This window comes from Pseudoroseicyclus aestuarii (assembly GCF_003217255.1).
In the GTDB taxonomy this organism is placed as follows: Bacteria; Pseudomonadota; Alphaproteobacteria; order Rhodobacterales; family Rhodobacteraceae; genus Pseudoroseicyclus; species Pseudoroseicyclus aestuarii.
The window spans coordinates 222,426-276,399 of record NZ_QJTE01000003.1 but is presented as its reverse complement, the minus strand read 5'-3'; the positions used below and the strand labels follow the sequence as shown (position 1 = coordinate 276,399).

The 53,974-nt window shown below is 70.2% G+C and carries 58 protein-coding genes and 1 pseudogene (2 of these 59 only partly in view); 18 read left to right on the top strand and 41 right to left on the bottom strand.

Going from position 1 to position 53,974, the window contains the following annotated elements; translation table 11 throughout:
* Positions 1-71 carry the end of a tRNA pseudouridine(55) synthase TruB gene (gene truB / locus DFP88_RS10630; protein ID WP_110814459.1) on the top strand. 847 nt of this gene lie to the left of the window's left edge, so the window shows 71 of its 918 coding nt (coding positions 848-918); its start codon lies beyond the left edge, outside the window; the stop codon is at positions 69-71.
* Positions 72-139: 68 nt separating this feature from the next.
* Here the strand turns inward: truB and DFP88_RS10625 are convergent, their stop codons facing one another.
* The 5 genes from DFP88_RS10625 to mscL all read right to left on the bottom strand — a co-directional run bounded on the left by DFP88_RS10625 (position 140) and on the right by mscL (position 3,658).
* Positions 140-871 (bottom strand): amino acid ABC transporter ATP-binding protein, encoded by a 732-nt coding sequence (locus DFP88_RS10625; RefSeq protein WP_110814458.1) that lies wholly within the window; start codon positions 869-871, stop codon positions 140-142.
* Positions 868-1,542: an amino acid ABC transporter permease gene (locus DFP88_RS10620; protein ID WP_110814457.1), complete on the bottom strand. Its 675-nt coding sequence runs from the start codon at positions 1,540-1,542 to the stop codon at positions 868-870. Before DFP88_RS10620 ends, DFP88_RS10625 begins: the two co-directional genes overlap by 4 nt.
* Positions 1,543-1,550: 8 nt before the next feature.
* Complete coding sequence (locus tag DFP88_RS10615; RefSeq protein WP_110814456.1) at positions 1,551-2,315, bottom strand: amino acid ABC transporter substrate-binding protein; 765 nt, start codon at positions 2,313-2,315, stop codon at positions 1,551-1,553.
* Positions 2,316-2,465: 150 nt separating this feature from the next.
* A complete protein-coding gene (locus DFP88_RS10610) occupies positions 2,466-3,221 on the bottom strand; it encodes a sulfite exporter TauE/SafE family protein (RefSeq protein ID WP_110814455.1) in 756 nt (251 codons plus the stop codon).
* Entirely contained in the window at positions 3,218-3,658 is a 441-nt protein-coding gene (gene mscL / locus DFP88_RS10605) for a large conductance mechanosensitive channel protein MscL (RefSeq protein WP_110814454.1), read from the bottom strand. The genes DFP88_RS10610 and mscL overlap by 4 nt, the downstream gene beginning before the upstream one ends.
* Positions 3,659-3,776: 118 nt before the next feature.
* On the opposite strand from mscL, the gene DFP88_RS10600 reads away from it, so the two are divergent.
* A complete protein-coding gene (locus tag DFP88_RS10600) occupies positions 3,777-4,472 on the top strand; it encodes a glutathione S-transferase family protein (protein ID WP_110814453.1) in 696 nt (231 codons plus the stop codon).
* A 20-nt stretch (positions 4,473-4,492) separates the two neighbouring features.
* Here the strand turns inward: DFP88_RS10600 and DFP88_RS10595 are convergent, their stop codons facing one another.
* The 6 genes from DFP88_RS10595 to pheS form a co-directional block, all read right to left on the bottom strand.
* The gene (locus DFP88_RS10595) at positions 4,493-5,917 is read right to left on the bottom strand and encodes an amidohydrolase (protein ID WP_110814452.1); all 1,425 of its coding nucleotides are present in this window, start codon (positions 5,915-5,917) and stop codon (positions 4,493-4,495) included.
* Positions 5,918-6,083: 166 nt separating this feature from the next.
* The gene (pheT, locus tag DFP88_RS10590; RefSeq protein ID WP_110814451.1) at positions 6,084-8,477 is read right to left on the bottom strand and encodes a phenylalanine--tRNA ligase subunit beta; all 2,394 of its coding nucleotides are present in this window, start codon (positions 8,475-8,477) and stop codon (positions 6,084-6,086) included.
* A 106-nt stretch (positions 8,478-8,583) separates the two neighbouring features.
* Positions 8,584-9,387, bottom strand: a complete 804-nt coding sequence (locus tag DFP88_RS10585) for a YfdX family protein (protein ID WP_181418621.1) — start codon at positions 9,385-9,387, stop codon at positions 8,584-8,586.
* 162 nt (positions 9,388-9,549) lie between these two features.
* Positions 9,550-9,831, bottom strand: a complete 282-nt coding sequence (locus DFP88_RS10580; RefSeq protein WP_110814449.1) for a YrhK family protein — start codon at positions 9,829-9,831, stop codon at positions 9,550-9,552.
* 180 nt (positions 9,832-10,011) lie between these two features.
* On the bottom strand, positions 10,012-10,404 hold the full coding sequence (locus DFP88_RS10575) for a type II toxin-antitoxin system PemK/MazF family toxin (RefSeq protein ID WP_110814448.1): 393 nt from the start codon (positions 10,402-10,404) through the stop codon (positions 10,012-10,014).
* 4 nt (positions 10,405-10,408) lie between these two features.
* The gene (pheS, locus tag DFP88_RS10570) at positions 10,409-11,473 is read right to left on the bottom strand and encodes a phenylalanine--tRNA ligase subunit alpha (protein ID WP_110814447.1); all 1,065 of its coding nucleotides are present in this window, start codon (positions 11,471-11,473) and stop codon (positions 10,409-10,411) included.
* A gap of 156 nt (positions 11,474-11,629) precedes the next feature.
* Here pheS and DFP88_RS10565 point away from each other — a divergent pair, with 156 nt between their 5' ends.
* Complete coding sequence (locus DFP88_RS10565; RefSeq protein WP_110814446.1) at positions 11,630-12,373, top strand: dienelactone hydrolase family protein; 744 nt, start codon at positions 11,630-11,632, stop codon at positions 12,371-12,373.
* A gap of 97 nt (positions 12,374-12,470) precedes the next feature.
* Here DFP88_RS10565 and rplT read toward each other — a convergent pair whose 3' ends face one another.
* The 4 genes from rplT to pyk all read right to left on the bottom strand — a co-directional run bounded on the left by rplT (position 12,471) and on the right by pyk (position 14,958).
* Positions 12,471-12,836, bottom strand: a complete 366-nt coding sequence (rplT, locus tag DFP88_RS10560) for a 50S ribosomal protein L20 (protein ID WP_110814445.1) — start codon at positions 12,834-12,836, stop codon at positions 12,471-12,473.
* A 12-nt stretch (positions 12,837-12,848) separates the two neighbouring features.
* The gene (gene rpmI, locus DFP88_RS10555; protein ID WP_110814444.1) at positions 12,849-13,049 is read right to left on the bottom strand and encodes a 50S ribosomal protein L35; all 201 of its coding nucleotides are present in this window, start codon (positions 13,047-13,049) and stop codon (positions 12,849-12,851) included.
* Positions 13,050-13,196: 147 nt separating this feature from the next.
* Positions 13,197-13,415 (bottom strand): hypothetical protein, encoded by a 219-nt coding sequence (locus DFP88_RS10550; protein ID WP_110814443.1) that lies wholly within the window; start codon positions 13,413-13,415, stop codon positions 13,197-13,199.
* Between the two features lie 97 nt (positions 13,416-13,512).
* A complete protein-coding gene (pyk, locus tag DFP88_RS10545; protein WP_110814442.1) occupies positions 13,513-14,958 on the bottom strand; it encodes a pyruvate kinase in 1,446 nt (481 codons plus the stop codon).
* Positions 14,959-15,113: 155 nt separating this feature from the next.
* On the opposite strand from pyk, the gene DFP88_RS10540 reads away from it, so the two are divergent.
* Genes DFP88_RS10540 through DFP88_RS10530 form a run of 3 tightly spaced genes read left to right on the top strand, consistent with a single transcriptional unit; the run spans position 15,114 to position 17,295 of the window.
* Positions 15,114-15,854: an N-formylglutamate amidohydrolase gene (locus DFP88_RS10540; protein ID WP_110814441.1), complete on the top strand. Its 741-nt coding sequence runs from the start codon at positions 15,114-15,116 to the stop codon at positions 15,852-15,854.
* Between the two features lie 26 nt (positions 15,855-15,880).
* Positions 15,881-16,216, top strand: coding sequence for a DUF1244 domain-containing protein (locus tag DFP88_RS10535; protein WP_110814440.1), 336 nt, complete (start codon positions 15,881-15,883; stop codon positions 16,214-16,216).
* A 53-nt stretch (positions 16,217-16,269) separates the two neighbouring features.
* The gene (locus DFP88_RS10530) at positions 16,270-17,295 is read left to right on the top strand and encodes an endonuclease/exonuclease/phosphatase family protein (RefSeq protein ID WP_110814439.1); all 1,026 of its coding nucleotides are present in this window, start codon (positions 16,270-16,272) and stop codon (positions 17,293-17,295) included.
* A gap of 100 nt (positions 17,296-17,395) precedes the next feature.
* On the opposite strand, the gene DFP88_RS10525 is transcribed toward DFP88_RS10530, so the two are convergent.
* On the bottom strand, positions 17,396-18,256 hold the full coding sequence (locus DFP88_RS10525) for a D-amino-acid transaminase (RefSeq protein ID WP_110814438.1): 861 nt from the start codon (positions 18,254-18,256) through the stop codon (positions 17,396-17,398).
* A 117-nt stretch (positions 18,257-18,373) separates the two neighbouring features.
* Here DFP88_RS10525 and DFP88_RS10520 point away from each other — a divergent pair, with 117 nt between their 5' ends.
* Entirely contained in the window at positions 18,374-19,210 is an 837-nt protein-coding gene (locus tag DFP88_RS10520; RefSeq protein WP_220032319.1) for a M55 family metallopeptidase, read from the top strand.
* Here the strand turns inward: DFP88_RS10520 and dgcA are convergent.
* Positions 19,207-20,172, bottom strand: coding sequence for an N-acetyl-D-Glu racemase DgcA (dgcA, locus tag DFP88_RS10515; protein WP_110814437.1), 966 nt, complete (start codon positions 20,170-20,172; stop codon positions 19,207-19,209). The genes DFP88_RS10520 and dgcA overlap by 4 nt on opposite strands.
* Positions 20,169-21,194, bottom strand: coding sequence for an MBL fold metallo-hydrolase (locus DFP88_RS10510; protein WP_110814436.1), 1,026 nt, complete (start codon positions 21,192-21,194; stop codon positions 20,169-20,171). The genes dgcA and DFP88_RS10510 overlap by 4 nt, the downstream gene beginning before the upstream one ends.
* Positions 21,195-21,301: 107 nt before the next feature.
* On the opposite strand from DFP88_RS10510, the gene DFP88_RS10505 reads away from it, so the two are divergent.
* Positions 21,302-21,511, top strand: coding sequence for a hypothetical protein (locus DFP88_RS10505; protein ID WP_110814435.1), 210 nt, complete (start codon positions 21,302-21,304; stop codon positions 21,509-21,511).
* Here the strand turns inward: DFP88_RS10505 and DFP88_RS10500 are convergent.
* On the bottom strand, positions 21,508-23,205 hold the full coding sequence (locus DFP88_RS10500) for an acyl-CoA dehydrogenase (protein WP_110814434.1): 1,698 nt from the start codon (positions 23,203-23,205) through the stop codon (positions 21,508-21,510). The two genes, DFP88_RS10505 and DFP88_RS10500, sit on opposite strands and share 4 nt — an antisense overlap.
* A gap of 128 nt (positions 23,206-23,333) precedes the next feature.
* Here DFP88_RS10500 and DFP88_RS10495 point away from each other — a divergent pair, with 128 nt between their 5' ends.
* Positions 23,334-24,278 (top strand): L-threonylcarbamoyladenylate synthase, encoded by a 945-nt coding sequence (locus tag DFP88_RS10495; protein ID WP_110814433.1) that lies wholly within the window; start codon positions 23,334-23,336, stop codon positions 24,276-24,278.
* Between the two features lie 66 nt (positions 24,279-24,344).
* Entirely contained in the window at positions 24,345-25,295 is a 951-nt protein-coding gene (locus tag DFP88_RS10490; protein ID WP_110814432.1) for an aspartate carbamoyltransferase catalytic subunit, read from the top strand.
* Positions 25,296-25,428: 133 nt separating this feature from the next.
* On the opposite strand, the gene ftsH is transcribed toward DFP88_RS10490, so the two are convergent.
* The 9 genes from ftsH to tolQ form a co-directional block, all read right to left on the bottom strand.
* Positions 25,429-27,348: an ATP-dependent zinc metalloprotease FtsH gene (ftsH, locus tag DFP88_RS10485; protein ID WP_110814431.1), complete on the bottom strand. Its 1,920-nt coding sequence runs from the start codon at positions 27,346-27,348 to the stop codon at positions 25,429-25,431.
* Positions 27,349-27,449: 101 nt separating this feature from the next.
* Positions 27,450-28,676, bottom strand: coding sequence for a tRNA lysidine(34) synthetase TilS (gene tilS / locus DFP88_RS10480; protein WP_245904778.1), 1,227 nt, complete (start codon positions 28,674-28,676; stop codon positions 27,450-27,452).
* Positions 28,673-29,554: a tol-pal system protein YbgF gene (ybgF, locus tag DFP88_RS10475; RefSeq protein WP_342767715.1), complete on the bottom strand. Its 882-nt coding sequence runs from the start codon at positions 29,552-29,554 to the stop codon at positions 28,673-28,675. The genes tilS and ybgF overlap by 4 nt, the downstream gene beginning before the upstream one ends.
* The gene (gene pal, locus DFP88_RS10470) at positions 29,554-30,096 is read right to left on the bottom strand and encodes a peptidoglycan-associated lipoprotein Pal (protein WP_110814429.1); all 543 of its coding nucleotides are present in this window, start codon (positions 30,094-30,096) and stop codon (positions 29,554-29,556) included. Before pal ends, ybgF begins: the two co-directional genes overlap by 1 nt.
* A gap of 78 nt (positions 30,097-30,174) precedes the next feature.
* Complete coding sequence (tolB, locus tag DFP88_RS10465) at positions 30,175-31,515, bottom strand: Tol-Pal system beta propeller repeat protein TolB (RefSeq protein WP_110814428.1); 1,341 nt, start codon at positions 31,513-31,515, stop codon at positions 30,175-30,177.
* Between the two features lie 128 nt (positions 31,516-31,643).
* Positions 31,644-32,036 carry a hypothetical protein gene (locus DFP88_RS16845; protein WP_146227463.1) on the bottom strand — a complete coding sequence of 131 codons (393 nt, stop codon included), beginning with the start codon at positions 32,034-32,036 and terminating at the stop codon, positions 31,644-31,646.
* Positions 32,036-33,313 (bottom strand): hypothetical protein, encoded by a 1,278-nt coding sequence (locus tag DFP88_RS10460; protein ID WP_110814810.1) that lies wholly within the window; start codon positions 33,311-33,313, stop codon positions 32,036-32,038. Before DFP88_RS10460 ends, DFP88_RS16845 begins: the two co-directional genes overlap by 1 nt.
* Positions 33,314-33,326: 13 nt before the next feature.
* Complete coding sequence (gene tolR / locus DFP88_RS10455) at positions 33,327-33,836, bottom strand: protein TolR (protein ID WP_110814427.1); 510 nt, start codon at positions 33,834-33,836, stop codon at positions 33,327-33,329.
* Between the two features lies 1 nt (position 33,837).
* Positions 33,838-34,512, bottom strand: a complete 675-nt coding sequence (gene tolQ / locus DFP88_RS10450; RefSeq protein ID WP_181418620.1) for a protein TolQ — start codon at positions 34,510-34,512, stop codon at positions 33,838-33,840.
* A gap of 273 nt (positions 34,513-34,785) precedes the next feature.
* On the opposite strand from tolQ, the pseudogene queC reads away from it, so the two are divergent.
* Positions 34,786-35,478 (top strand): annotated as a pseudogene (gene queC / locus DFP88_RS10445) (7-cyano-7-deazaguanine synthase QueC).
* A gap of 39 nt (positions 35,479-35,517) precedes the next feature.
* On the opposite strand, the gene budC reads toward queC, so the two are convergent.
* From budC to DFP88_RS10405, 8 genes are all read right to left on the bottom strand, one after another.
* The gene (budC, locus tag DFP88_RS10440) at positions 35,518-36,279 is read right to left on the bottom strand and encodes a meso-2,3-butanediol dehydrogenase (RefSeq protein ID WP_110814425.1); all 762 of its coding nucleotides are present in this window, start codon (positions 36,277-36,279) and stop codon (positions 35,518-35,520) included.
* Positions 36,280-36,393: 114 nt separating this feature from the next.
* On the bottom strand, positions 36,394-36,774 hold the full coding sequence (gene ybgC / locus DFP88_RS10435; protein ID WP_110814424.1) for a tol-pal system-associated acyl-CoA thioesterase: 381 nt from the start codon (positions 36,772-36,774) through the stop codon (positions 36,394-36,396).
* Positions 36,775-36,868: 94 nt separating this feature from the next.
* Entirely contained in the window at positions 36,869-37,498 is a 630-nt protein-coding gene (locus DFP88_RS10430; protein WP_425450832.1) for a hypothetical protein, read from the bottom strand.
* A 12-nt stretch (positions 37,499-37,510) separates the two neighbouring features.
* On the bottom strand, positions 37,511-38,566 hold the full coding sequence (gene ruvB / locus DFP88_RS10425; protein WP_110814423.1) for a Holliday junction branch migration DNA helicase RuvB: 1,056 nt from the start codon (positions 38,564-38,566) through the stop codon (positions 37,511-37,513).
* Entirely contained in the window at positions 38,554-39,072 is a 519-nt protein-coding gene (locus DFP88_RS10420) for a hypothetical protein (RefSeq protein ID WP_110814422.1), read from the bottom strand. Before DFP88_RS10420 ends, ruvB begins: the two co-directional genes overlap by 13 nt.
* A gap of 89 nt (positions 39,073-39,161) precedes the next feature.
* A complete protein-coding gene (gene ruvA / locus DFP88_RS10415) occupies positions 39,162-39,848 on the bottom strand; it encodes a Holliday junction branch migration protein RuvA (protein WP_110814421.1) in 687 nt (228 codons plus the stop codon).
* Positions 39,845-40,351, bottom strand: coding sequence for a crossover junction endodeoxyribonuclease RuvC (ruvC, locus tag DFP88_RS10410; protein WP_110814420.1), 507 nt, complete (start codon positions 40,349-40,351; stop codon positions 39,845-39,847). The genes ruvA and ruvC overlap by 4 nt, the downstream gene beginning before the upstream one ends.
* A gap of 84 nt (positions 40,352-40,435) precedes the next feature.
* Positions 40,436-41,953: an MHYT domain-containing protein gene (locus DFP88_RS10405; protein ID WP_110814419.1), complete on the bottom strand. Its 1,518-nt coding sequence runs from the start codon at positions 41,951-41,953 to the stop codon at positions 40,436-40,438.
* 198 nt (positions 41,954-42,151) lie between these two features.
* On the opposite strand from DFP88_RS10405, the gene DFP88_RS10400 reads away from it, so the two are divergent.
* A complete protein-coding gene (locus tag DFP88_RS10400) occupies positions 42,152-43,018 on the top strand; it encodes a 50S ribosomal protein L11 methyltransferase (RefSeq protein WP_110814418.1) in 867 nt (288 codons plus the stop codon).
* 96 nt (positions 43,019-43,114) lie between these two features.
* Here DFP88_RS10400 and DFP88_RS10395 read toward each other — a convergent pair whose 3' ends face one another.
* Positions 43,115-43,330: a DUF1127 domain-containing protein gene (locus tag DFP88_RS10395; protein WP_110814417.1), complete on the bottom strand. Its 216-nt coding sequence runs from the start codon at positions 43,328-43,330 to the stop codon at positions 43,115-43,117.
* A gap of 148 nt (positions 43,331-43,478) precedes the next feature.
* On the bottom strand, positions 43,479-45,704 hold the full coding sequence (locus DFP88_RS10390) for a primosomal protein N' (RefSeq protein WP_110814416.1): 2,226 nt from the start codon (positions 45,702-45,704) through the stop codon (positions 43,479-43,481).
* Positions 45,705-45,927: 223 nt separating this feature from the next.
* Here DFP88_RS10390 and fsa point away from each other — a divergent pair, with 223 nt between their 5' ends.
* Positions 45,928-46,581 carry a fructose-6-phosphate aldolase gene (fsa, locus tag DFP88_RS10385; RefSeq protein WP_110814415.1) on the top strand — a complete coding sequence of 218 codons (654 nt, stop codon included), beginning with the start codon at positions 45,928-45,930 and terminating at the stop codon, positions 46,579-46,581.
* A gap of 217 nt (positions 46,582-46,798) precedes the next feature.
* Positions 46,799-47,563: an SDR family NAD(P)-dependent oxidoreductase gene (locus tag DFP88_RS10380; protein ID WP_110814414.1), complete on the top strand. Its 765-nt coding sequence runs from the start codon at positions 46,799-46,801 to the stop codon at positions 47,561-47,563.
* A 21-nt stretch (positions 47,564-47,584) separates the two neighbouring features.
* Here DFP88_RS10380 and DFP88_RS10375 read toward each other — a convergent pair whose 3' ends face one another.
* Complete coding sequence (locus DFP88_RS10375) at positions 47,585-48,634, bottom strand: ornithine cyclodeaminase (RefSeq protein ID WP_110814413.1); 1,050 nt, start codon at positions 48,632-48,634, stop codon at positions 47,585-47,587.
* 151 nt (positions 48,635-48,785) lie between these two features.
* Between DFP88_RS10375 and DFP88_RS10370 the strand changes: the two genes are divergently transcribed.
* The 3 genes from DFP88_RS10370 to DFP88_RS10360 are packed head-to-tail and all read left to right on the top strand — an operon-like array spanning position 48,786 to position 51,129.
* Positions 48,786-49,475 carry a DUF484 family protein gene (locus DFP88_RS10370; protein ID WP_110814412.1) on the top strand — a complete coding sequence of 230 codons (690 nt, stop codon included), beginning with the start codon at positions 48,786-48,788 and terminating at the stop codon, positions 49,473-49,475.
* A complete protein-coding gene (locus DFP88_RS10365; RefSeq protein ID WP_110814411.1) occupies positions 49,472-50,386 on the top strand; it encodes a tyrosine recombinase XerC in 915 nt (304 codons plus the stop codon). The genes DFP88_RS10370 and DFP88_RS10365 overlap by 4 nt, the downstream gene beginning before the upstream one ends.
* 47 nt (positions 50,387-50,433) lie before the next feature.
* Positions 50,434-51,129 carry a CDP-alcohol phosphatidyltransferase family protein gene (locus tag DFP88_RS10360; RefSeq protein ID WP_110814410.1) on the top strand — a complete coding sequence of 232 codons (696 nt, stop codon included), beginning with the start codon at positions 50,434-50,436 and terminating at the stop codon, positions 51,127-51,129.
* 21 nt (positions 51,130-51,150) lie between these two features.
* On the opposite strand, the gene phaR is transcribed toward DFP88_RS10360, so the two are convergent.
* Together phaR and DFP88_RS10350 are read right to left on the bottom strand one after the other, a co-directional pair.
* Positions 51,151-51,711, bottom strand: coding sequence for a polyhydroxyalkanoate synthesis repressor PhaR (gene phaR, locus DFP88_RS10355; RefSeq protein ID WP_110814409.1), 561 nt, complete (start codon positions 51,709-51,711; stop codon positions 51,151-51,153).
* Between the two features lie 197 nt (positions 51,712-51,908).
* Positions 51,909-53,705 carry a PHA/PHB synthase family protein gene (locus DFP88_RS10350; RefSeq protein ID WP_245904777.1) on the bottom strand — a complete coding sequence of 599 codons (1,797 nt, stop codon included), beginning with the start codon at positions 53,703-53,705 and terminating at the stop codon, positions 51,909-51,911.
* An 84-nt stretch (positions 53,706-53,789) separates the two neighbouring features.
* Between DFP88_RS10350 and phaZ the strand changes: the two genes are divergently transcribed.
* On the top strand, positions 53,790-53,974 hold the 5' portion of the coding sequence (phaZ, locus tag DFP88_RS10345; protein WP_425450831.1) for a polyhydroxyalkanoate depolymerase. 1,051 nt of this gene lie beyond the right edge of the window; only the first 185 of its 1,236 coding nucleotides appear in the window; its start codon is at positions 53,790-53,792; the stop codon falls past the right edge of the window.

Genomic DNA, 53,974 nt, shown 5'->3' with positions numbered 1-53,974 from the left:
GCCGCGCCGTCGCCGTGGGCCGGCTGATGGGCGGGGAAATCCACCCCGCCCGCGTCTTCGTCAACGGCTGAGCCTCAGCGGGCGGTATAGCCGCCGTCGACGAGGGGATAGCTGGCCCGGTCCGACAGCGCGCCGCCGGTCAGCCGACGCGGCGCAGGAAGCGTTGCAGACGCTCGTCCTGCGGGGCGTCCAGAACCTGCGAGGGCGGGCCCTGCTCCACGATGCGCCCGCCGTCCATGAAGACGACGCGGTCGGCGATCTCGCGGGCGAACTGCATCTCGTGCGTGACGATCAGCATGGTCTGCCGCTGCTCGGCAACCTGCCGCATCAGGTCCAGCACCTCGCCCACCCATTCGGGATCGAGGGCCGAGGTCGGCTCGTCGAAGAGCATCAGGTCGGCACCCAGCGCCATCGCGCGCCCGATCCCGACGCGCTGCTGCTGCCCGCCCGAAAGCGCGGCCGGGTAGCTCTCCGCCTTGTCGGCAAGACCGGTCTGGGCGAGGATCTCCGTCGCGCGGGCCTCGGCCTCCTGCACGGGGCGGCCCTGCACGGTGACCAGCGCCTCCATGATGTTCTGCTTTGCGGTCTTGTTGGCAAAAAGCGCGTAGTTCTGGAACACGAAGGCGGTGCGCCGCCGCAGCCCGAGGATCTGCTGGCGCGTCGCCTGCGCGGCATCGACGGTCAGATCGCCGATGCGGATCGTCCCGGCCTGCGGCGCATCGAGGAAATTGAGGCAGCGCAGCAGCGTCGACTTGCCCGTCCCCGAGGGGCCGATCACCACGACCCGCTCGCCATCCGCGATGTCGAGGTCGATGGCGTCCAGCACCACCGTATCGCCAAAGCGCTTCGTCAGCCCCTGTATCCCGATCATCGCGCGTAGGCCTTGTTCAGGTGGATCTCGAGGCGCTTCTGCCCCTGGCTCAGGATCTCGACGATGATCCAGTAGAGCACCGCGATGACGAGGAAGGCCTCGAAATAGCGGAAGCTGCCCGCCGCCTCCTTCTGCGCCGCGCCCATCATCTCGGTCACGCCAAGCGTGAAGGCCAGCGAGGTGCCCTTGATCATGTCGATGAAGTAATTGACCAGCGTCGGCGCCGCGATCCGGCCCGCCTGCGGCAGGATGATGCGCCGCATCATCTGCGCCTGCGTCATGCCGATGGATTGCGCCGCCTCCCACTGGCTGCGGTCGACGCCGGCGATGGCGGCGCGAATGCTCTCGGCCATATAGGCCGAGAAATGCAGCGTCAGCCCCATGATCGCCGCCGTCACGCCGTTGATCTGCGTCAGGAAGGACAGGACCTGCGGCAGCCCGTAGTAGAACAGGAACAGCTGCACCAGCAGCGGCGTGCCGCGGAAGAAGCTGATGAACAGCACCACCAGCCCGTCCAGAACCGGCACCTTCACCACCCGCTCGACCGCCAGCGCCGAGGCGAGGATCAGCGCAAAGACCATCCCCGCCCCGGCCATGAAGAGCGTCAGGGGAATATAGCTGACGAGAACGGGCACGAGCCCCAGCATGTAGGAGAAATCCAGGGCTCGCATGTGTCAGGTTACTCCGAGGGGGCGCTGGTGATGTCGCTGCCGAACCATTCTTGCGAGATCTCGGCAAGGGTGCCGTCCTCGCGCAGGGCGGTCAGGGCGGCATCGACGCGGTCGCGCAGGGCCTGGCCTTCGTCGTCGTCGCGGAACGGCAGCGCGTTGCGGATCTCGGAGAAGGGCTGACCGGCGAGTTGCAGCGGCAGCGGGCTCTCCTCGATCACCTGCGCCGAGGAGACGCGGTCCATCACGAAGGCATCGACCCGGCCCAGCGCGGTGTCCTGCTCGATGTTGCTCTCGTAGGTGCGGATATCGACCTCGTCCGCGAAGGGCAGGTCGCGCAGCAGCTGCTCGAAGTTGGAGCCGAGGTTCACCGCCACGGTCTTGCCGCGCAGATCCTCGACGCCGCCGATCTCATCGTTGCCTTCGCGGGTCACGACCTGGGCGCCGTCGATGACATAGGGCTGCGTGAAGACGAAGGCCTCCTCGCGCTCGGGCGTGATGGTGATCTGGTTGGCGATGGTGTCGATGCGGCCCGCCTCCAGCGCGCCGATCAGGCCCGAGAAGCTCATCGTCTCGTATTCGATCTCGAGGCCGGCCTCTTCGCCGACGGCATCCATCACGTCGACCTCAAAGCCCTGAAGCTCGTCCTGGCGCACGAAGGTGAAGGGAAAGTAGCCCCCCGACATGCCGACGCGCAGCGTATCGCTGTCCTGCGCGAGGGCGGGGCCGGTCACGGAAGCGGCAAGAACGGCGGCGAGTGCAACGGGTTTGAGCATATCGTGTCTCCTCATGGGGTTGGGGCAGACCTGTCCGCTGGGGCGAGGCTTTTCAATGAGCCGCGATGATTAGGAATGGCTGTTCTGGAAAAATCCGCCAGCGCAGAACGAACGGCCTGCGGGACCGGCCGCGGGAAGACGCTGCTCCTGCTAGAACAAGGCCCGCCGCAGAAGGTTCAGCCCGGCGATCAGCAGCACCCAGAGCGTGACGCGGCGGAACAGCGCCTGGTCGATTCGGTCCTGCAGACGCGCGCCCAGCAGCATGCCCGCCAGCGCCGGCACGACCAGCAGCGCCGAGAGCGGCGCCGTCTCGGCGCGCAGAACCCCCGATTGCAGATGCGCCGCCAGCAGCGCGACAGAGGCGGTGGCGTAGATCACCCCCTGCACGCGCACCATCTCGCGCTTATCCAGATCCAGCGCGGTCAGATAGGCGACGAGCTGCGGCCCCCAGACGCCCGACATGCCGCCGACGAAGCCGGCCAGCGCCCCCACCCCCGCCTCGATCCGCCGGTCGCGCCGCGCCAGCCTTGGCCGCCAGCCCGCGATCTGGAGAAGGGCGAAAAGGGTGATCGGCGCGCCGATCAGCAGCAGCAGGACGTCGGGGTCCAGCACCCGCACGAGCTGCGCGCTGATCGCCAGCAGCACCAGCATCGCCGCGATATAGACGCCGAAGCGCCGCGCCGTGGCCCAGGCCGCCCCGATGCCCTGCCGCAGCGCCTGCAGCCCGTTGCTCGCCAGCGTCGGCAGGATCAGCCCGGCCAGCGCCAGCTCGGGCGGCAGGATCATGCTGAGGCCCGAAATCATGATCATCGGCATGGCGAAACCGACGAGGCCCTTCACCGTCCCCGCCACCAGCCCGACCAGGCAGGCCAGCGCCAGCGCGCCGGCGCCGAGGCCCAACATCATTGCTGCGGCTTGCTGGCCAGGAGATCGCGGATCTCGCTGAGCAGTTGCTCCTGCGTCGGGCCGGCAGGGGCATTGGGCACCGGCTCTCCCTCGCGGACGGCGGCATCCTTGATCCGGTTCACGCCCTTGACCAGCAGGAAGACGACCCAGGCGATGATCAGGAAATTGATGACCGCCGTCAGGAAGGCGCCATAGGCGAAGATCGCCGCCCCGCTCTCGCGCGCGGCATCGAGGCCGAGGCCCTCTGGCACCGTCCCCGACAGCACGATGTACAGGTCACGGAAGTCGACATTGCCGACGATCACGCCGATCAGCGGGTTGATCAGGTCGTTCACGAGGCTCTGCACGATGGCGGTGAAGGCCGCGCCGATGATGATCCCAACGGCAAGGTCCATCACGTTGCCCTTGGCGATGAAGCTGCGGAATTCGCCGATCATGTCGTGCCCCTCTTCTGTGCGATCCGGCGCAGCCTATCCGCGCCGACGCGCGCGGCAAGCCTTTCCGATGGGCGACAAGCGATTACCTGTTGCGCGATAGAATGAAAGGACAGCCCTCATGGCCGATCTCTCCGCCTTCCCGATCACCCGCAAGTGGCCCGCCAAGGACCCGTCCGTCATCCAGCTTTACTCCCTGCCGACGCCGAACGGGCAGAAGGCCTCCATCGCGCTCGAGGAGCTGGGCCTCGCCTACGAGGCGCATCGCGTCGGGCTGGACGATGCCAATGTCAAAAGCCCCGAGTTCCTGTCGCTGAACCCGAACAACAAGATCCCCGCGATCATCGACCCGGACGGGCCGGACGGCCAGCCCATCGGCCTGTTCGAGAGCGGCGCGATCCTGATCTACCTGGCCGAGAAGACCGGCCGCCTGCTGGGCGAGACGCCGGCCGATCGCTACCACGCGATCCAGTGGGTCATGTGGCAGATGGGCGGCCTCGGCCCGATGCTCGGCCAGCTCGGCTTCTTCGTGAAGTTCGCCGGTGCCGAGATCGAGGATCCGCGCCCGCGCGAGCGCTATATCAACGAGGCCAAGCGCCTGCTGAAGGTCCTCGACACCAGCCTCGAGGGGCGCGACTGGATCATCGGCGAGTTCAGCATCGCCGATATCGCGATCTGCCCCTGGCTCAACGGCCTCGCCTTCTACGAGGCGCTGGATCTTGTCGGCTGGGGCGATCTGAAGAACGTCCCCGCCTATCTCGAGCGGTTCTACAACCGCCCCGCCGCCGAGCGTGGTCGCAACATCCCGCCGATGTAAGGGCGCAGCGGCGGGGGCCCTCAGGCCCCCGCCATCTCCCGGATCGGCGGCTCCGTCCCCTCCGGCAGGGGCGAGACGTAGGGGTCCTCGGCCACCGCGGCCTCATGCGCGGCCCGGCAGGCGGCCAGCGTCTCCGGCTCCGCGATCAGCCGGGCGGCGCTGCGGGCGATGACGGTGCCGGCATGGACCATGCCCTTGTTGGCCATCGGGGACAGCCCCTGCGCCACCAGCTGCCAGGTGTGGAAGGGCGTGCCGATGGCGCTGGTCGCGCCATGCACCTGCGCCAGCGGCACGACGCGGCTGACATCCGCCACGTCGGTGGATCCCAGCATCAGCAGCCGCTTCGCCTCGCGCGGCACCACCGCCTCGCACAGCGCCTGCCCCGGCACCGGCTTCAGCCCGAAGCGGCGGAAGGCATCCGCGATGTCCCGCTCGCTCAGCGCGGTCTGCATATGGGCGGCGAAGGCACGGTCCTCCTCGTCGAAAGCGGGCGGGCCCATGGCCTCCAGCTCCTCCCACATCAGGGTCTGCATCGGCGCGTTCAGCAGCATGTCCGACACGGCGCTGATCGGCGTGATCTCGACCCTGGTGCCGGTCATCAGCGCCGCGCCCCGCGCCACGTCGCAGACCCGCTCGTAAAGATCGCGCATGCCCGCGACATCCCCCGCGCGCACCGCGTAGCGCACCGCCGCCGCCCCCTGCACGACGTTGGGCGCGATGCCGCCCGCGTCGAGATAGGCGTAATGCAGGCGGCAGTCGGGCGTCATGTGCTCGCGCAGGTAGTTCGCGCCGACGCTCATCAGTTCCACCGCATCGAGCGCGCTGCGCCCCAGATGCGGCGCCACGGCGGCATGGGAAGAGGTGCCGGTAAAGCGGAAATCGACGCGGATATTGGCCAGAGAGCCGGTCGAGATCACCTCGCAGAAGTTCTCGGGATGCCAGCAGAAGGCGGCGTCGACGTCGTCGAAGAGGCCAGCCCGCACCATGAAGGCCTTGGCCGCGCCGCCTTCCTCGGCGGGGCAGCCGTAGTAGCGCACGCGCCCCTCCAGCCCCTGCTCCTCGAGCCATTGCTTGACCGCCGTCGCCGCCAGCATCGACCCCGCGCCCAGCAGGTTGTGCCCGCAGCCATGTCCCGCGCCCCCCTCGGCCAGGGGGCGCCGCTCTGCCGCGCCGGCCTCCTGGCTCAGGGCGGGCAGCGCGTCGTACTCGCCGAGGATCGCGATCACCGGGCCGCCCTGCCCCGCCTCGCCCATGACCGCCGTCGGGATCCCGGCCAGCCCGCGGGTGACGGCGAAGCCCTGCCGCTCCAGCTCCTCGGCATGGGCTGCGGCAGAGGCATGCTCGGCGTAGCAGGTCTCGGGCGTATGCCAGACGCGGTGGCTCAGCGCCTCGAAGGTGGGCGCGAGGGCCTCGGCGATCTGCGGGATGCTGCGGGTGTTCTTCATCGGCGGGCTCCGTCGTGCTTTGCCCGCAGCCTCGCCCCCGTGGGGCCCGGCGACAAGCCCGCCCCCCTCTTCTCTTTGCAAATATCCCGGGGGGAGGCCGCGCCCTGCGCGGACGGGGGGCAGCGCCCCCCTCCCTGCCCAGCGGCACCGCAGGTCGCGTCAGGCTCTAGCGGCGCAGCACGCCGCCCGTCGCCTTCTCGACCTTCTCGACGATCTTCGCGCCGACCGCCTCGATCTCCTTCTCGGTCAGCGTTGCCTCCTTCGGCTCCAGCCGCACCGCCAGGGCGAGCGACTTCTTGCCCTCGCCCAGCGATCCGCCCTGGAACTGGTCGAAGACCCGCACGCCCGAGATCAGCGCCTTGTCGGCGCCCAGCGCGGCGTTGACCGCCACCTGCGCCTCGACACCCGCGTCCAGCACGAAGGCGAAATCGCGCTCCACCGCCTGCAGGTCGCTGATCGCCAGCGCGGGCCGCGCGGCGCCGGTGCTGCGCGGTAGCGGCACTTCCTCGGGCCAGAGGGTGAAGGCGACCGCCGGTCCCTTGACCTCAAGCGCCTCGAGAACGCGGGGATGCAGCTCTCCGAAGACGCCCAGCACCTTCTTCGGCCCCAGGCACAGCTTGCCGTGCCGCCCCGGGTGCCACCAGCCTTCGGCGCCGCGCAGGATCTGCAGCTTCGCCGGCGCGCCGAGGGCCGCCAGAAGCGCCTCGGCATCGGCCTTGACGTCATAAAGATCGACAGGCCGGCTGGCGCCGTGGATGTCGCGCGGGCCGCTGCGCCCGGTCAGCAGCCCCGCCACCTCGAAGCGCTGCTCGCCCGGCTCGGCGCCGGCGAAGACATCGCTCGCCTCGAACAGCGCGAGATCGGCCTGCCCCCGCGCCTGGTTCCGCGCCGCGGCGCGCAAGAGGTTCCCCAGCAGCGAGGGCCGCATGTGGCTGAGGTCGGCGGAGATCGGGTTCTGGAGCCGCGTCGCATCGGTGCCGCCGCCGAAAAGCTCCGCCGTCGCGCGGTCGGTGAAGCTGTAGGTGACGCATTCGTCGTAGCCCAGCGAGGCGGCGGTCCGCCGCGCCGTGGTCGCGCGGATCTGCACCTGTGTCAGCACCGGGGCCGGCACGCCCGGCTCGCGCGGCAGCGGCTGCGGCTCGAGCCCGCTGAGAGAGGCGATGCGCGCCACTTCCTCGACCAGATCGGCGGGGCCCTGCACGTCGGGGCGCCAGCTCGGCACCGCGGCCATGTCCCCGTCGAGCACGAAGCCCAGCGCCTCAAGCGTGGCGCGCTGCTGCGCCTCGGGGATCTCCATCCCGACGAGAGAGACGACGCGCGCGGGGTTCAGCGCGTAGCTGCGCGCGTGATCCGGTGCCTGCCCGGCGGCGATCAGGTGGCTCGCCTCGCCGCCCGCGTGATCGAGGATCATCCGCACCGCGGCATCGAGGCCGGCTTCGGTCCAGGCCGGATCGACGCCCCGCTCGAAGCGGTAGCGCGCGTCGGAGTTGATCTTCAGCGCGCGGCCCGCATGAGCGATCTGCACCGGGTCGAACCACGCGCTTTCGACCAGGACGTCCACGGTCTCTTCGGTGACGGAGGTCGCCTCGCCGCCCATGATGCCGCCGATACTCTGCACCCCGGCCTCGTCGCGGAAGATCACCGCGCCCTCGGGCATGGCGTAGGTCTTCTCGTCCAGCGCCAGCAGCTCCTCCCCGCCCGATGCGCGGGCGATGGTCAGCCCGCCGGCGATCTTGCCCGCGTCGAAGACATGGAGGGGGCGCGCCCGGTCGTAGGCGAAGAAGTTCGTCACATCGACGAGGAAGCTGATCGGCCGCAGCCCGATGGCGCGCAGCCGGTCCTGCAGCCATTGCGGCGAGGGGCCGTTCTTCACGCCGCGGATCAAGCGGCCGTAGAAGACCGGGCAGCCGTCCTTGGCCGCATCCTCGATCGTCACCTGCACCGGGCTGTCGAAGCTGCCCTGAACCTCGGCCTCCGGCGCAGGCTTCAGCTTGCCGAGGCCGCGCGCGGCCAGATCGCGGGCGACGCCGCGCACGGCCAGCGCATCGGGGCGGTTCGGGGTGATCGCGATCTCGATCACCGGGTCGACCTTGGCCGGATCATTGGCGGCGAGCCAGTCGGCAAATTCCTCGCCCACCTCGCCCGAGGGCAGCTCGATGATGCCGTCGTGCTCCTCCGACAGCTCCAGCTCCCGCTCGGAGGCCATCATGCCATGGCTCTCGATGCCGCGGATCTTGCCGACGCCGATGGTGGTGTCGATGCCGGGGACGTAGATGCCGGGCTGGGCGACGACGACGGTGATCCCGGCCCGCGCATTGGGGGCGCCGCAGATGATCTGCGTCTCGCCCTGCGGCAGCGCCACGCGGCAGACCTTCAGGCGATCCGCCTCGGGGTGTTTCTCGGCCGCGACGACCTTGCCGATGACGAAGCCGCGCAGCTTGGCGGCGGGGTTCTCGACCCCCTCGACCTCGAGGCCGAGGTCGGTCAGGGCTTCGGTGATCGCCTCGACGGAGGCATCCGTCTCGAGGTGATCCTTGAGCCAGGAGAGGGTGAATTTCATCGGTCTAGCCCCGTTTTCTCGGTCCCGGCGGGGTTACCGGATGGCGGCGGCAAAAGGAAGGGCCGCCCGCGTGGCGGACGGCCCCCCTCTCCTGCCTGCAGGCGCCTTAGTGGCTGGTGACCTGCGACTGCTGCGTGGCCGCGTCATCGGCCGGCGCGCTGGTGTTGTGCACCTGCGCCTGCGCCTGGTCGCCCGAGGGCACGCCGCGCGCGTCCGAGGTGCCGAGGATCAGGCTGCCCTGGATCGAGGCGAGCGCGGTACGCACACCGTCCCAGTCGCTGTCCTGCGCGGCCTTGGTCGCATCGTCCAGCGCGGTCAGCGTCGCCTGCTGCGGCAGCAGCGTCACGGTGTCACGCAGGTCGATCTCGTCAATGCCGAAGAGGCTCGTCGGCTTGCCGGTCTGGCTCGCCCCGTCGGCATTCGCCGTGCTCTGCGAGGCGCTGTCGTCCTGCGGATGCAGGCTTGCGCGCTCGGAAAGCATCGTGCTCATCGCGACGGGGAAGTAGGCATCGCCGGACAGGGCGCCGGCGCCCGTCACGCTGCTGCCATCGGCCTTCTGGGTCAGCTGATCGGTCGAGACGGCGTCACCGCTGGCGTTCTGGAAGGCGGTCTGCGCCCGGTCCAGGATGTCGGACAGGTTGTCCGTGCGGTTGGTCATCAGCGCGATCTGCGCCAGCTGCACGTCCCGCAGCCCGCTTGCCGCATCCGAGGAGACCTGGAAGTCGAAGGGCGCCGTCCGGTCGCCCCCATTGGTCGCGCCGTTCTGGCTTTGCGCCGGTGCGGTCTGCTCCGTGGCCTGCTGCGTGGTCTGGCCCGAGGAGGTCGCGGTGTCCTGCGCAAAGGCCGGCACGACGGCCGCAGAGGACATCAGGACCGCCATGGCGGTGCCGAGAAGAGTGTTGCGTTTCATGGTCTTGCCCTTTCCAAAGCCCGCGTCTTCGCGCGGTCCGTCGGCGTCTCCTGCCACCATGGCGAGGATCGGCGTCGGCGGGCTGGCCTCTAGATCGGGCGGTCCGCGCTGCTTTCAACGCGGCGCGCGATGTCGTGACGACACGAGGCGGTGACGGAACCGTCAGCTCTCTTCGCGTTTCGCGAGATCCGCGTAATCGCGCTTCCGCATCAGGTGCAATTCCCGCACCAGCCGAATGGTCGGCTTGAGCGCGAAGCAGAGCGAGCCGATGACGAAGAGCGTGACCGCCGGCGTGTTCAGGCTGCTCCAGTAGAACATGATCGAGCCGATCAGGAAGGTCGCCGCGGCAGTGAAATCGACCGCCGTGTAGGCCACTTCGTAGCAGGCCCAGAGGTGGCGGGTTTCACGGGTGGTTTCGCCGTTGGCGTGGTGGAAGAGCTTCATTGGTCTACCCGTCGCGGCTTTACAAACGCCTGACCCCGCCGAAGCGGGGCCAGGGGACGTTGACAGTATTTAGACTGCTCGGGCCTTGTCATCGACCGGTGAGCAGCCTGCCTAGTACTCTAGGTCTTAAAGCCCGACGTCCGGGTTACGCCGGATATATGGCACCGGAATGGTTTCGTTTCAATGACGATCCAGTCCCAGTCCCGCCAGAACGGCACGACGAACGCCGGCAAGATCCTCGGGCGTGAGCGTCGGATACTCATACTTCCTGCGCCCGACCTTGAACGCGCTCAGACGTCGTAGCGCCACATTCATCACAAGGTCGCACTTGGCCCATGTCTCGGTGTCGGGACCTGTCCAGGGCGCGTAGTTACGGGACAACCGGTAGACAAAGGGCAGCATCCGCTGTGGCGGCGTCGTGCTGATAGGGACGATGGCTGCAAGTTCGGAGCGATTGGGAAGCTTGGGGGAGATGACGATGACCGGCCGAACCTTCGTGATCTCGGGGACATCGAGATCAGTGAAATCGCCTACGAAGACCTGACCCGCGCGCGGGTAGAACTTCAGCCCCACAAGATCACACCCCCGCGCGCACCGTCGGCACCTGAAGCGCCCCGAACCCGTAGTGCTTCAGCCAGCGCAGGTCGCTCTCGAAGAAAGCCCGCAGGTCGGGGATGCCGTATTTCAGCATGGCGATCCGGTCGATGCCCATGCCGAAGGCGAAGCCCTGCCATTCGTCGGGGTCGACTCCGGCGGCCTGCAGCACCTTGGGGTGCACCATGCCCGAGCCCAGCACCTCGAGCCAGCCGTCGCCCTCGCCGACCTTGACCGTGCCGCCTTCGAAGCTGCACTGGATGTCGATCTCGGCCGAGGGCTCGGTGAAGGGGAAGTGCGAGGCGCGGAAGCGGGTCTTCACCGGGCGGCCGAAGAAGGCAGAGAAAAACTCTTCCAGCACCCACTTGAGGTTCGCCATGGAGATGTCCTTGCCGATGGCGAGGCCCTCGACCTGGTGGAACATCGGCGTATGCGTCTGGTCGAAATCGGCGCGGTAGACGCGGCCGGGGCAGATGATGCGGCAGGGCGCGCCCTGCGCCTCGAGCGTGCGGATCTGGACCGGGCTGGTATGGGTGCGCAGCACGTGCGGCGGGCGATTGTCGCCCTCGCGCCGGGCCATGTAGAAGGTGTCCATCTCGGCCCGCGCGGGGTGGTGGCCGGGGATGTTCAGCGCGTCGAAGTTGTACCAGTCGCTCTCGATCTGCGGGCCTTCGGCGACGGAAAAGCCAAGCTCGGCGAAGAGGGCTGTGACCTCCTCCATGACCTGGCTGACGGGATGGATCGTGCCCTGCCGGGCGGGGCGCGCGGGCAGCGAGACGTCGAGCCATTCCTCCTGCAGGCGCGCTTCGAGCGCGGCATCGCCCAGCGCGGCCTTCTTCGCGGTGAGGGCGGCGTTGAGCTCGTCCTTCAGCGCGTTCAGGCGCGGGCCCTCGGTCTGACGCTCCTCGGGGGTCATCTTGCCCAGCGTCTTCATCAGGGCGCTGACCTCGCCCTTCTTGCCCAGCGCGGCAAGGCGCACCTCTTCCAGCGCGGCCTCGTCGCCCGCGGCGCCGATCAGGCCAAGGTATTTCTGTCGCAGATCGTCCATGAAGGCCCCCGTTTCCCGCCAGACCCGGCGCTTTCGTCGCGGCCCGAGGTAGCGGCGCCGGCGCCGAAGGGCAAGGCGGGCGATGGTCCATGCCTTGTCCTCGGCCCCATGCGCCCCACCCTTGTCACGCAAGGACACCCAAAACAGGAGACGACGATGAAACGCCTCACGACACCCGCCCTCGCCGCGGCGGTGCTGGCCGCCGGTCCCGCCCTGGCCGAGGATGTCAGCTACGACTACGAGGGCACCGCCCTGACCGGCTATTTCGCCAAGGCCGAGAACCCGCAGGGCCTCGTCATCATCGCGCATGACTGGGACGGCCTCGACGATTTCGAGCGTGGCCAGGCCGATGAGCTGGCCGAGATGGGCTACGACGCCTTCGCGCTGAGCATGTATGCCGACGACACGCCCCTTGAGGGGATGGAGGATTACCGCGCCGCCACGCAAGAGGTCACCTCCGACCGCACGCGGATGCAGGGCCTGATCGAGGCCGGCGTCACGCAGGCGCGCGACCTGTCGGATGCCGAGCAGATGATCGTCATGGGCTACTGCTTCGGCGGCGGCGTGGCACTGGAGATGGCGCGCAGCGACATGGCCGACATGGCGGCGGGCTACGCCACCTTCCACGGCACGCTCGCCACCCCCGAGGGCGAGAGCTACGACGGAGAGGAGCCGCCGATCCTGATCCTGCATGGCGGCGCCGACCAGGCCGTGCCGATGTCCGACGTCGTCGCGCTGAGCGAAGAGCTCGAGGCGGCGGGCAATACCTACACGATCGAGGTCTACTCCGGCGCGCCGCATGCCTTCTCGGTCGAGGGCAGCGACAGCTACCAGGAGCGGGCCGCGACCGAAAGCTGGCAGGCCTTCACCGACTTCGCCGCAGAGCGCTTCGGCAGCTGATCTCAGTCGGGCCGGCCCCCTGCCCGGCCCTAGGCCGCGATACGAAAAAAGGCCGCCCCGAGGGGCGGCCTTTTCCTGTTGGGCGGTGCTGCGGCGATCAGGCCGGCAGCGCGTCCTTGGCCTTGGCCGCGATGGCGTTGAACGCCTCGGGCTCGTGCACGGCGAGATCGGCGAGGACCTTGCGGTCGACCTCGATCCCGGCGAGCGACAGGCCGTTGATGAAACGGCTGTAGGTCATGCTGTCGTCATAGGCGCGCACGGCGGCGTTGATCCGCTGGATCCACAGGGCGCGGAAGTTGCGCTTGCGGTTCTTGCGGTCGCGCGTGGCGTACTGGTTCGCCTTGTCGACGGCCTGCTTGGCAACCTTGAAGGTCCGGCTGCGGCGGTCGTAGTAGCCGGCGGCCTGGTCGAGAATCTTCTTGTGACGGCGGTGGGTGACGGGACCCGAAGTGGTACGGCTCATCCTGTGATCTCCTTAGCGCGCGTAGGGCATCATGGGTTTCAGGATCTGCTCGTCCGCCTTGGACAGCACGGTGGTGCCGCGCGCGTCACGGATGAACTTGGTGGTGCGCTTGATCATGCCGTGGCGCTTGCCCGCCTGACCGGCCTTGATCCGGCCCGAGGCCGTCACCTTGAACCGCTTCTTGCAGCTCGATTTCGTCTTCATCTTGGGCATTTGCATCTCCTCGTGCAGGGTGCTTGCGCGCAGCTCGGCATGCCACGAAGGCCGGCCACGCGAGGGAAGCCGCGATCTAGAGGATGCGCGGTCAAAGTGCAAGCCCTGCCCGCGCCAAGCAGCGCAGGCAGGGTCGCAATCGCGGGATCAGGAGCCCGGGGGAGTTTCCGGCTGGCCGGCGACGCCCTCGTCGAGGTTGGCGCGCGGCTCGCCCATGTCGCCGTCGTCCTGGAAACCATCGGTCTCCTGGTCGACTTCGTTCAGGAAGGGATCGGTCTGTTCCACGCCCGCGGAAGAGCCGGTCATCGTCTCATCGCAGCCGGCAAGAAGCGCCAGGCCAAAGGCGGTCAGAAGGAGCTTGTTCATACTGTCCTCACGTTAGTCTGCTTCAACAGGTTGTGAGGTTAATGCCTGAGGGTTCGACGTCCAGCCCGATGCGGCATCGGACTGGACGATTGTTCAATTAATCGGGCTCTGCGCCATAAATCATACGCTCGTCACAGGGCGCGACGCGCAGGATGTTGGTCGAGCCGGAGGTGCCGAAGGGCACGCCGGCGACGACGACGACATTCTCGCCCTCCTGCGCCAGCCCTTCGGACAGCGCGGCGCGGGCGGCGGCGACCACGGCCATCTTGAAACGGTCGAGCTGGCCGATGGTGCTGCTGATCGTCCCCCAGCTGAGGCAGAGCTGGCGCGCGACGTGCTGTTCGGTGGTCAGGGCGATGATCGGCACCCGCGGACGCTCGCGGGCGACCAGCTTCACCGTACGCCCCGAATGCGAGAAGCAGCAGATCGCCTTGACGTCGGTCGTCTCCGCGATCTCGCGCGCGGCCGAGACGATGCCATCGGCGAGGCTCTTGTGCTCCACCCGGCGCGAGCTTTCGATGACCTGCCGGAAGGTCGGATCGCTCTCCACCTCCTGGGCGACGCTGTCCATCGTGCGCACCGATTCCACCGGGTAGGCGCCCGCGGCGCTTTCGGCCGAGAGCATGATCGCGTCGGTGCCCTCGTAGATCGAGCCAGCGACGTCCGAGACCTCGGCCCGCGTGGGCATCGGGCTTTCGATCATCGATTCGAGCATCTGCGTCGCGACGATCACCGGCTTGGCGGCGGCGCGGCACTTGCGCACCAGCTGCTTCTGGATCGGCGGCACGTTCTGCACCGGCAGCTCCACGCCCAGATCGCCGCGGGCGACCATGATGCCGTCCGAGGCCGCGAGGATATCGTCAAAGGCCTTCACGGCGGCGGGCTTCTCGATCTTCGACAGGATCGCGGCCCGGCCGCGCGCAAGCTCGCGCCCCTCTTCGACATCGGCGGCGCGCTGCACGAAGCTCAGCGCCAGCCAGTCGACGCCCAGCTCGCAGGCGAATTCGAGGTCCTTGCGGTCCTTCTGGGACAGGGCGGCCAGCGGCAGCACCACGTCGGGGACGTTCACGCCCTTGCGGTTCGAGATGGTGCCCCCGACGACGACCTCGGTATTGGCGTAATCGGCGCCGTAATCCTTGACCCGGAGGCGGATCTTGCCGTCGTTGACCAGCAGCATGGCCCCCGGCTCGAGCGCGTCGAAGATTTCCTTGTGGGGCAGGCAGACGCGGGTGACGTCGCCGGGCGTCTCGTCGAGATCGAGCCGGAAGTCGGCGCCGGGCACCAGCTCGGCCTCGCCCTCGGCGAAAGTGCCGACGCGCAGCTTCGGACCCTGCAGGTCGGCGAGGATGCCGATGGGGCTGTCGAGCTCTGCCTCGATGCGGCGGATGATCTCGTGCCGGGCCCTGATCTCGTCATGGGTGCCGTGGCTCATGTTCAGGCGGAACACGTCCGCGCCGGCCTCGACCAGCGCCTTGATGACCTCGTAGGTGGACGAGGCGGGGCCAAGCGTGGCCACGATCTTCACATTGCGGTTGCGCTTCATGAGCTGCCCTCTCGACTGCGGCCCCCTGTCGGGGCAAAAGAGGCGGTGTTTGCGCGACCGCCGTACTACGGCGCCCTTATTGCGCAATCGCATGACGCTCACAACACGGGGGCCGGGGATCGGGCGACTATCGTCGCAGGACGCGGCCTGACAGCATGCCGGATGCCTATATCGTCAGCGGCGCGGACCGCCCCTCGCGCTGGCTGGTCACCTGCGATCACGCGACCAATATCGTCCCGGACTGGGTGGAAGGGGGCGATCTGGGCCTGCCGCCGCAGGACATGGAGCGGCACATCGCCTACGACGTCGGCGCGGCGGGCCTGTCGCGGGCCATGGCAGACCTGCTGGACGCGCCGCTGATCGAGACGCGCTTCTCGCGCCTCGTGATCGATCCCAACCGCGGCGCCGAGGATCCGACCCTCGTGATGAAGATCTACGACGGCAGCATCGTGCCCGGCAATCGCCACGCCGGCCCCGAGGAGCGGGCCCGCCGGCTGGAGCGGCTGCACCGCCCCTACCACGACGCCTACGAGGCGCTCGCCGCGGCCCGGCCCGACCGGGCGATCTGCGCGGTGCACAGCTTCACCCCGCAGCTGCGCGGCAGGCCGCCCCGGCCCTGGCAGGTGGCGGTGCTGCATTCGCACCGCGATTCGCGCCTCGCCCTGCCGCTGCTGGCGCGGCTGCGGGCCGAGCCGGACCTGACCGTCGGCGACAACGAGCCCTATACCGGCCACCTCGATGGCGATTCGATCGACAGCCATGCCTTGCGATCCGGGCGGCCGAACGTACTTCTCGAAGTGCGCAACGACCTGATCGAGACGGAGGCGGGGCAGCGCGCCTGGGCCGCGCGGCTTGCGCCGGTGCTGGAAGGCGCCCTCGCCGACGCCGGGATCTGACGCGCCGAGCCACAAGGAGAGACGTGATGACCAAGACCCCGGACGAGGCCACCCGGACCGAGATCGAGGCCGCGGCCTTCCGCCGCCTGCGCCAGCACCTGCTGGAGGATCGCCCCGACGTGCAGAACATCGACCTGATGACGCTGGCCGGCTTCTGCCGCAACTGCCTGAGCCGCTGGTACGGCGAGGCGGCGGCAGAGCGCGGCATCGAGATGTCCAAGGAGGAGGCGCGCGAGGCCTTCTACGGCATGCCCTACGACGATTGGCGCGCCGCGCATCAGACCGAGGCCGGGCCGGAGAAGCAGGAGGCCTTCCAGGAGGCCTTCGCCAGCAACGTCGGAGACGCCGGCAAGACCGGTTGAGGCTTGCCCTGATGCGCCGCCCTGCCGCAACCTGAGGGTGCGGAGGGGCTGTCATGCGCATCATGGACTGGAACGTCGAATGGATGAACCGCTGGTTCAGCGGCAATGCTCTCCCCCGCTGGGGCAGCAGCGAGCTGACGGCAGCCGAGGCGCAGGGCGTCGCGCGCCGGGTCATGGCGGTGATCGCGGCGGTAGAGCCTGACCTGATCTGCCTGCAGGAAGGCCCCAGCGCCCCGCAGGAGATGGCGCTTTTCCTCGCGCTCATGGACGAGGAGACCGGCCTCGCCTTCGAGGCGCTGGTGGGCGGCGACGGCGGCGCGCAAAAGATGTACGCGCTGCGCCGGATCGGCGGCGCCGTGGCGGCGATGGATTACGCCACCGACGCGGCCACCCGTGCCCTGGCAGAGCCATGGGAGGCCGATGTGAACGGCGACCTGCTGCTCGAGGGCTACGGCTTCACCCGCCTGCCGCTGGTCGTCGACGTGGACCCCGAGGGCGGCGCGCCGGTGCGGGTGGTGATCCTGCATGCGAAGTCGAAATACGTCCACAACGGCCAGCGCCTGTTCCAGGACCCGGCCCGGCGGCTGGAGTTCGTCAGCGCCGCCATGGTGGCCCGCCGCCGGATCTCGGCCGAGGCCTTTCGCGTGCGGGCCTACCTCGATGCGCTGGTGGCCGATGACCCGGAGATGCGGATCGTGGTGACGGGCGATTTCAACGACGGGCCGGGGCAGGACTACTTCGAGCAGCGCTACCTGACGCATAATGTCACCGACATCCTGCTGGGCAGCACCTTCTACCCGCAGCTGATCTTCGGCCATGCGCTGATCGGGCGGGTGCCGCCGCAGGCGCTCTTCACCGCGCGCTTCGACGACTTCGTCGACGGGGTGATGGACCGGCCGCTGCTGCTGGACCACATCCTGACCTCGCCCGCGCTGTCGGACCAGGTCTCGGCGGCGAGCATCGCCCATGCCGCCTTCGATGCGCAGGTAACCGGCGGCGGGGCAGAGCGGACGGGTCGCCCCAGCGATCACCGCCCGGTCTGGGCCGATATCACCGCGCCCCTGCGCCGCAGCGCCTGAGGGCAAGGGGGCCCTCCCGCCCGAAGCCGCGGCCGCATCGCGGCCCCGCCTTCGGCCCGGGCCCGGCGCCGCTGGCGCGGCGCGGGGCCTGCCGCAGCCCTCAGAGCGCGGCCTTGCGGCTTTCCTCAAGGTAGATCTCGCGCAGGCGGCGCGCGACGGGGCCGGGCTGACCGGACCCCACCGTCGCGCCGTCGACCTGCACCACAGGCGTGACGAAGCTGGTGGCCGAGGTGATGAAGGCCTCGTCGGCCTCCTGCGCCTCCTCGATGGTAAAGGCGCGCTCCTCGACGGTCATCTGCGCCTCGCGGGCGAATCGCAGCACGGCGGCGCGGGTGATCCCGGCGAGGATCTCGGAGCCGAGCTGGCGGGTCACGATGCGGCCGTCCTTGACGATATAGGCGTTGTTCGAACTGCCCTCCGTCACCGCGCCATCCTCGACCATCCAGGCGTCGTCGGCGCCCGCGGCCTTAGCCGCCATCTTCGCCATGGAGGGCGCGAGAAGCTGCACCGTCTTGATGTCGCGCCGGCCCCAGCGGATGTCCGGCACCGAGATCACCGAGATGCCGTCCCGCGCGGCGGCGCCATCGGCGAGGCCGGGCTTGCTCTGCGTGAACAGGACCACCGACTGCGGCGTCCCCTCGGGCGGGAAGGCGAAGTCGCGGTCCTGCGGGTTGCCGCGCGTGACCTGCAGGTAGACGAGGCCGTCCTCGATCCCGTTGCGGGCGACGAGGTCGCGGTGCAGGTCCAGCAGGGCCTCGGCCTCCATCGGCATCGGCATGGCGATCTCGTTCAGGCTGCGCTCCAGCCGGGCCGCGTGGCCGGGGAAATCCACCAGCTTGCCACCGAGCACGCTGGTCACCTCGTAGATGCCGTCGGACATGAGAAAGCCACGGTCGAAGACCGAGATCCTGGCCTCTTCCTCGGGGACGAAATCTCCGTTCACATAGACGATACGGCTCATGGCTGGGTTCCTGCTGCCTGTTTGGCCGGAACCGTACCGCCCCCGACCGGCACGGGAAAGCCCGCTTGCCGCCAAAAGGCTGCCCTGCCCGAGGTGCACCCTGACGGCAGAGCACCCATGGGGACGACCGCCGTGCGCATCTACATCTCCGTCGATATCGAGGGCGTCGCCGGCGTCCAGCACCCGCGGCAGGGCCGCCTCGGCGAGGCCGCCCACGAGGCCGCCCGCCTGCTGATGGTCGGGGAGGCGAATGCCGCGGTGCGCGGCGCCTTCACCGGCGGCGCGACCGAGGTGACGGTGGCCGATTCCCACGGTCCGATGTCGAACATCCCGCCGGATCGGCTCGATCCCCGGGCGCGGCTGGTGCAGGGCACGCCCCGGCCTGGCTCCATGACCGAGGGGCTGACGGAGGATTTCGACGGGCTGGTGCTGATCGGCTGGCATGCCGCCGCAGGCGCGCGCGGCGTGCTGGCCCATACCATCAGCGGCCGCGCCTTCGCGGAGGTGAGGGTCAATGGCCTTCTGGCGGGCGAGCCGACGCTTTTTGGCGGCCATGCCGCCGAGCTGGGGGTGCCTTTGCTGGCCGTCTCGGGCGACGACTGCCTTTGCGAGGAGGTCACGGCGCAGTTCCCGCGCGCCCGCCGCATCGTGGTCAAGCATGCGCTCGGCGCCGCGGCGGCCGACAGCCTCGCCCCCGCCGCCGCCTGCGCGCTGATCGAGGAGGACGTGGCCGAGGCGGTGCGCAAGGCGGGCTGTCGCGCGCCCGAGGCGCCCTGCAGCCCGCCCCTGGACCTGCGCGTGACGCTGACGCAGCAGGCCTATGCCGATGCCGCCGCCCTGCTGCCGGGGACCGAACGCATCGGCAGCCGCTGCATCCGCTTCGGCGCCGAAACGCACGAGGAGGCGATCCGCGTCCTCACGGCCTTCGCGCTGATGGCGGCGGGGCTGGACTAGCCCCAGAGCGCCGCCGCCGGCGGGTGCACACCCGCCGCATCGAAGACCAGCCCGTCCTCGCGGTCCTCGGCCAGCAGCAGCGGGCCGTCGAGGTCGGTGACCATGGCGCCCTGCGCCACCAGCACCGCCGGCGCCATGGCGAGCGAGCTTCCGACCATGCAGCCGACCATGACGCGATATCTCTGCGCCAGCGCCGCCTCGCGCAGGGCCAGCGCCTCGGTCAGCCCGCCGGTCTTGTCGAGCTTGATGTTGACGACGTCGTACTTGCCCTTGAGCGCCGCGAGGCTGCCCCGGTCGTGGCAGCTTTCGTCGGCGCAGACCGGCAGCGGGCGCGCGATCTCGGCCAGCATCGCGTCGTCCCCTGCGGGCAGCGGCTGTTCCACAAGCTCCACCCCCAGCCGCAGCAGATGCGGCGCGAGATCGGCATAGACCTCGGCGCTCCAGCCCTCGTTGGCGTCGATGATGATCCGGGCCTTCGGCGCACCGCGGCGCACCGCCTCGAGCCGCGGCATGTCGTCGGGGGTACCGAGCTTGATCTTCAGCAAGGGCCGCGCGGCATGGCGGCGGGCCTGCGCCTCCATCTTCTCGGGGCTGTCCAGCGAGAGGGTATAGGCCGTGACCTCGGGCCCCGGCGCCGGCAGACCGGCCAGGTCCCAGGCGCGCAGCCCGGCCTGCTTCGCCTCCAGATCCCAAAGCGCGCAGTCGACGGCGTTGCGGGCGGCCCCGGCAGGCAGAAGGCCCTGAAGCTGCGCGCGGGTCACGTCCTGCGGCAGGCCGGCGATCTCGGCCTCGACCGAATCCAGGCTCTCGCCGTAGCGGGCGTAGGGCACGCATTCGCCCCGGCCCGTGACGCCGCCGCGCGTGACGGAGGCGGTCAGCACCTCGGCCGCCGTCTTCGTGCCGCGGGCGATGGTAAAGGCCTCGGCCAGGGGGAAGCTGTGCCGCGCGGTGGTCAGGGTCATGTCTTTCTCCAGCGCCAGATGCCGTCCGCCCCGGTCTCGCGCAGGGCGCGATCCTGGGCGGTCAGCGTGTTCAGATGGCCCAGCGTCTCGGCCAGGGCCAGCCCGTAGATTTCGGGCCCGATGCTGCGCCGGAACAGGGGGGAGAAGCAATCGCCCCCCTGCCGCGGCCGGTTCAGATGCGCCTCGAGCCGGTCCAGCGCGTCCCGGTGCCGCCGCGCCATATGCGCCAGCCGCGCGGGCAGCCCGCGATAAACCGGGCCATGGCCCGGCAGCACGAGGTGATCCTCGCGCGCATGGGCGGCCAGCGCCTCGGCGCTGGCGATCCAGTCGCGCACCGTCGGGGCCTCGGGCTCGTAGAACTGGACACCGAGGTTGGGGCTGGATCGGCGCAGAAGCTGGTCGCCGCCGATCACCAGATCGTCGTCGCAGCTCCAGAAAGTGGCATGCTCGGGCGCGTGCCCCTCGCCCATGCGGATCTGCCACAGGCGCCCGCCGAAGCGGATCTGCTGCCCCTCGCGCAGGCGCAGGTAGCCCTCGGGCAGAGGATGCACCGCGCCGCTGAAGGCCGAGGGGCGCTGCCGCGCCTTCACCGCCAGCACCTGCGCATCCATCCCGGCACGATGCCAGAAGTCCAGCATGGCCTGCGGCGGCACCTCATGCGCCTCGGCCAGCAGCCAGCGCGCCAGAAAGTAGCCGCTGCGCGGCATCTCCAGCGGGATGCCGAAGCGCGCGCAAAGCCAGCCGGCGAGACCGATGTGATCGGGGTGGTGATGCGTGGCGATCATCCGGCGCAGGGGCCGACCCTTCAGCGGGCCGGTAAGCCAGGCCTCCCACAGCGCGCGCGCCTCGGGGCTGTCGAAGCCGGTGTCGATGACGCACCAGCCCTCCCCCTCCTCCAGCGCGAAGATGTTCACATGCTCGACGAAGCTGGGCATCGGCTGGCGCAGCCAGAGGACGCCCGGCGCAACCTCGACGGCCCCAGCGCCCTCGGGCGGCGGAGTGGCCTCCATCGCATCGGTCATCGGCAGCCTTTCCTGCGGCGGCGAAGCCGTGAACTTCTGCCGCCCGTTGCGGTTGCGATCCGAAGGCGCCGCGCCGTGGCGCCACCCCATCGTGACAGGAGAGCCCCATGGCCGAGCAGGACAAGAACCACCGCAGCGCCGTCGACGGCAGCTACGTCAGCGAAGAGACCGCGCGCGAGAACCCCGAGACGACGATGTCCGAGGACCCCGAGGGCGAGCCCACCAACCGCCCCCGCAGCACCAAGACCGGCGAATTCGTCACCGGCGAAGAGGCCGAGAAATATCCCCATACGACCGTGAACGAGGACGACGTCTAGGACGCCAGATCCTCGGCCGTCAGATCGGTCAGATCCTCCATCCCCGCCCCCATGGCCGTCAGATGCGCGGCAGCTTCGGGCAGCATGCGGTGGATGTAGAACCCGGCGAGGCGGGTGCGCCCTGCCTCGCCCCCCTGCGCCGCCATCAGGTGGTAATGCCCGCCCAGCACCCGCGCGAAGGCGCGCAGATAGGGCACGGCGCAGGCCTGCCGGTGCGCCATGTCCCGCCCGAGAAGCGCCTCTGTCGCCGCCTGAATCAGCTGCGCAGACCGCAGGACAGGCTCCGCGAGATCGGGGAGAAGCTGCCGCGCGGCCTCGGCCCCCGCGGCGACCTCCGCGATCAGCGCCTTGGCCGCATCGCCGCCGTCCGCCATCTTCCGGCCCACGAGGTCCAGCGCCTGAATGCCGTTGGTCCCTTCGTAGATCGAGGTCACGCGCACGTCCCGCCAAAGCTGCGCCACGCCCGTCTCCTCGACGTAGCCCATGCCGCCATGCACCTGGATCGACAGGTCCGCGACCCGCGCGCCGACCTCGGTGCCGAAGGCCTTGGCGATTGGGGTAAGCAGCCCCGCCCGCGCCGTCCATGCCTCGGATCCCGTCGCCCGCCCCATGTCGAGCGCCGCGCCGCAGGCCAGCGTGATCGCACGCGCGGCAAAGGTATCGGCGCGCATCTCGGCCAGCATGCGCCGCACCTCGTCATGCTCGATGATCGCGCCGCCCTTGGCCGTGCGGCCTTGCTTGCGCTCGGTCGCATGGGCCAGCGCCATGGTGCAGGCCGCCTCCGCGACGCCGACGCCCTGCGTCCCGACGCCGAGACGGGCGTTGTTCATCATGGTGAACATCGCCGCCATGCCGCCATTCGGCGCACCGACGATCCAGCCGGTCGCGCCCTCGTAGGCCATCACGGCGGTGGGCGATCCATGCATGCCCAGCTTGTGCTCAAGGCTCACGACACGCAGGCTGTTCGCCTCGCCGGGGCTGCCATCCTCCTGCGGGATATACTTCGGGACGAGGAAGAGGCTGATCCCCTTGCTGCCCTGCGGCGCATCGGGCAGCCGCGCGAGGACGAGGTGGCAGACGTTCTCGGTGAAATCGTTGTCGCCCCAGGTGATGTAGATCTTCTGCCCGGTGATGGCGTAGCGCCCGTCCTCCAGCGGCTCTGCCCTAGTGCGCAGGGCGCCGACGTCGCTGCCGGCCTGCGGCTCGGTCAGGTTCATCGTGCCGGACCAGTCACCCGAAATGAGGCGCGGCAGCACCTGCGCCTTCAGATCGGCGTCGGCGTGATGCTCCAGCGCCTCGATCTGGCCCTGGCTCATCAAGGGGGCAAGCTGCAGCGACAGGCAGGCGCCAGCCATCATCTCGTTGACGGCGGTGGTCAGCAGCATCGGCAGCCCCATGCCGCCCTGCTCGGGCGAGGCGGCCATCCCGATCCAGCCGCCCTCGGCAATCGCGCTCCAGCCCTCGCCGAACCCCGGCGGCGTGCGCACCACGCCATTCTCGAGCCGCGCAGGCTCCAGGTCACCGGGACGCTGCAAGGGGGCGAGGACGCTTTCGCACAGGCGGGCCGCCTCGGTCAGAATCGCCTCGGCGGTCTCTGGCGTGGCCTCTGCAAAGCGCTCGGTCGCGGCGATCTCGGGCAGGCCGAGACGGGGCAGCAGGAACCGGAAATCGGCCAGCGGTGCGGTATAGGGCATCGGACCCTCCTCCCAGAAGGCGCCCGCTTGGAATCTGCGGCGGGCAAGACTAAGCCGGGGCCAGTTTCGGGCCGGATCGCCCGTTGCCGCAAGACGAACCTCCGCAAGCCGCCCGGAAACGCCACGTCATGACCCGCATCCTCGAAGACAGCGCCGAAGGGATCGGCCGCGCGGCGCAGATGCTGCAGCGCGGCGGCCTTGTCGCCTTCCCGACGGAGACGGTCTACGGGCTGGGCGCCGATGCCACGGACGAGACCGCCGTGGCCCGCATCTTCGCCGCCAAGGGCCGGCCGCAGTTCAACCCGCTGATCGTGCATCTTGCCGCATTCGAAGAGGCCGAGGCGCTGTGCGAGGTCCCGCCGCAAGCGGCGGCGCTGGCGCAGGCCTTCTGGCCCGGCCCGCTGACGCTGGTGCTGCCCTTGCGCGCGGGCGCGGGCATCGCGCCTTCGGTCACGGCGGGCCTGCCGACGCTGGCGCTGCGGGTGCCGGCGCATCCGCTGGCGCGCGCGCTGCTGCGCCGCACCGGCCGCCCGCTTGCCGCGCCCTCGGCCAACCCCTCGGGCCGGGTCAGCCCGACGACGGCGGCGCATGTCGTCTCCGGCCTCGGGGGGCGGATCGACGCGGTGCTCGATGGCGGGGCCTGCGGCGTGGGTGTCGAATCGACGATCCTCGGCTTCGAGGGGAACCGGCCCGTGCTGCTGCGCGCCGGCGGCCTCCCGGCCGAGGCGCTGGAACAGGCGCTCGGCGCGCCGCTGCTGGCACCGGACAAGGCCGAAGGGGTCACCGCCCCCGGCCAGCTCGCCTCGCATTACGCGCCCAAGGGGTCGGTTCGCCTGAACGCCACTGCCCCGCGCGAGGACGAGACCTACCTCGGCTTCGGCGCCCATGGCGCGGCGGGGGGGATGAACCTCTCGCCCTCGGGCGATCTGGCCGAGGCGGCGGCGCGGCTGTTCTCCTGCCTGCACCGGCTGGACCGGCGCGGGGCCAAATCGATTGCCGTCGCGCCGATCCCCGAAGAGGGGCTGGGCCGGGCGATCAACGACCGCCTGCGCCGCGCCGCGGCCCCGCGCTGAGCCTGCGCTTTACCCGCCGCCGCCCCAGGGCCTAGAAGGGGCCAGCATGATCCGGAGTGCCCGCCCGTGAGTTTCACCGCCCGCCACCTTCTGGGAATCGAGCCGCTGCGCCAGGCGGATATCACCGCCCTGCTCGACCGCGCCGACCACTACGCCGAGGCGAATCGCCGCGGCGAAGCGGCGCGCGACGTGCTGGCCGGGCTGACGCAGATCAACATGTTCTTCGAGGCCTCGACCCGCACCCAGTCCAGCTTCGAGCTGGCGGGGCAGCGGCTGGGCGCCGACGTGATGAACATGGCGATGCAGGCCTCGAGCCTGAAGAAGGGCGAGACGCTGATCGACACGGCGCTGACGCTGAACGCGATGCGGCCCGACCTGCTGGTGGTGCGCCACCCCAATTCCGGGGCCGTCGACCTTCTGGCGCAGAAGGTGCAATGCGCGGTGCTGAACGCCGGCGACGGGCGGCACGAGCATCCGACGCAGGCGCTGCTGGACGCGCTGACGATCCGCCGCGCCAAGGGCCGGCTGCACCGCCTGTCGATCGCGATCTGCGGCGACATCGCCCATAGCCGCGTCGCCCGGTCCAACATCCTGCTGCTGGGCAAGATGGAGAACCGCATCCGCCTGATCGGGCCGCGCACCCTGATCCCCTCGGGCGCGGATCGCTGGGGGGTCGAGATCTTCGACGACATGGCCGAGGGGCTGCAGGGCGCCGACGTGGTGATGATGCTGCGCCTTCAGAAAGAGCGGATGGACGGCGGTTTCATCCCCTCCGAGCGCGAGTACTACCACCGCTGGGGGCTCGACGCCGCGAAGCTCGCGCATGCCAAGCCCGACGCCATCGTCATGCATCCCGGCCCGATGAATCGCGGCGTCGAGATCGACGGCACGCTGGCGGACGACATCAACCGCAGCGTCATCCAGACGCAGGTGGAGATGGGCGTGGCTGTGCGCATGGCGGCCATGGACCTGCTGGCGCAGAACCTGCGGGCCGAGCGCGCGGCGCAACCGGCCTGAGGCCCCGAGAGGGGGCTGCCTCGCGCGCTAGCCTTCTCGGCACAGCCGCCTTTCAGGCAAATCCACCCCCGTCAGATAAAGGAAAAGGCCGGCCCCACTCGGCGCCGGCTTTTTCATCATCTGGAAGCCGCCGTCAGGCGGAGGGTTCGGGCTCCATCCCGCCCTCGGTCGGCTTCGGCTTACGCGTCTTGGGGATCGAGGTGATCGAGGCGCCGCCGCCCTGGCTGGGCTTGGCATCGTTATCGTCGTCGCCGCGGTTCAGCGGCTCGCCGGCGATGACTCGGGTGATCTCGCTGCCGGTCAGGGTCTCGTACTCCAGCAGGCCTTGGGCCAGCCGCTCGAGCTCCTCGTGCCGCTCCGTCAGAATGCGGCGCGCGGTCTCGTAGCCGGTGTCGATGATCTGCTTCACCTTGTCGTCGATGATCTTCTGCGTCGCCGCCGAGTGGTTGGTGCCGCCGGAATAGCCGCCCAAGTAGCTTTGCTGCTCGTTGGCGTAATCGACGTAGCCAAGCTCTTCGGCGAAGCCGAACTGCGTCACCATGGCCCGCGCGATCTTGCTGGCCTGCTGGATGTCGCTCGCGGCGCCGGAGGTCACGCTTTCATGGCCGAAGGTCAGCTCCTCGGCGACGCGGCCGCCCATCGCCATGGCGATCTTGGAGGTATACTTGCGCAGGCTGACCGACAGCTGGTCCCGCTCGGGCAGCGACAGCACGAGGCCAAGCGCACGGCCACGGGGGATGATCGTCGCCTTGTGGATCGGGTCATGCTCGGGGACGTTCAGGCCGACGATGGCATGGCCGGCCTCGTGATAGGCGGTCAGCTTCTTCTCGTCCTCGGTCATAACCATGCTCCGGCGTTCGGAGCCCATCATGACCTTGTCCTTGGCATTCTCGAAATCGATCATCGTCACGAAGCGCCGGCCCACACGTGCCGCCATCAGCGCAGCCTCGTTCACGAGGTTGGCGAGATCGGCGCCCGAGAAGCCGGGCGTGCCGCGCGCGATAATGCGCAGGTCGACGTCGGGGCCGAGCGGGGTCTTGCGGGCATGCACGCCGAGGATCTTTTCGCGGCCCTTGATGTCCGGGTTCGGCACCTGGACCTGCCGGTCAAAACGGCCGGGACGCAGCAGCGCCGGGTCCAGCACGTCGGGGCGGTTGGTCGCGGCGACGATGATGATCCCCTCGTTTGCCTCGAAGCCGTCCATCTCGACCAGAAGCTGGTTCAGCGTCTGCTCGCGCTCGTCGTTGCCGCCACCGTAGCCGACACCGCGCGAGCGGCCGACGGCGTCGATTTCGTCGATGAAGACGATGCAGGGCGCATTCTTCTTCGCCTGCTCGAACATGTCGCGGACGCGGCTGGCGCCGACGCCGACGAACATCTCGACGAAGTCGGAGCCGGAGATGGTGAAGAAGGGCACGCCGGCCTCCCCCGCGACGGCGCGGGCGAGCAGCGTCTTACCGGTGCCCGGAGGGCCGACCAGCAGCGCGCCCTTGGGGATCTTGCCGCCGAGGCGCGAGAACTTCTGCGGGTTGCGCAGGAATTCCACGATCTCCTCGAGGTCGTCCTTGGCCTCGTCGATGCCGGCGACGTCGTCGAAGGTGACGCGGCCATGCTTCTCGGTCAGCAGCTTGGCCTTGGACTTGCCAAAGCCCATGGCGCCGCCCTTACCGCCACCCTGCATCCGGTTCATGAAGTAGATCCAGACGCCAATCAGCAGAAGGAAGGGCAGAAGCGACAGCAGGAAGGTCGTGAAGGTCGACTGGTCCGGGCTTTCGGCGCGGACGGGCACGTCCTCGGACAGCAGCAGGCTCGAGACCTCTGCGTCGGGCGGCAGGACCGTGGTGTAGTCGCGGCCGTCGGTGCCGCGGTAGCGCACGTCCTCGCCCCGGATCGTCGCCTGCGCGACCTGGCCGGCCTCGACCGACTGGACGAACTCCGAGTAGGAGCGATTCGTCGATGACAGGGAATTCTGGCCGCCGCTGAAGACGTTGAACAGCGCGAGCACCAGAAGGAACAGCACGACCCAAAAGGCGATGTTGCGAGCGTTGCCCAAGACTGACCTCCGAAGACGGGTCCCGATCGTCAACAAGGCCAGGGGGCCGGGCGCATCGGGTTTCCCTTAAAATAGGGATCGGCGCCCGCGCTTCAATCCGATTATCGCAGAAGCGCAAAATCCGCTGTAATTCGCGCGGTCCACCGCCGCTCGACCCTGGCCAGCGGCGCCGCGATCAGTGCCCCGTCCCGCCAGACGGCGGGCGCGGCCAGAAGGCTCGCGCGGGGGAGCCCGGTCTCGCGCCAGCCCGGCACCTGCGACAGCCCGGCCTCGCCCAATGCGGCGATGGTATCGCCCTGCCGGAACGGCCCCTCGACGCGCCAGCGGCCATCCCAGAGCGCGCCGGGCGGGGCGCTAAGCCCTTCTACGGCCTGCACCTCGCGCGTGAGGCGGGGCGCAGGCGCGGGCAGCAGCCGCACCCCGTTCAGCACGCCGCCGCGCCCCTTGAGCAAGCAGGCCTCCAGCCGCTCCAGCGCGGCGGCGCGGGGGGGATAATCGCGCTGGCCGATCCAGCGCAGGGCGGCGACCAGCAGCCTGCGCCGCGCCTCGGCCGGGGCCTGCGCCAAGGCCGCGGGGTGCAGGATCACATCGCCGCGATCCTGCACCAGCGCGCGCGCGGCCAATTCCTCGGCTTGCCGGTCCAGCGCCTCGCGCGCCGTGCCGATCTGGCGCGAGACCTGCGCCAGCGTCTGCGCGCCCAGCCCTTCCTGCGCCATCAGCGCCAGCAGCCGGCGGATGCGCGCCCGCTCGAAGCGGGGGTCGGCGTTGGTCGGATCCTCGATCCAGCCGGCGCCCTGCCCGCGCAGCCAGTCGCGCAGATCCTCGCGCCCCTGCCGCAGCAGCGGGCGATGCCAGGTCACGCCGCTTTCGTCCCAGCGGGCGGCCATGGGCGAAAGCCCGTCGATCCCCGCCGCGCGGGAAAGGCGCATGAGGAAGGTCTCGGCCTGATCGTCGGCGGTATGGCCGAGCAGCACGTGATCCACGCCCTGCTCCCGCGCCCATTCGGCGATCAGGCCTCGGCGGGCGCGGCGGGCGCGATCCATGAGGTTGCCGCCCTGCCCCGCCTCCTCCCAGCGCAGCACCGCATGGGGCACCCCCAGCCGGGCGCAGAGGGCGGCGACCTGCCGCGCCTCGTCGGCCGCCTCGGGGCGCAGCCCGTGATCGACGGTAACTGCGGACAGGCGAGAGGGGGCGACCTGCTGCGCCAGAAGCAGCAGCGCGGTCGAATCACTGCCGCCAGAGACGGCGACGGCGATGCGCCCCGCGGGCGGCAGGGCCGCGGCAAGCGCGGCGGCGGGATCGCTGGGATCCCGCCGCGCGCGGGTCACTGGCAGCCGGCGCTAGCCCGCGCGGCCTGCGCCTGCGCCACTTCGGGCGCGCCGGGGAACCGGGTCTCGACCTCGCCCAGCGTTACGCAGGCGTCCTGCGTCTGGCCCAGCGCGACAAGCGCGGTGCCCAGCTTCAGCAGGGCCTCGGCGGCGATATCGCTGGCCGGATCGCCGGAAAAGGCGTCGAGATAGGCGCGCGCGGCGCCCGAGCGATCGCCAAGCTCCGTCAGCGCATCGCCGCGCCGGAGGAGAGCCTCCCCGCTCAGCGCACCGCCGGGGTAGGTCTCGACAAAGGCCGCAAACTGGTCAGCGGCGCCTTGAAAGTCACCTTGAGCGAGCGCCTCCGACGCCCGCTCGAAGTCGGCCTGCTCGCTGACCGCGAGCTCCGGTCCGCCCGTCTGGGGGGCGGGTGCAGGGGCCGGCGCGGGGGCCGCGCCGGTGGTGCCGCCAAGGCTGGGCGTATCGCCCAGCTGGCCGATGTCGCAGCCGGGCTCCAGCTCGCAAAGCCGGAACTCGAGATCGCCGATCCGGTTCGTGCCGTCGCTGACGACGCGGTTGATCCGGAACTCCAGCGCCTCGGTCTGCGCGGTCAGATCCGCGAGCTGTGCGTTCATCGCGTTCAGCCGGTCGAGCCCGGTGCTGCCCCCGATGGAGGCCGCGCCGGTGCCCGAGGTCTGAAGCTCGGCGTTCAGGCTTTGCACCTCGGCATTCAGCGCCGCGAGGTCCTGCCGGATGTCGGCAAGCGTCGCATCGCCGCCGGCCTGCGCCGTCTCTCCGGTCAGCATGCCGGGGGTCACCCCCTCCTGCGCGGCCGCGCCAAACCCGAGGGCGCACAGCAGCGTGCCCCCGAGCGCGGCCCTGCGGACACCGCCCCGCATCAGCTGAGCGAGCCGGCGGCGATCACCGTCACGGCGCGGCGGTTCTGGGTGTAGCAGCTGGCGTCGGAGCAGACGGCAATCGGGCGCTCCTTGCCGTAGCTGACGGTGCGCAGACGGGCCGAGGGCACGCCGCGGCTGACGAGGTACTCGCGCACCGCGTTGGCGCGACGCTCGCCCAGGGCGAGGTTGTATTCGCGCGTGCCCTGCTCGTCCGCGTGGCCCTCGATCACGGCCTGGTAATCGGCATTGGTCAGCAGCCACTGCGCCTGGCCGTCGAGCACGGTCTGCGCCTCGGGCGAGATCGTGGACTGGTCGACGGAGAAGAGGACGCGGTCGCCGATGGCCTGGTTGAAATAGGCGGGGCTGGAGGGATCGTTCGCGCCGCCGAGCCCGGCCTGGCCGACGCCCGCACCGGCGGTCAGCGGGCCGCCGTTGGGGTCCATGCCGGCACCACCGGCACCGGCGCCGAAGCGGTCGGGGCGGGTGCAGGCAGAGGTGGCGAGGGCTGCGGTGAGCAGCAGGGCGAGGGTAAACTTGTTCATTGCAATTCCGTTCTGCCTCAGGTTCCGGGCATTTAATACAAGACTAGCACGGCGCGGGCGCGCCCGGAAGCGGCTGCGCTATTGCTGCAGCGGCCCCCAGGAGGCGTCCGAGGCGAAGCCGTCGGTCGGAACGCGCTGCAGGTTCCGCCCCGAGACGTCGACCGAATAGAGCGAGGGGCCGCCCTGCGCGCCTTGGGTTTCGCGCGTGAACATCAGCACGCGGCCATTGGGCGCCCAGGTCGGGCTCTCGTCCAGGAAGGACGAGGTGAGCAGCCGCTCTTCCGAGCCGTCGGTCCGCATCACGCCGATGTGAAACCGCCCCGCGTTCTGCTTGGTAAAGGCGATAAGGTCGCCGCGCGGGCTCCAGACCGGGCTGCCGTAGCGCCCGTCACCGAAGCTGATGCGCCGCGCCTCGCCGCCGCTGGCGGACATGATGTAGAGCTGCTGCTGGCCCGAGCGGTCGCTTTCGAAGACGATCTGGCTGCCGTCGGGCGAGAAGCTGGGCGAAGTTTCGATCGACGGCGCATTGGTCAGCTGGCTGTGGCTGCCGGTGGCGAGGTCGGTGCGGTAGAGGTCGGTGTTGCCGCCCGAGGCGACCGAGTAGATCACCTGGCTGCCGTTCTGCGAGAAGCGCGGGGTGAAGGCCATCTCGCCCGGCGCGGTGGGCACCGCCTGCCCCGCCGGGGCTGCGACGTTCAGCATCCGCACACCCGCCGTGCCGCCGGCGTAGGAGGTGTAGAGCACCCGGTCGCCGGTCGGCGAAAAGCGCGGCGCCAGCACCAGAGAGGAGCTGTCGGTCAGGTACTGCACGTTGGCGCCGTCGTAATCCATGATCCCGATGCGGCGGGCGCGGTCGTCCTTTGGCCCGCTCTCGGCGACGAAGACGACGCGGCTGTCGAAGTAGCCGCCCTCGCCGGTGATGCGGGAATAGACCGCGTCGGCGACCTTGTGGCCCATGCGGCGCCAGCCGTCGGTGGTGCCCGAGAACTGCAGCCCCTCGCCCAGCTCGCCGCCCGCGAAGACGTCGTAGAGGCGGAAGCTGACGGTCAGCTGGTTGCCGTTGACCGCGACGGAGCCGGTGATCAGCGCCTGCGCGTTGATCGCCCGCCAGTCGGCGTAAGACACCTGCCCGCCGAAGCCCGAGGGCGTCGAGATGAAGCTTTCGGAGCCGATGCGCCGGAACAGCCCGGTGCCGGTCAGATCCTCGGCCACGACCTGCGTGATGTCCGAGGCGTATTGCCCGGCGCCGCCGCCGTCGAAGAAGCTCGGCAGGGCGAAGGGCAGCGGCTCGATCACGCCGTCGGTGATGGTGATGCGCAGCGGCCCGCCATCCTGCGCCAGCGCGGGTGCGGCGGGGGCAAGGGCCATGGGCACGGCAAGCGCGGCCGCGGACAGTATCGCGAAGACTCGGGTCAGCATCGGGTTCCTCGTTCCGGTTGGTCGCGCGGGGATTCTGCCGCCCCGCTGCGCCCGCAGTATGGCGGGCAAACGCGGCAGCAGGCCGCAGGGTTCTTCGTGTTGCGTTTCCGCCGCGATGTGTTGCCGCATCACCGCATCCTCGTGCCGGAGGGGTCGAAGGTCAGTCTGACACTTCGAGACTCGCCGCCTGAAGAGATGCTCTCGTAGCCGGCACCCTGGCAGCGTAGCACTGCCCGTCGGGCAGCTTGAAAAGCGCTCTCCACCACTACCTCGTTGCTGGGCGGCGCCTTCAACAGACGGACATCTCCGACCACTCGCCCTTCGGGATCGAGATCGAACGCAACCGTGATCATGATACGTCCGGCAGCGGAGCCGAGGTCGATGTTCCAGCAAGGCTGAACGTCAGCCACCAAAGCGCTGACCTCCTCCGCCGTGGCTTGCGGCGGAGCCTGATCGGCGGCTGCTGATGTTGCTCCGATAATCATGGCAGCACCAAGCCGAGGAAAGCGCTTATACCGCATCACCGCATCCTCATGCCGGAGGGGTCGAAGGTCATCTCGACGTCCTGCCACTGCGCGTATTTATCCGCCGGCAGGTCGTAGCCGTCGCGCTGGCAGCGCAGCACGGCCCGGCGCGCAGCCTGGTAGGCGGCCTGCACCGCGGCATCGGTACCGCCCGACCCTTCGAGCAGGCCGACATCGCCGGTCACCCGGCCGCTTTGATCCAGCGAGAAGCCAACGGTGATCGTCACGCGCGAGGATTCGGAGCCGACATCGACGTTCCAGCAGTCCTGCACCGCCACGCGGAAGGCGTCGCGCTCGGATCCGGTCATCGGCGGGCCCTGGTTGGCGGCGGGCGCGGGGCTTCCACTCTCGCCGCCCGCAAGCGCGGCGGCCAGCGCATCGGCGACGGCATCCTCCTGCGCGGGGGCCGGCGTCTCGGCATTGTCCGAACTGGCGACGGAGGTCTCGGCCGGGGTCTGCGGCGCGGCCGCGGGCTCAGCCGGGGCCTCGGGCTCCGGCTCCGGGCGGTCGGGCCGCACGGGCGGCCGCGGGGCCGAAGCGGGCGCGCGGGCGATCTGAGTCTGCGCGTCCTCGCCCTCGGGGGCATCCTCCTGCGGCTGCTCCTCGACCTCCTCGGCCTCCTCGGCTTCGGTCACGATCTCGCTCGCGGCCTCTTCGGGGGCGGCTGTCACCTCTTCTTCCTCGGCGGCCTCGAGGCTTTCGGCCTCGGGCGAGGCGGCCTGCGTGATCTCGTCCGAGACGGCGGCATCGGGGGTCGGCGCCACCGGCTGGGCGGCGACGCGGTCGGCCGGACGCTCTGCCGGGCGGGGCGCGGCCTGCGGCGCCACGACGGGGCCCGTCTCGGGGGCGGGCTGCACAGGCTCGGGCACCGTCTCGGCCAGATCGGCGGGCGGCGTCGGCAGGGGATCGGGCGCGGGCGGCGGCGGCGCTTCCTCGGCCGGGGCCTCGGGCGCGGGGGTCGGGGCGGGCGCCTCGGGGGGCGGCGCCTCGGCCTCGGGGCTGGGGGGCGCGGCTTCGGCCGGCGGGGCCGGCTGCGCCTCGGGTGCGGGGGCAGGCTCGGGCACGGGCTCGGCCTCGGGGACCGGGGCCTCCACCGCCTCTTCCGCCGGAGTGGGAGAGGAGGCCGCGACGAGGCGCGCGAATTCGTCGCCCGAGACGACGGAGACGTCCGCGACCTGGAACTCCATCGGTTCGGCATTCATGCCGATGCCGAAGAGCAGCCAGCCGATGACCAGGACATGGCCGCCGGCAGAGACATATGCGCCCGGACTCACCGCCCGCGCCCCCTCAGCCGTCCGACGGCTGCGCCGCCGCCGGGGCAGCGGCAGCGCCGCCACCGAAATCGGACCCGCCGATATCCGTCACCAGCCCGATGTTGTTGAAGCCCGCGCCGTTCAGCGCGCCCATGACCTCGGCCACGCGGTTCCAGGCATTGCGGCCATCGGCGCGCAGGTAGATGCGGTCGCTGTCGCGCTCTGCCGCGATGGCGCGCAGGCGGTCGACAAGCTGCTCTTCCTCGACCGGGGTCTCCTGGATCGTCAGGGTCCCGTCCTCGGCGATGGTGACGGCCAGCGGTTCTTCCTGTTCGGGCGGCAGGGCCTGCGCCTGCGTCTGCGGCAGTTCCACCGGCACGCCGACGGTCATCAGCGGCGCCGAGACCATGAAGATGATCAGCAGCACCAGCATCACGTCGACGAAGGGGGTCACGTTGATCTCGGCCATGGGCTGGCCGCCGCCGCGCCGCCTGCGCCGCCGGTTGCCGCCGCCCCCGGCCTTCTTGATCGTCCCCGCCCCCATGTCAGCTGTCCAGCTGGCGCGAGAGGATGGTCGAGAACTCGTCGGCGAAGGCCTCGTAGCCGCTGGCGATGCGGTCGGCATCGGCCGATAGCTTGTTGTAGAAGATCACCGCCGGGATGGCGGCCAGCAGGCCCAGCGCGGTGGCCAGAAGCGCCTCGGAGATACCGGGCGCGACCACGGCGAGCGAGGTGTTGCCCGCCTCGGCGATCTCGATGAAGGAGTTCATGATCCCCCAGACGGTGCCGAAAAGCCCGATGAAGGGCGCGGAGGAGCCGACGGTCGCCAGCACGGTCAGCCCGCGCTGTAGCCGCGAGCTTTCCTTGGCGATGGCGACATCCATGCCGCGGTCGATCCGTGCGCCGGCATTGGGGATCAGCGCGCCGTCCTGCCGGTGGCTGCGGCGCCATTCCAGCATCCCGGCGACGAAGATCCGCTGCGAGGGGCCCGTGGGCCGTGTCCCGATCTCGTCGAAGAGGCCGTCCAGCGGCTCTCCGGACCAGAAGGACCGGTCGAAGCGCGCGGCCTCGGCCTGGGCGCGGCGGTACTGCACGATCTTGTCAACGATGACCGCCCAGCTCCAGACCGAGGCCAGCACCAGGACCAGCATGACCAGCTTCACGGTCAGCGTGGCGCGGGCGAAGAGGGCCCACATCGAATAGTCTGCGGCGATTTCCATGGGCTGCTCTTCGGCCTGTCTGTTTGTGTCTGCTCGGTCGTGTGGCCTTGGGGCCTGGGGCCTCTGGCGGGCCGCTTTGCGGCAGCCTTACCCGATGGCGGTGGCGATTTCCAACAGCGCCGCGCTCACAGGACCGTATGAGGGCCCTGCCCGCCGCTCCGGCGCCGGTAAGATAGGCGGGTTTCCGCCGCCTTGCCTGTGCCCGCGCCGACGCTTAGGCCCCGTCCCGCACCCGGTCGCAGCCAACCCGGGCAACAAAACATGGACGCTTCAATGAAAACCCTCGTCATCTGCTCCGGCGGACTGGATTCCGTCACCCTCGCCGACAAGGTCGCCGCCGAGCGGGATCTCACCCGCCTCGTCTCCTTCGATTACGGCCAGCGCCACGCGAGGGAGCTCGACTTCGCGCGGGAGGCCGCCGACCGCCTCGAGGTGCCGCATCACCTGATCGACCTGCGCGCGGTCGGCGCCGCGCTGACCGGATCGGCGCTGACGGACGATCTGGCGGTGCCGGACGGGCATTACGCCGAGGAGACGATGCGCATCACCGTCGTGCCGAACCGCAACGCGATCATGCTGGCCGTCGCCTTCGGCGTCGCTGCCGCGCAGGGCGATGCGGCTGTCGCCGCGGCGGTGCATGGCGGCGACCACTTCATCTATCCCGATTGCCGCCCCGGGTTCATCGACGCCTTCCACAGGATGCAGGCCGCGGCGCTCGAGGGCTATGCCGATGTCGCGCTTCACACGCCCTTCGTGGAACGGACGAAGGCCGATATCGTGCGCGATGGCGCGGCCCTCGGCACGCCCTTCGACCGGACATGGTCCTGCTACAAGGGCGGCGCCCAGCATTGCGGCCGCTGCGGCACCTGCGTCGAGCGGCGCTAGGCCTTCGACCTCGCCGGCGTGCCCGATCCGACGGGTTACGCCGATCCGGACTACTGGCGGCAGGCGGTGGCATCGCGCTGAGGCGGCGCCCCCTCGCAAGACTGGGGCACCGCGCCCGCGTCAGGCCAGCGGCGGCTGCCCGTTCGAGGCCGTCAGCCCGCCGTCGACCGGCAGGATCACGCCGTTGACAAAGCTGGCATCCTCCGAGGCGAGGAAGGCGACGACGGCGGCGACCTCCTCGGGCTTGCCGTTGCGGCCCATGGGGATGCGGGCGTGCATCCGGTCGAGGAACTCCGCGTCATCCATCATCGGCTCCGTCAGCTCGCTCTCGGTAAAGCCGGGGGCGACGGCGTTCACCCGCACGCCCGTCCGGGCGTAGTCCAGCGCGAGAGAGCGGATCACGTTGCTGATCGCGCCCTTGCTACCAGCATAGGCGAAGCCGCCGAAATCGCCCCGCAGCCCCGAGACGGAGCTGGTTGCGATCGCCGTGCCCTTCGCCGTCTTCAACGCGTCCCAGGCCGCCTTGATCGTGTTGAAGGTGCCCTTGACGTTGTTGTCCATCGCCCGCGCGAAATCCTCGGGCGATATGTCGTCCATCGTGCCCATCGCGCCGATCCCGGCATTGGCGAAGACGATGTCGATGGCCCCGAAATCGTCGATAGTCGTGGCGACGACGCGCTTGCAGTCCTCGAAGGACGACACGTCGGCGACCAGCTCTGCCGTGCGCTCGCGCGGCAAGTCCTGACCGGTCTGCGCCATCTCCTGCGCGTCGATGTCCACGAGCACGACATTCGCCCCCTCCTGCGAGAAGCGGCGGGCGGTGGCCGCGCCGATGCCCGAGGAGGCGCCGGTGACGATGATGGTCTTGCCTTCGTAGCGCATTGGAAAACCCTCCGTTCGCGATGCGGGGCCAAACGCGCCGCCCGCGCCGCCGTTTCCCCCGGACCGCCTTGGGTGCGGTGGGGAGCGCTGCGCTTGCCGCATCTGGGGCGCGGGCTAGGCCAGCAGTGCCTGCGGCAGCCGGACGGGCCGCCCGCCCGCGCCCAGCGCCACCAGCACCACCCGCGCCTCGAACAAGGGGACGCCGTCCCGCAGCACGCGCTGGCGCAGGGTGAGCCGCGCCCTGCCCGCCTCCTCGACCGTCGTCTCGACCTCGAGCAGGTCGTCGAAGCGGGCGGGCGCGATGTAATCGGCCTCGACCCGCCGCACGGCGAAGGTGAGGCCCGCCTCCTCCTTCAGCCGCAGCTGGTCGATCCCCAGCCCGCGCACCCATTCGCTACGCGCGCGCTCGATGAACTTGAGGTAGTTGGCATAGTATACGATGCCGGCGAGGTCGGTATCCTCGTAGTAGACGCGCAGGGTGAAACGATGGGTCATGCGCCCCTGATGCCCGATGGCGGGGCCGGGGTGAAGCCCGATGCGCTGGCCGCGCTGGTGACACGAGGCGCCCTGCCGTGGCGCCCTTTTTCGGTCACTCTGCCGGAAGGCGCGCCGCCAGCCGCAGGGCGAGGGCGGCATCCTCCGAGGCATCGGGCAGCACCGGATCGTAGGCCGAGGCCAGCACCGCCGCCACCTCGGGGCGCAGCACCGCGCGGCCGTCCGGCAGCAAGCCTAAGGGGGAGCGGCCCGCAAAGGCCTCCTCGCCCCAAAGGAGCGCGGCCTGCACCGCCTGCGTCAGGGCCAGCTCGTCCGCAGGTTGATACGCCATCGCCCCCGCCATGCGCAGGAAGACGAAGCAGGCGCGGATGCCGCCTTGCGCGTTGAAGCGGAAGACGCGGTACTGCGTGGCCTCCGAGGCCTTGAGCCGAGTCAGGATCTCCTCCAGCCCCTCGACCAGGCGGCCCAGGTCGGGGACCTCGCGCAGCTCGTCCCAGTCCTGGCAGAAGAAGAGCATCAGGTTGGCGCCAAGCTCGGGGTCGGCATCGGCCAAGGGGCGCCCGATCAGCGTGCCCACGGCCGAAAGGCCGGCGCGCAGGGTGGCGACGGTGGCATCGTCGACGCCGAAGGCGACGGGCGCCATCGGCCCGGACCAGCGCGCGAAGCGGAAGCTGCCGCCGCTGGTGAACAGCGCCTCGATCCGGTCGGGCGTCATCTCCTGCATAGTCGTCTGCCTTCAGTCGTCGTCGATATCGAACAGCGCGCCCTGCGCGCCGGGGCTGCGCGGGGCCTGCAGACCCAGATGCCGCCAGGCAGCCTGCGCCAGCATCCGCCCGCGCGGCGTGCGCTGGATCAGCCCCTGCTGTAGCAGGTAGGGCTCGATCACCTCTTCCAGCGCATCGCGGCTTTCCGACAGCGCGGCGGACAGCGTCTCGATCCCCACGGGGCCGCCGCCGTAGCTTTCGCCGATCAGCCGCAGGTAGCGCCGGTCCGCCCCGTCGAGGCCGAGGCCGTCGACCCCCAGCCGCGTCAGCGCGGCATCGGCAAGCGCCTGCGTCACCGTCCCGTCACCCTCGACCACGGCGAAATCGACGACGCGGCGCAGCAGCCGCCCGGCGATTCGCGGCGTGCCGCGGGCGCGGCGGGCGATCTCTCGCGCGCCGCCCTCGTCCGCCGGAACGCCCATCAGCCGGGCGCCGCGGGCGACGATCTGGTAGAGCTCGTCCTCGGTGTAGAACTGCAGCCGGATCGGGATGCCGAAGCGGTCGCGCAGCGGCGTCGTCAGCAGGCCCAGCCGGGTCGTGGCGCCGACCAGCGTGAAGGGCTGAAGCTCGATCCTGACGGTGCGGGCGGCCGGCCCCTCGCCGATCACCAGGTCGAGCGCGAAATCCTCGAGCGCGGGGTAGAGCACCTCTTCGACCACCGGGTTCAGGCGGTGGATCTCGTCGATGAAAAGAACGTCATGCGCCTCGAGGTTGGTCAGGATCGCGGCGAGATCGCCGGCCTTGGCCAGCACCGGGCCGGAGGTCATGCGAAACCCGACGCCAAGCTCGCGCGCGACGATCTGCGCCAGCGTCGTCTTGCCGAGGCCCGGTGGGCCGTGGAACAGCGTGTGGTCCATCGCCTCGCCCCGGCGGCGCGCGCTTTCGACGAAGACGGCAAGGTTGGAGCGCGCCTCGGCCTGGCCGATGAACTCGGCCAGCCCCTGCGGGCGCAGCGCGCGGTCGCGATCCTCGGGCTGCCGCTCGGGGCTGAGGTCGCTGCGGTCTGCGGGGCCTTCTATGGCCACCATCGGGTCTCCTTCGCGCGGATCGCGGGATCGTAGTCGGTCAGGGACCGGATATAGGTCCGCGGCTGATCCGGCCAGTCGATCTCGATCGTGCCGGTCAGATCGTCCAGGTAGGGGCTGGGCGTGACGTCGAAATAGCGCCGCGTCTCGTGCTTCTGCTTGTGGCAGTAATCCGAGGCGCGCGGACCGTTCCACTCCTTGTGCAGGCGGCGAAAACGCAGGTCGCGGTCGAACATCTCGGCCGGGCGGTCGCTGACGCCCTCGACGTTCCACAGCCCGGCAAAGCGCATCTTGAGGCTACCGAAGGGCACGAAGCACAGGAAGTGCCGGTGCCGCTTGAGCGTGCCGCCGTCCATCGCGCGGTGCACCGACAGAAAGGCGGTGAAGACATCCGGCGCCTCGACCGACATCCGCCAGAGGCTGGTCCGCAGCGGATCGTAAGTATTCACCATGACGGCGCAGTCCGCCCGATCCATCGCCGATTCCGACACCAGATTGCTCAGACGCATCGCATCCTCCCCTCGCGTGACCGCAGCCGGGGCGGGTTTGCCCCGGCCAAAGCCATAGGTGCCGGGGGTGGACAGGAGGTTACCGGCGCTCACTCCTTCGGGGCCAGAAGGCGCAGCGCGGCGCGGATCAGGGTCGGCGTATCGGCCTGCGGCGCGGCGCCCGCCGCCTCGGCCACGGCGCCGGCGGCATCGGAGGGCGCGTAACCGAGGTTCGACAGCGCCGAGAGCGCCTCTGACTGGGCGGCGGCATTGCCCCTGGCCGCGGCGCGGCGCGGCGCGGGGCTGGCGGGGGCAGAGGGGGCATCGCCCTCGTCGATCAGGGCGTCCTCCTCGGGCGCGGGCATAGCGGGGGCCGTGGCCGCCATGGCCATCACCGAGGGCGCCTTGTCCTTGAGCTCGTTCACGACGCGCTGCGCGGTCTTCGGCCCCACGCCCTTGGCCTTGGCGACGGCGGACCAGTCGCCCAGCGCAACGGCCCGGCCCAGCGCATCCGGCCCCAGCGCCCCGAGGATCGCGAGAGAGGCCTTGGCCCCGACCCCCTGCACCGTGGTCAGAAGGCGGTGCCACTCCTTCTCGACCAGCGTCGGAAAGCCGAAGAGCTGCAGGATGTCCTCGCGCACCAGAAGCTCGGTATAAAGCGCGACCGCCTCGCCCGCGCCGGGAAGCTGCGCCAGCACCCGGTCCGAGACGTAGACGACATAGCCCACACCGCGCACGTCGATCAGCACGTGATCGGCGGCGCGGTATTCCAGCCGCCCGGCCAGCCGCCCGATCATGACGCCGCCCGCGCCAGCGCCGCGGCCAGCCCCTGCCCCGCGCGCCTGTGATGCGCATGGCAGATGGCGATCGCCAGCGCATCGGCGGCATCGGGGCCGGCTGGCACGGCGCCGGGCAACAGGATTGAGACCATATGCGCCACCTGCGCCTTCGCCGCCCCGCCGGTGCCGACGACGGCTTTCTTGATCGCGGAAGGGGAATACTCGCCCACGGCCAGCCCGGCCTCGGCCGGGATCAGCATGGCGATGCCGCGCGCCTGCCCCAGCTTCAGCGTGCCGGCGCCGTCACGGTTGACGAAGACCTGCTCGACCGCGGCGGCATCGGGGGCATGCGCCGCGACAACCGCGCGCAGCTGCGCGGCCAGCGACAGCAGCCGCTCGGCCAGATCGGTCCCCTCGGACCGGCACTGGCCGTTGGCGACATGCCGCAGCCGTGGCCCATCCGCCTCGATGACGCCCCAGCCCATGCTGCGCAAACCGGGATCGATCCCGAGTACCCGCATTTTCTGCCCCAGTTCCTTGTTTTGCAGGCAGGCTAGCACAAAAAGCGAACACGGGGGAAGGGCGGTGTCGCGCCGCCGCCAGCCTTACCCCGCGAGGCGCAGGCCGGGCGCGCGGCTGCTGGGAACCTGCACGGCCGGAAGCCGGACGATGGCCTCTTCGGGCATCGCCAGGCGGACCACCGATCCGCCCGCCTCGCCCCTGAGCAGCGTCAGATGCCCGCCCTGCGCCGCCGCCAGCGTGCGGCAGATGACCAGCGTCAGCCCGCTCTGCCCGCCGCCCTGCGGCTGGTGCTCCTGCGCGGCGCCCGCCTGACGCGCGCGCTCGCATTCCGAGACGCTGGTGGCCCCGTCCTCGACCTCGATGCGGAAGCCTTCCTTCGCGACCCGGCCGCGGATCGCGATGCGCCGGGCCTCCCCCTGCAGGAGCGCGCCCTGCAGCAGGGTCACCACGGCCTGCAGGAGCAGGGCGCGATCGGCATAGGCGGTGATCTCCTCGCATTCCACCGACAGGGTGACAGTGCCTGGCGGGCCCAGCGGGCATGCTTGCCCGGCGGCCTCCTGCAGCATGTCCCGGACCGAGAAGGAGGTGCGGCTCAGCGCGGTCTCGCCGGCCTCGGCGCCGACGTAGGCCACGACCTCCTCGAGCAGGGTCAGCAGCTGCCGCGCCTCGGCGCCGATCTTCTCGCCCAGCGCGCGCGCCCGCTCGTCCGAGGCGGCAGGCTCGCGCATGCCGCGCCCGGCGGTGCTGGAGAGCAGGCGCGCATAGCCCGACACGATGGACAGCGTGGTCCTCAGCTCCTGCGCCAGAAGCAGGACGAATTCGGACTTGTCGCGGTTCGCGCGTTCCGCCTTCTCGAGCGCGTCGAGAAGCGTGCCGGTGTTCCGGCGCCCCACGCGGTCCAGCATGCCGTAGCTGAGCATCCCGCCGAGGAGAATCAGCATGGCGATCCCGGCCATTGCCAGGGCCATCGTCCGGAACGACCGCGCATCGACGTAATCGCCCGACATGTCGAAAGGCAGGATCGAGTAGCCGGACATCCCGACGAAATGCAGCCCCAGCACAGCGAGGGTGAAGCCGCCGATCATCCATGGCGTGCCCCGCCGCTCCGCCCGGCTGGCCTGCACCAGCGCGAGAACCGAGAGCGCGACGGCGAGGAAGACATGCGCCGCGATGACGCCCGAATGCCATGTCACCACGCCCTGCACTCGGTAGCCAAGAAGGCCCGCGTAATGCATCTCGGCAATGGCCAGCCCGATGATGGTGCCGCCCAGGATGGCGCCGTAGGGGGCGCGCAGCTTGACCGCGAAGAGCACGCCGGCACAGGCGCCCAGCACCGCGACGACCAGCGACATCGCCGTCAGCACCGGGTCGAGCCGCACCGGCACGCCGGGGCTATAGGCCATGAGCGCGAGGAAATGCCCGCACCAGAAGGTCGCGCCCGCCGTCAGCCCGGTCAGCAGCGACCAGCGCAGCGCATCGCCGCCCGCGCCGTAGCGGCAGCGGCGAAACAGGCGCGCCGTGGCCCAGAAGCCGAGAAGGCAGAGCAGGCCGGCAAGGCCGATCAGAAGCGGATCGTGCTGCCCGGGCAGGGTTGAGATCAACGCAGTGATGGCGGCGCACCTCGCGGCGGATCGGTTGATCCCCTTTCTTCGGCGTTAACTATGTCGAAGCTGCGGCTCGGTCTGGTCCTGATTGGGATGGGCGGCCCCGGCGACACGCCGGCCTCAGGCGCCTCTAGCCTGCGCGCGCATTGCCCTGCCGCGGCCGCATGGCTAGAGGGCAGGCAAAGGAGAGCCGCCATGCCCGTCTATACCGCGATCACCACCCTGCCCGGCCTCGCCCCCGCCGAGGCGCTGGCCGAGGCGCTCGAGGATCTGGAACCCGAGCCCTACGGCACCGGCGCCTTCGAGGTCGAGGACGGCTCGGGCCTCTTCGAGGTGACGGGCTATTTCGACGAGGCGCCCGATGCCGTGGCGCTGGCGCTGCTGGCGGCCTCGGCCGGGGCGAAGGACTTCGTCGTCTCCGAGGTGCCGGACGTCGACTGGGTCGCCAAGGTCCGGCGCGAGCTGGCGCCGGTCGAGGCGGGGCGGTTCTTCGTCTACGGCAGCCATGATGCCGACAAGGTGCCCGAGGGGCGGATCGCCCTGCTGATCGAGGCGGCCATGGCCTTCGGCACCGGCCATCACGGCACCACGCTGGGCTGCCTGCGCGCGCTGGACCGGATGGCGGACGAGGGGCTGATGCCTTCGCGCGCAGCCGATATCGGCTGCGGCACCGCCGTTCTGGCCATGGCGGCCAAGCGCCTCTGGCCGCAGGCCGAGGTCGTTGCCGGCGATATCGACCGGACCGCCGTCGAGGTGGCCGAGGTGAACCTCGCCGCCAACGACATGGCCGGATCGGTGCCGCTCTTCGAGGCGGCAGGCTTCGACGCGCCGGGCCTCGAGGGGCCCTTCGAGCTGGTCTTTGCCAATATCCTGATGGCGCCGCTGATCGCCCTGGCCCCCGACATGGCGCGCCATGCGGCGCCGGGCGGGCGGGTGATCCTCTCGGGGCTGCTGAACGAGCAGGCCGAGGAAGTGATCGCCAGCTACCGCGCCGCCGGGTTCAGCCTGCTGCAGGCGGACCGGATCGGCGAATGGACCACGCTGTCGCTGGCGCGCGACTGAGGCCGGGGCAAGACTGAGGTCGGGGCGCGACGAACGCGAAGCGGGCCGCACCTTCCGGCGCGGCCCGCTGACCTCGGTGCCCCCGATGTCTGCGCTTTAGCGGAACTGACCGCTCCGGGTCGCCACGGCTTCGATGTCGAAGCGGGTCAGACCGATATCGTCGAGCTCGCGGGCGGAGAGGCGGGACAGCGCGCGGCGGGTGACGCGGGCGTCGTTCCAGTCGCCCAGGATGGAGGCGAGCATGCGCAGGCCGCGCATGATGCCGCCGGTGGTGTTGGAGGCGGAGTGGCTGGTTGCGGAGATGCTGGTCATTTGGTCGGCTTTCGAAACTGGATGCTGAATATCGGGGCGTTTTGTAAAGCCGCAGCTATGCCCGCCGCGCGAGTCGCACCACATCCAATGCTGCATGTGCGCCATGCACGGCGCGCATGACGCCGCATCGCGGCGAGACAAAGCCCGGCTAGAGGAAGCTTTGGGGGTCGATATCGATCGACAGGCGCACGGCGCCGGGCTGGCGCACCTGCGCCACCCAATCCGCAAGGGCCGCCTGCAAGGGGGCAGAGCGCTCTGCCTTGACCAGCAGCCGCACGCGGTGGCGCCCCCGCACGCGGGCGATGGGGGCCGGCGCGGGGCCGAAGACCTGCGCCCCGATCCGCCGCAGCGGACCATCGGCGCGGGCCAGCGCGGCGCCGAAATCGAAGACCTCCTGCACGTCGGGGCCTGACAGAACGAGGCCGGCCATGCGCCCGTAGGGCGGCACGCCCGCCGCGCGCCGGGCCGCGGCCTCGGCTGCCCAGAACCCCTCTTCGTCACCCGAGAGGATCGCGCGGATCACCGGGTGTTCGGGCTGGAAGGTCTGCAGCAGGGCCTCGCCCGGCGCCTCGGCCCGGCCGGCGCGGCCCGCCACCTGCCGCATCATCTGGAACGTCTTCTCGGCGGCGCGCAGGTCGCTGCCCTGCAACCCGAGATCGGCATCGATCACCCCGACCAGCGTGAGAAGCGGAAAGTTGTGGCCCTTGGCCACGAGCTGCGTGCCGATGACGATATCCGCCGCGCCCGCCGCGATCTCGGCCACCCGCGCCTTGAGCGCGCGGGCGGAGGAGAAGAGATCCGAGGACAGCACGGTCACCCGCGCCTCGGGGAACAGCGCCTGCGCCTCTTCGGCCATGCGCTCGACCCCCGGGCCGACAGCGGCGAGCTTCCCCTCGACCCCGCAACTGGGGCATTCGACCGGCATGGGCCGCGTCTCGCCGCACTGGTGGCACATCAGCCTGCCGCGAAAACGATGCTCGACCATGCGGGCGTCGCAATGCGGGCAGGCGATCTGGTGACCGCAGGCGCGGCACAACGTCACCGGCGCATAGCCGCGGCGATTGAGGAACAGCAGGCTCTGTTCCTTGCGCTCGAGCCGCGCGGCTATGCCCTGCACGAGCGTGGGCGAGATCCAGCGCCCCGAGGGCAGGTCCTCGTCCCGCATGTCGACGGCCTTCATCGCCGGCATCCGCGCCGGGCCGTAGCGGCTGGCCAGATCGATGCGGGCATACTTGCCGGCCTGCACGTTGACCCAGCTTTCGAGCGACGGCGTGGCCGAGGCCAGCACCACCTGCGCGCCCGAGAAGGAGGCGCGCAGCACCGCCATGTCGCGCGCGTTGTAGAGCACCGTCTCTTCCTGCTTGTAGGACTGGTCGTGTTCCTCGTCGACGACGATCAGGCCGAGATCGCTGAAGGGCAGGAACAGGGCCGAACGGGCGCCGACGACCATCTGCGCCTCATGCCGCCCCACCATGCGCCAGACGCGCCGCCGCTCGGTCTGCGTCACGCCGGAATGCCATTCCGCCGGGCGGGTGCCGAATCGCGCCTCGACGCGGAAAATGAACTCCGAGGTCAGGGCGATCTCGGGCAGCAGCACCAGCACCTGCCGGCCCTGGGCCAGCGCCTCGGCCACCGCCTCGAGATAGACCTCGGTCTTGCCCGAGCCGGTCACGCCCTTGAGCAGCGTCGTGCCGTAGCGGCCCGAGCGCAGGGCGGTGCGCAGCGCCTCGGCGCCAGCGGACTGGTCGGAGGTCAGCGCCTTGCCCGGATGCTGCGGATCGAGCGCGGGGAAGGGCAGATCGCGCGGCGCCTCCTCCTCGGCGATGGCGCCGCCTTTCAGCAGGCCCTTCACCACCGCCGTCGAGGTGCCCGAGAGGCTCGCAAGCTCCGACAGGGTGAACGCGGGGGCGCCGCCATCGTCGAGCTCGTCCATCAGGTCGAGCACGCGGCCCCGCGCCTCGGTCATCCGCGCCGGCTCTCCAGGGCCGCGGCGATAGATGCGGCGCATTCCGGGCGCGGCGCCGAGGTCGGGGCAGCGCGTGGCGAGCCGCAGCATCACCGGCATCGGCGTGAGCGTATAGGCAGAAGCTTTTTCCAGGAAGGCGCGCATCGCGGCATCGAGCGGCGCCTCGTCCAGCACGCGGGCGACGGCGCGGATCTTCGACAGGTCGAAGTCGCCGCGGCCCGGCCCCCAGACGCAGCCCAGCACCCGGCGCGGGCCCAGCGGCACCTCAACGAGATCGCCGGTCCGGCAGCCGCCCTCGGGCGCGCGGTAATCGAGCGTCCGGTCCAGCGGCTGTGTCGTCTGCACGGCCACCAGATCGCCTTGCGCGAAGGCGGTCTCGTTGGGGGGAAGGGGGTCGGAGAAGAGCATTGGGGCGCGTCCCGCGTCAGGGGCCCTAGATGCCGCCTGCCGCCGCCGGGTTCAAGGCCGGGGGGCGTGGTGGGCCGATCCCCGCGGCAAACCGCGGTCGCATGCCAGCACCCTGTTCCATTCACCGCATAATGCGCTAAATGCCCGTCGAGAGGGTGCGGTCCGCGCGCCCTGAGCCGGCCGGGAGCGCCCTGCGCCGCGTCCCGATGGAAAGGACACAGCCATGAAATTCTTTGTCGACACCGCCGAGATCGACGAGATCAAGGATCTCGCCTCCCTCAACATGATCGACGGCGTCACCACCAACCCCTCGCTGATCGCCAAGTCGGGCCGCGACTTCAAGGAAGTCATCGCCGAGATCTGCAAGGTCACCGATGGCCCGGTCTCTGCCGAGACGGTCGCGCTCGACGCCGAGACGATGATCAAAGAGGGCCGCGAGCTGGCCAAGATCGCCGACAACATCGCCGTCAAGGTGCCGCTGACCTGGGACGGCCTGCGCGCCTGCAAGGTGCTGACCGACGAGGGCCGCATGGTCAACGTCACGCTCTGCTTCAGCGCCAACCAGGCGCTGCTGGCGGCCAAGGCCGGCGCGACCTTCATCTCGCCCTTCATCGGCCGTCTGGACGACCTGAACCTCGACGGGCTCGAGCTGATCCAGGACATCCGCACGATCTACGACAACTACGGCTTCGAGACGCAGATCCTTGCCGCCTCGATCCGTAACGCGAACCACATCTCGGATTGCGCGAAGATCGGCGCCGATGTCGTCACCGCCCCGGCCAAGGTGCTGCAGGCGATGGTCAAGCACGCGCTGACCGACAAGGGCCTCGAGGCCTTCCTCGAAGACTGGAAGAAGACCGGTCAGACGATCCTCTGATCCCGGGCCGGGCAGCGGGGGGCCAGCCCCCCGCACCCCCCGGAGTATTTCGAGAAACATGAAGGGGCGCGGCATCGGCTGCGCCCTTTTTTCTGTTCAGAAATCGCTGACGCGGCGTGAGGTCAACCGCCGCTTGTTTGCGCGGCGCGCGCGCGCGCCATAGATCGAACGGGGGCGCCGGGGCCTGGCCCGGCAAGGATTCACAAGGAGGCCCATCATGGATTTCAAGGACAAGGTCGTTCTGATCACCGGCGCTGCCGGCGGCATCGGTATCGCTGCGGCACGCAAGTTCGCGGCGCAGGGCGCGAAGCTGGCGCTGGTGGACCTGAGCCAGGAGGGGCTGGAGAAGGCCGCCGCCGACCTGCATGGCGCGCTTTTGATCGCGGCGAACGTCACGGACGAGCAGGACGTCAAGGCCATGGTCGCCAAGACGGTCGAGCAGTTCGGCCGGATAGATGTCTTCGTCAACAATGCCGGGATCAACGGCGATTTCGCCCCGATCACCGAGCAGACGGCGGAGAACTACCGCAAGGTCCTCGATATCAACGTGGTGGGCGTGGCCCTTGGCCTCAAGCATGTCGTCGCCCAGATGAAGACGCAGGGCAGCGGCGCCATCGTCAACACCGCCTCGAACGGCGGGCTGCTGGGCGCGCCGGGCATGAGTGCCTATGTCGCCTCGAAGCACGCGGTGCTGGGCATCAACAAGTCCGTCGCGCTGGAAGTCGCGGGTGACGGCATCCGCGTGAACGCGGTCTGCCCCTCGGGCGTCGACACGCAGATGATGCGCTCGATCGAGACCAACGCGATGAAGGGCCAGGAGGAGAAGGCGCGCGAGCAGTTCGAAGCCGCGGTGCCGCTGGGCCGCTATGCCGAACCCGAGGAGATCGCCGACCTGATGCTGTTCCTGTCCAGCGACAAGGCCAGCTTCATCACCGGCGCCTATTACCGCATCGACGGCGGCGGCGGCGCCAGCTCCGTCTGATGGCGGGTCCGGCGCGGCGCCTTACGGGGCGGCGCGCCGGAGCATGCCGTAAAGGTCGCGCGGATCGTCCGGATCGGCCAGCAGGTCGAGCGGGACGGAGCGCGCACCCTCGGTCACGCAGCGGTGCACGTATTTCAACGCCGCCAGATCCTCGATCGCGAAGCCGACGCTGTCGAAGAGCGTGATCTGGTCGGCACCCTGCCGCCCCTGCGCCGCGCCGGTCAGCACCTGCCAGAGCTCGGTCACGGCGTAATCCTCGGGCATCTGCTGGATCTCGCCCTCGATCCGGGTCTGCGGCGGGTATTCGACGAAGGTCGCGGCACGGGCGAGGATATCGGGGTGCAGCTCCGTCTTGCCGGGGCAATCGCCGCCGATGGCGTTCAGATGCATCCCGGCGCCGACCATGTTGTCGGTCAGGATCGTGGCATACTGCTTGTCGGCGGTGCAGGTGGTCACGATCTGCGCGCCCGTCACGGCCTCCTGCGCCGAGGCGCAGGCGGTGACCTCGAATCCTGCCGCCGCGAGGTTCGCCGAGGCCTTGCGCGTCGCGGCCTCGTCGATGTCGTAAAGCCGCAGCCGCGTCACGCCGAGGACGCCGCGAAAGGCCTCGGCCTGGAACTCGCATTGCGCGCCGTTGCCGATCATCGCCATGACCTGCGGGTCCGGCGCGGCGAGCGCCCGCGCCGCCATGGCCGAGGTCGCGGCGGTGCGCAGGGCGGTCAGCACGGTCATCTCGCTCAGCAGGATCGGGTAGCCGGTATCGACGCGGCTGAGCACGCCGAAGGCGGTGACGGTCTGGTAGCCGCGGCGCGTGTTCTGCGGGTGGCCGTTGACGTATTTGAAGGCGTAGCTCTCGTCGTCGGCCACGGGCATCAGCTCGATCACGCCGCCGGGGGAGTGGGCGGCGACGCGGGGCGTCTTGTCGTACTCCTCCCAGCGGCGGAACTCGGCCTCGATGGCATCGGTCAGCTCGCTCAGGACGCGCTGCAGGCCGCGCGCGTGGACCAGCGCCATCATGTCGGCAACGCTGACGAAGGGCACATAGGCCAGATCCGAGGGGCTCGTGGGCATGGCTCTCTCCTGTCTGCTTCACGCGATCTAGGCAGCTTTGGCGGCGACAGGCAACGTTGCGCGGCTGCCGCGGTTGGCCGCCCGCCCATGCGAAGGGGGCAGCGCCGGGCAGCGCGGGCTGCTAGGGTGGCGGCAAAAGAACGAGGCCGAGATGAGCAGCAGCACAGACCCATCGATCGATCCGAGCATCCGCGACCGCATCATCGCCGATCCCGGCGCGCTTCTGGACGATCAGGACATCATGCGCGCGCTGGTGAACGCGAGCGACGCCTCGAAGGGCAGCAACGTAGTCGACCTGCGCGGCGCCGCGATGACCCGGCTCGAGGCGCGGCTCGACCGGCTGGAGGACACGCATCGCTCGGTCATCGCGGCGGCCTACGACAACCTCGCCGGCACCAACCAGATCCACCGCGCCGTCCTCAAGCTGCTGGACCCTGAGGATTTTCCCGCCTTCCTCGCCAATCTGCGCGGTGATCTGGCGGGCATCCTGAACGTCGATGCCGCAAGGCTGGTGCTGGAGACGGCGCATCCCGAGGATCCCGCCGCCGCGCGGCTGGACCCGGCGATGTGCATGAAGCCGGCGGGTTTCGTCGCAGCCTACCTGCCGCAGGGCCGGCAGGTGACCCTGCGCCGCGTCTCCGACGGCGCGCTTTACGAGGCTTCGGCCCAGACGGTGCAGTCCGAGGCCTGCCTGCGCCTCGATCTGGGGCACGGGCGGCTGCCGGGCATGCTGGCGCTGGGGGCCGCCGATGCGGAGCGCTTCTCGCCGCAGCACGGCACCGATCTTCTGGGCTTCTTCGCCGACACCTTCGAGCGGGCGATGCGGCGCTGGCTGGCGTGATCTCGCCGGCGCTGAGAGATGCGCTGGTGCGCTGGCTGGACCAGAGGCGGGCGCTGGACGGCGCCGCCGAGGCTACGATCGAGGCCTATCGCGCCGATGTGCTGGGGTTTCTCGCCTTCATGCAGGGGCACCATGGCGAGAGCCAGGGCCTTGCGGCGGTGGCGCGGATCACCGTGGCCGACATGCGCGCCTGGATGGCGCATGAGCGCGGGCGCGGCCTTGCCGCCCGCTCGCTGGCGCGGGCGCTCTCGGCGGTGAAGGGCTTCTACCGCTGGCTGGCCGAGCGCGAGGGGTTCGAGCCGACGGCCGTTCTGGCCGCCCGCGCGCCGAAAAGCCCGCCGCGCCTGCCGCGCCCGCTGGCGGAGGATGCCGCCTCGGAGATGCTGACCCGTGTTGGCCTGCAGGCGGCGGAGCCCTGGATCGCGGCGCGCGATACCGCGGTCGTCACGCTGCTGTACGGCTGCGGGCTGCGCATTTCCGAGGCGCTGGGACTGACCGGCGCGGCGCTGCCGCTGGGCCGGGCGCTGGTGATCCGGGGCAAGGGCGGCAAGGAGCGGATGGTGCCGGTGCTGCCCGCCGCCCGCGAGGCCGTCGAGAGCTATGTCGCGATCTGCCCCTACCCCATAGAGCGGGATGCGCCGCTGTTTCGCGGCGCGCGCGGCGGCGCGCTGAGCCCGCGCCTCGTGCAGAAGGCGATGGAGCAGGCGCGGATGCAGCTGGGCCTGCCGGCCAGCGCCACGCCCCACGCCCTGCGCCACAGCTTCGCCACGCATCTGCTGGGCGCGGGCGGCGATCTGCGCGCGATCCAGGAGCTGCTGGGCCATGCCTCGCTCTCGACGACGCAGGGCTATACCGGCGTCGATGCCGCGCGGCTGATGGAGGTCTACGAAAAGGCCCATCCGCGCGGCTGATCCGCTTTGCGTTGCGTCCGCCCCGGCGATGGGCGACAAGGGTGGCCATGTCTGCCGCGTACAAAGCCCTTCTCGTCCACCTGCTGACCGCCACCGGCGCCGTCTTCGCCATGCTCTCGATGCTCGAGGCGGTGCGCGCGGACTGGGCGATGATGTTCGTCTGGCTGGTCGTCGCCTTCGCGGTGGACGGCATCGACGGGCCGCTGGCGCGGAAATACGACGTCAAGCGCAACGCCCCGATCTTCGACGGCGTCCTGCTCGACCTGATCATCGACTACCTGACCTACGTCTTCATCCCGGCCTATGCGCTGTTCACCTCTGGCCTGCTGCCCGGCTGGACCGGCTGGCTTGCGATCATCGTGATCACCTACACCAGCGCGCTCTACTTCGCCGATACCCGGATGAAGACCAAGGACAACTCCTTCTCCGGCTTTCCGGGCTGCTGGAACATGGTGGTGATCGTGCTCTTCTCGGTCGCGCCGAACTTCTGGGTGATCCTGGCGCTGGTGGCGGTGCTCGCCGTGGCGATGTTCCTGCCGGTGAAGTTCATCCACCCGGTGCGCACGCGGCGCTGGCGCGCGGTCTCGCTTCCGGTGGCCTTCGTCTGGACGGCGCTGGCGGGCTGGGCGGCCTGGACCTCCTTCACCGCGCCGGCCATCGTGCACTGGGGGCTGGTGCTGACCTCGGCCTACCTGCTGGCCGCGGGCGCGCTGCAGCAGCTGATCCACGGGCGCGACGGCTAAGGTCCTGCGCGCGGGCGGCCTCTACTTCTGCTCCATTTCCGAAAGCTTCTGCGCCAGCGCGGAAAGCTGCTCGCGGATATCGTCGAGATCGCCCCTGCCCTTCTCCTCGCGCGGCTCAGGCTTGGGCGCGGGGCCGGAAGAGGCCATCATCCCGCCGGTCATCGCCTTGAAGAAGGCCTCCTGCTGGGCGCGGATCGCGTCGAAGCCGGCCATGCCGGACATCGGCCCCCGGCTCATCTGGTCCAGCATCTGCGTCTGACCCTGACGCAGCATCTCGAAGCTGGCGGCCAGGAACTGCGGCACGACGGAGCCGGCCTGGTCGGTATATCCGCGCACGAGGTCGGTCAGCACGTCGATCGGCAGGACGCTGTCTCCCCGCGCCTCGTGTTCGGCGATGATCTGCAGCAGGTACTGCCGGGTCAGATCGTCGCCCGACTTGAGGTCGACCACCCGCACCTCGCGCCCCTCGCGGATGAAGCGCGCGATATCCTCGAGCGTGACGTAATCGCTGGTCTCGGTGTTGTAGAGCCGGCGAGAGGCGTAGCGCTTGATCAGGAGCGGCTGTGCGGCGGCGTCTGTCATATCGATCTTCCCCCTCGGATGGCGCCAGCCTAGGCCTCGCCTTGCCGAAAGAAAAGGGGTGCTGCAGGTGCAGCATCCGCTTTCGGCGGAAATAGTTCGATGGTTGACAGTCAGGCCCTGAACAATCGATTGCCCCTGTCCAGCAAGTCCCTGCTTTCTCTGCGCGGGCCGAAACGCCCCGCCGCGCCGCAGCGGCCCTAGCGCTCTCGCAGGTAGGTGCCGGGCGCGGGACAGAGCGGCGGAAACCCCTCGCTGCCGGGCTGCCGTGCCGAGACCTGCGCGCCCGAGCGTCCGGCCAGCCAGTCCCGCCAAAGCGGCCACCACGACCCTTCGCCGGGCGCGGCGGCTTCCTTCCAGGCCTCTGCCTCTGCAGGATCCTGCGGTGCCGCCCAGTAGCCGTACTTCCCCTGCGCCGGCGGGTTCACGATGCCGGCGATATGGCCCGAGCGCGCGAGAACGAAGCGCACCTCGGCCCCGCCCATGGCCCGTGTGCCGCTGTAGCTGGCGCGCCAGGGGACGATGTGATCGCCCTCGCAGGCGACGGTGAAACGCGGCACCTGCACGTCACTCAGCCGCACCACCTGCTCCGCGATCTCCAGCCCCTGCCCCGCCAGCCGGTCCTCTCGGCACAAAAGGCGCAGGTATTCCACCGCCATGCGCGCGGGCAGGTTCGTGCTGTCACCGTTCCAGTGCAGCAGATCGAAGGCCGGCGGCGCCTTGCCCAGCATGTAGCTGCGGATCGCGGGCCGCCAGATCAGTTCGTTCGCGCGCAGCATGGCGAAGGTGCGGGCCATGTGCCGCCCATCGAGGATGCCGCGGCGGTCCACCTCGGCCTCGATGGCGCCCAGCATGTCGTCGGTCAGGAACATCGCCAGATCGCCGGGATCGGAGAAATCGGTCAGCGCCGCGAGGAAGCTGGCCGAGGCGACGGAGGTATCGCCGCGCCGGGCCAGAACCCCCAGCGTCGCCGCCAGAAGGGTGCCGGCGATGCAGTAGCCGACGGCATTTACCTCCCTTGTGCCGCAGATCGCCCGCACCGCCTCGATCGCGCGCAGGAAGCCATCCGTGACGTAATCCGAAAGCGAGACATCGGCATAGGACGGATCGGGGTTCTTCCAGCTGACCATGAAGACTGTGAAGCCCTGCCCCACCAGCCAGCGCACGAGGCTGTTCTCGGGCCGCAGGTCGAGGATGTAGTAGCGGTTGATCCAGGGCGGAAAGATCAGCAGCGGCACCTCGTGCACGGCCGCGGTCGCGGGCGCATACTGGATCAGCTCGAAGAGCGGGGTGCGCAGCACGACCTCGCCCGGCGTCAGCGCGATGTTTCGGCCGATCTCGTAGGCGCCGGGATCGGAAAGGGTGACGAGCGGCGCGGGACCATGCGCCTCGGCGTCCCGCACGAGGTTCTCGAGCCCGTCGATCAGGCTTTGCCCGCCGGTCTCGACCGCCCGCTCCATCGCGTCGGGATTGGTGGCAAGGAAATTCCCCGGCGCCATCATGTCGATCAGCTGCCGCGCGAAGAACAGCAGCCGCGCGCGGTCCGCCGCGCTAAGCCCCGGCAGATCGCGCGCCGCGGCCTCGATGGCATCGCCCGTCGCCTCCCATGTCTCGCGCGCGAGGCGGTACCAGGGGTGGCTGTCCCAGAGCGGGTTGGAGAACCGCTTGTCCCGCCGCGGCCTTGGGCGATCCTCGGGCATGGCGCCGCCGGCGGCCTGACGCTGCGCCTCGGCCACGGCGGTCAGCACGCGGCCCCAGGCCTCGATCTGCGGCTGCGCGACCCTGCCCTCGCCCTTCAGCGCCTCGCCCCACCACAGGCCGGCAGCGCGGGCCAGAAGATCGCCCGCCTGACGGGCGCCGGGCGGCGGCGCGGCGCCTTCCATCGCGGCGCGCAGGCGCCGTGTCAGCGCCTTGATCCGGGCGGTATCGGCCGCGATCCGCGCCTCGGCCTGCGCCGATGCGTCCCCGGTATCCTCGGACGGGCCCTCTATTGCCACCTCGACTCCTCCAGCCTAGCGTGCCGGCGCCGCAAAGGCGCAGGCGCCGCCCCTGCGCCGCGCCCGACCCAACGGAGCCGGTCCTTGATCTATACCAACGCCTACGACGTCATGGAAACGCTGCGCACCACGAACCAGTGGCTCGGCGCGACGGCGCGCGCAATGGGCAGCTATCCCGGCATGGCGGCGCACCCCTGGGCCGATCTCATGCGCGCCTGGGGCGAGGTGACAGAGCGCAGCTTTGCCCGCATGACGGCGCGACCGGACTG

Coding starts and splice junctions, on each gene's coding strand:
- DFP88_RS10625 (WP_110814458.1), bottom strand. CDS start 871: ATGATCGGGATACAGGGGCTGACGAAGCGCTTTGGCGATACGGTGGTG.
- DFP88_RS10620 (WP_110814457.1), bottom strand. CDS start 1,542: ATGCGAGCCCTGGATTTCTCCTACATGCTGGGGCTCGTGCCCGTTCTC.
- DFP88_RS10615 (WP_110814456.1), bottom strand. CDS start 2,315: ATGCTCAAACCCGTTGCACTCGCCGCCGTTCTTGCCGCTTCCGTGACC.
- DFP88_RS10610 (WP_110814455.1), bottom strand. CDS start 3,221: ATGATGTTGGGCCTCGGCGCCGGCGCGCTGGCGCTGGCCTGCCTGGTC.
- mscL (WP_110814454.1), bottom strand. CDS start 3,658: ATGATCGGCGAATTCCGCAGCTTCATCGCCAAGGGCAACGTGATGGAC.
- DFP88_RS10600 (WP_110814453.1), top strand. CDS start 3,777: ATGGCCGATCTCTCCGCCTTCCCGATCACCCGCAAGTGGCCCGCCAAG.
- DFP88_RS10595 (WP_110814452.1), bottom strand. CDS start 5,917: ATGAAGAACACCCGCAGCATCCCGCAGATCGCCGAGGCCCTCGCGCCC.
- pheT (WP_110814451.1), bottom strand. CDS start 8,477: ATGAAATTCACCCTCTCCTGGCTCAAGGATCACCTCGAGACGGATGCC.
- DFP88_RS10585 (WP_181418621.1), bottom strand. CDS start 9,387: ATGAAACGCAACACTCTTCTCGGCACCGCCATGGCGGTCCTGATGTCC.
- DFP88_RS10580 (WP_110814449.1), bottom strand. CDS start 9,831: ATGAAGCTCTTCCACCACGCCAACGGCGAAACCACCCGTGAAACCCGC.
- pheS (WP_110814447.1), bottom strand. CDS start 11,473: ATGGACGATCTGCGACAGAAATACCTTGGCCTGATCGGCGCCGCGGGC.
- DFP88_RS10565 (WP_110814446.1), top strand. CDS start 11,630: ATGAAACGCCTCACGACACCCGCCCTCGCCGCGGCGGTGCTGGCCGCC.
- rplT (WP_110814445.1), bottom strand. CDS start 12,836: ATGAGCCGTACCACTTCGGGTCCCGTCACCCACCGCCGTCACAAGAAG.
- rpmI (WP_110814444.1), bottom strand. CDS start 13,049: ATGCCCAAGATGAAGACGAAATCGAGCTGCAAGAAGCGGTTCAAGGTG.
- DFP88_RS10550 (WP_110814443.1), bottom strand. CDS start 13,415: ATGAACAAGCTCCTTCTGACCGCCTTTGGCCTGGCGCTTCTTGCCGGC.
- pyk (WP_110814442.1), bottom strand. CDS start 14,958: ATGAAGCGCAACCGCAATGTGAAGATCGTGGCCACGCTTGGCCCCGCC.
- DFP88_RS10540 (WP_110814441.1), top strand. CDS start 15,114: ATGCCGGATGCCTATATCGTCAGCGGCGCGGACCGCCCCTCGCGCTGG.
- DFP88_RS10535 (WP_110814440.1), top strand. CDS start 15,881: ATGACCAAGACCCCGGACGAGGCCACCCGGACCGAGATCGAGGCCGCG.
- DFP88_RS10530 (WP_110814439.1), top strand. CDS start 16,270: ATGCGCATCATGGACTGGAACGTCGAATGGATGAACCGCTGGTTCAGC.
- DFP88_RS10525 (WP_110814438.1), bottom strand. CDS start 18,256: ATGAGCCGTATCGTCTATGTGAACGGAGATTTCGTCCCCGAGGAAGAG.
- DFP88_RS10520 (WP_220032319.1), top strand. CDS start 18,374: ATGGGGACGACCGCCGTGCGCATCTACATCTCCGTCGATATCGAGGGC.
- dgcA (WP_110814437.1), bottom strand. CDS start 20,172: ATGACCCTGACCACCGCGCGGCACAGCTTCCCCCTGGCCGAGGCCTTT.
- DFP88_RS10510 (WP_110814436.1), bottom strand. CDS start 21,194: ATGACCGATGCGATGGAGGCCACTCCGCCGCCCGAGGGCGCTGGGGCC.
- DFP88_RS10505 (WP_110814435.1), top strand. CDS start 21,302: ATGGCCGAGCAGGACAAGAACCACCGCAGCGCCGTCGACGGCAGCTAC.
- DFP88_RS10500 (WP_110814434.1), bottom strand. CDS start 23,205: ATGCCCTATACCGCACCGCTGGCCGATTTCCGGTTCCTGCTGCCCCGT.
- DFP88_RS10495 (WP_110814433.1), top strand. CDS start 23,334: ATGACCCGCATCCTCGAAGACAGCGCCGAAGGGATCGGCCGCGCGGCG.
- ybgF (WP_342767715.1), bottom strand. CDS start 29,554: ATGCGGGGCGGTGTCCGCAGGGCCGCGCTCGGGGGCACGCTGCTGTGC.
- pal (WP_110814429.1), bottom strand. CDS start 30,096: ATGAACAAGTTTACCCTCGCCCTGCTGCTCACCGCAGCCCTCGCCACC.
- tolB (WP_110814428.1), bottom strand. CDS start 31,515: ATGCTGACCCGAGTCTTCGCGATACTGTCCGCGGCCGCGCTTGCCGTG.
- DFP88_RS16845 (WP_146227463.1), bottom strand. CDS start 32,036: ATGCGGTATAAGCGCTTTCCTCGGCTTGGTGCTGCCATGATTATCGGA.
- tolR (WP_110814427.1), bottom strand. CDS start 33,836: ATGGGGGCGGGGACGATCAAGAAGGCCGGGGGCGGCGGCAACCGGCGG.
- tolQ (WP_181418620.1), bottom strand. CDS start 34,512: ATGGAAATCGCCGCAGACTATTCGATGTGGGCCCTCTTCGCCCGCGCC.
- budC (WP_110814425.1), bottom strand. CDS start 36,279: ATGCGCTACGAAGGCAAGACCATCATCGTCACCGGCGCCTCCTCGGGC.
- ybgC (WP_110814424.1), bottom strand. CDS start 36,774: ATGACCCATCGTTTCACCCTGCGCGTCTACTACGAGGATACCGACCTC.
- DFP88_RS10430 (WP_425450832.1), bottom strand. CDS start 37,498: ATGCAGGAGATGACGCCCGACCGGATCGAGGCGCTGTTCACCAGCGGC.
- ruvB (WP_110814423.1), bottom strand. CDS start 38,566: ATGGTGGCCATAGAAGGCCCCGCAGACCGCAGCGACCTCAGCCCCGAG.
- DFP88_RS10420 (WP_110814422.1), bottom strand. CDS start 39,072: ATGCGTCTGAGCAATCTGGTGTCGGAATCGGCGATGGATCGGGCGGAC.
- ruvA (WP_110814421.1), bottom strand. CDS start 39,848: ATGATCGGGCGGCTGGCCGGGCGGCTGGAATACCGCGCCGCCGATCAC.
- ruvC (WP_110814420.1), bottom strand. CDS start 40,351: ATGCGGGTACTCGGGATCGATCCCGGTTTGCGCAGCATGGGCTGGGGC.
- DFP88_RS10400 (WP_110814418.1), top strand. CDS start 42,152: ATGCCCGTCTATACCGCGATCACCACCCTGCCCGGCCTCGCCCCCGCC.
- DFP88_RS10395 (WP_110814417.1), bottom strand. CDS start 43,330: ATGACCAGCATCTCCGCAACCAGCCACTCCGCCTCCAACACCACCGGC.
- DFP88_RS10390 (WP_110814416.1), bottom strand. CDS start 45,704: ATGCTCTTCTCCGACCCCCTTCCCCCCAACGAGACCGCCTTCGCGCAA.
- fsa (WP_110814415.1), top strand. CDS start 45,928: ATGAAATTCTTTGTCGACACCGCCGAGATCGACGAGATCAAGGATCTC.
- DFP88_RS10380 (WP_110814414.1), top strand. CDS start 46,799: ATGGATTTCAAGGACAAGGTCGTTCTGATCACCGGCGCTGCCGGCGGC.
- DFP88_RS10375 (WP_110814413.1), bottom strand. CDS start 48,634: ATGCCCACGAGCCCCTCGGATCTGGCCTATGTGCCCTTCGTCAGCGTT.
- DFP88_RS10370 (WP_110814412.1), top strand. CDS start 48,786: ATGAGCAGCAGCACAGACCCATCGATCGATCCGAGCATCCGCGACCGC.
- DFP88_RS10360 (WP_110814410.1), top strand. CDS start 50,434: ATGTCTGCCGCGTACAAAGCCCTTCTCGTCCACCTGCTGACCGCCACC.
- phaR (WP_110814409.1), bottom strand. CDS start 51,711: ATGACAGACGCCGCCGCACAGCCGCTCCTGATCAAGCGCTACGCCTCT.